Annotated in this window: 42 protein-coding genes (2 of these 42 running past the window's edge); 31 read left to right on the top strand and 11 right to left on the bottom strand. The window is 62.3% G+C overall.

The genetic code is table 11. From position 1 onward, the window contains the following. The 4 genes from HDC32_RS23775 to HDC32_RS23760 form a co-directional block, all read right to left on the bottom strand. On the bottom strand, window positions 1-1,882 hold the 5' portion of the coding sequence (locus HDC32_RS23775) for an amino acid adenylation domain-containing protein (protein ID WP_184745708.1). 1,496 nt of this gene lie to the left of the window's left edge; only the first 1,882 of its 3,378 coding nucleotides appear in the window; its start codon is at window positions 1,880-1,882; the stop codon falls past the left edge of the window. Continuing rightward, window positions 1,879-2,817 (bottom strand): diiron oxygenase, encoded by a 939-nt coding sequence (locus HDC32_RS23770; RefSeq protein WP_184745706.1) that lies wholly within the window; start codon window positions 2,815-2,817, stop codon window positions 1,879-1,881. The genes HDC32_RS23775 and HDC32_RS23770 overlap by 4 nt, the downstream gene beginning before the upstream one ends. Continuing rightward, the gene (locus HDC32_RS23765; RefSeq protein WP_184745704.1) at window positions 2,814-3,572 is read right to left on the bottom strand and encodes a DUF3050 domain-containing protein; all 759 of its coding nucleotides are present in this window, start codon (window positions 3,570-3,572) and stop codon (window positions 2,814-2,816) included. Before HDC32_RS23765 ends, HDC32_RS23770 begins: the two co-directional genes overlap by 4 nt. Before the next feature lie 337 nt (window positions 3,573-3,909). After that, window positions 3,910-4,617 carry a GntR family transcriptional regulator gene (locus tag HDC32_RS23760; RefSeq protein WP_131700471.1) on the bottom strand — a complete coding sequence of 236 codons (708 nt, stop codon included), beginning with the start codon at window positions 4,615-4,617 and terminating at the stop codon, window positions 3,910-3,912. A 266-nt stretch (window positions 4,618-4,883) separates the two neighbouring features. Between HDC32_RS23760 and HDC32_RS23755 the strand changes: the two genes are divergently transcribed. From HDC32_RS23755 to HDC32_RS23720, 8 genes are all read left to right on the top strand, one after another. After that, window positions 4,884-5,777, top strand: coding sequence for a TauD/TfdA family dioxygenase (locus HDC32_RS23755; RefSeq protein ID WP_131700472.1), 894 nt, complete (start codon window positions 4,884-4,886; stop codon window positions 5,775-5,777). A gap of 14 nt (window positions 5,778-5,791) precedes the next feature. Continuing rightward, window positions 5,792-6,817, top strand: coding sequence for an ABC transporter substrate-binding protein (locus HDC32_RS23750; protein ID WP_184745702.1), 1,026 nt, complete (start codon window positions 5,792-5,794; stop codon window positions 6,815-6,817). A 1-nt stretch (window position 6,818) separates the two neighbouring features. Then, entirely contained in the window at window positions 6,819-7,670 is an 852-nt protein-coding gene (locus HDC32_RS23745; RefSeq protein ID WP_131700474.1) for an ABC transporter ATP-binding protein, read from the top strand. Window positions 7,671-7,682: 12 nt separating this feature from the next. Next, entirely contained in the window at window positions 7,683-8,531 is an 849-nt protein-coding gene (locus tag HDC32_RS23740; RefSeq protein WP_145335682.1) for an ABC transporter permease, read from the top strand. Window positions 8,532-8,590: 59 nt separating this feature from the next. After that, entirely contained in the window at window positions 8,591-9,511 is a 921-nt protein-coding gene (locus tag HDC32_RS23735) for a LysR family transcriptional regulator (RefSeq protein ID WP_145335684.1), read from the top strand. 235 nt (window positions 9,512-9,746) lie between these two features. Next, window positions 9,747-11,282, top strand: a complete 1,536-nt coding sequence (locus HDC32_RS23730; RefSeq protein WP_184745700.1) for an MFS transporter — start codon at window positions 9,747-9,749, stop codon at window positions 11,280-11,282. Window positions 11,283-11,297: 15 nt separating this feature from the next. Then, window positions 11,298-12,356 (top strand): HlyD family secretion protein, encoded by a 1,059-nt coding sequence (locus tag HDC32_RS23725; protein ID WP_184745698.1) that lies wholly within the window; start codon window positions 11,298-11,300, stop codon window positions 12,354-12,356. Next, the gene (locus HDC32_RS23720; RefSeq protein ID WP_184745696.1) at window positions 12,353-13,798 is read left to right on the top strand and encodes an efflux transporter outer membrane subunit; all 1,446 of its coding nucleotides are present in this window, start codon (window positions 12,353-12,355) and stop codon (window positions 13,796-13,798) included. Before HDC32_RS23725 ends, HDC32_RS23720 begins: the two co-directional genes overlap by 4 nt. 50 nt (window positions 13,799-13,848) lie before the next feature. On the opposite strand, the gene HDC32_RS23715 is transcribed toward HDC32_RS23720, so the two are convergent. From HDC32_RS23715 to HDC32_RS23695, 5 genes are all read right to left on the bottom strand, one after another. After that, window positions 13,849-14,520, bottom strand: coding sequence for a protein phosphatase 2C domain-containing protein (locus tag HDC32_RS23715; RefSeq protein WP_184745694.1), 672 nt, complete (start codon window positions 14,518-14,520; stop codon window positions 13,849-13,851). After that, entirely contained in the window at window positions 14,517-15,203 is a 687-nt protein-coding gene (locus HDC32_RS23710) for a hypothetical protein (RefSeq protein WP_131700508.1), read from the bottom strand. The genes HDC32_RS23715 and HDC32_RS23710 overlap by 4 nt, the downstream gene beginning before the upstream one ends. Before the next feature lie 14 nt (window positions 15,204-15,217). Beyond that, window positions 15,218-15,907, bottom strand: coding sequence for a hypothetical protein (locus HDC32_RS23705; RefSeq protein ID WP_131700481.1), 690 nt, complete (start codon window positions 15,905-15,907; stop codon window positions 15,218-15,220). A 70-nt stretch (window positions 15,908-15,977) separates the two neighbouring features. Then, window positions 15,978-16,682, bottom strand: coding sequence for a DUF3142 domain-containing protein (locus HDC32_RS23700; protein ID WP_184745692.1), 705 nt, complete (start codon window positions 16,680-16,682; stop codon window positions 15,978-15,980). Next, window positions 16,679-18,841, bottom strand: a complete 2,163-nt coding sequence (locus tag HDC32_RS23695) for an outer membrane assembly lipoprotein YfiO (RefSeq protein WP_184745690.1) — start codon at window positions 18,839-18,841, stop codon at window positions 16,679-16,681. Before HDC32_RS23695 ends, HDC32_RS23700 begins: the two co-directional genes overlap by 4 nt. A 220-nt stretch (window positions 18,842-19,061) precedes the next feature. Between HDC32_RS23695 and HDC32_RS23690 the strand changes: the two genes are divergently transcribed. The 4 genes from HDC32_RS23690 to HDC32_RS23675 are packed head-to-tail and all read left to right on the top strand — an operon-like array spanning window position 19,062 to window position 23,724. After that, window positions 19,062-19,781 (top strand): efflux RND transporter periplasmic adaptor subunit, encoded by a 720-nt coding sequence (locus HDC32_RS23690; protein ID WP_371920971.1) that lies wholly within the window; start codon window positions 19,062-19,064, stop codon window positions 19,779-19,781. Further along, window positions 19,778-21,097, top strand: coding sequence for an efflux RND transporter periplasmic adaptor subunit (locus HDC32_RS23685; RefSeq protein WP_184745688.1), 1,320 nt, complete (start codon window positions 19,778-19,780; stop codon window positions 21,095-21,097). Before HDC32_RS23690 ends, HDC32_RS23685 begins: the two co-directional genes overlap by 4 nt. Continuing rightward, a complete protein-coding gene (locus HDC32_RS23680; RefSeq protein WP_145335691.1) occupies window positions 21,094-23,193 on the top strand; it encodes an HlyD family efflux transporter periplasmic adaptor subunit in 2,100 nt (699 codons plus the stop codon). Before HDC32_RS23685 ends, HDC32_RS23680 begins: the two co-directional genes overlap by 4 nt. 15 nt (window positions 23,194-23,208) lie before the next feature. Then, entirely contained in the window at window positions 23,209-23,724 is a 516-nt protein-coding gene (locus tag HDC32_RS23675) for a GNAT family N-acetyltransferase (protein WP_145335693.1), read from the top strand. Here HDC32_RS23675 and HDC32_RS23670 read toward each other — a convergent pair. Continuing rightward, window positions 23,700-24,008, bottom strand: coding sequence for a hypothetical protein (locus HDC32_RS23670; protein ID WP_131700488.1), 309 nt, complete (start codon window positions 24,006-24,008; stop codon window positions 23,700-23,702). The genes HDC32_RS23675 and HDC32_RS23670 overlap by 25 nt on opposite strands. Before the next feature lie 55 nt (window positions 24,009-24,063). Continuing rightward, window positions 24,064-24,651, bottom strand: coding sequence for a phage tail protein (locus HDC32_RS23665; RefSeq protein WP_131700489.1), 588 nt, complete (start codon window positions 24,649-24,651; stop codon window positions 24,064-24,066). Window positions 24,652-24,851: 200 nt separating this feature from the next. Here HDC32_RS23665 and HDC32_RS23660 point away from each other — a divergent pair, with 200 nt between their 5' ends. The 19 genes from HDC32_RS23660 to HDC32_RS23570 form a co-directional block, all read left to right on the top strand. Beyond that, entirely contained in the window at window positions 24,852-26,456 is a 1,605-nt protein-coding gene (locus HDC32_RS23660) for a glycosyltransferase family 39 protein (protein WP_184745686.1), read from the top strand. Window positions 26,457-26,572: 116 nt separating this feature from the next. Further along, the gene (locus HDC32_RS23655) at window positions 26,573-27,406 is read left to right on the top strand and encodes a sulfotransferase (RefSeq protein ID WP_184745684.1); all 834 of its coding nucleotides are present in this window, start codon (window positions 26,573-26,575) and stop codon (window positions 27,404-27,406) included. A 53-nt stretch (window positions 27,407-27,459) separates the two neighbouring features. Further along, the gene (locus HDC32_RS23650) at window positions 27,460-33,795 is read left to right on the top strand and encodes an Ig-like domain-containing protein (RefSeq protein WP_184745682.1); all 6,336 of its coding nucleotides are present in this window, start codon (window positions 27,460-27,462) and stop codon (window positions 33,793-33,795) included. A gap of 40 nt (window positions 33,796-33,835) precedes the next feature. Next, a complete protein-coding gene (locus HDC32_RS23645; protein ID WP_131700493.1) occupies window positions 33,836-35,350 on the top strand; it encodes a TolC family protein in 1,515 nt (504 codons plus the stop codon). Continuing rightward, entirely contained in the window at window positions 35,334-35,945 is a 612-nt protein-coding gene (gene cysC / locus HDC32_RS23640) for an adenylyl-sulfate kinase (RefSeq protein WP_131700494.1), read from the top strand. The genes HDC32_RS23645 and cysC overlap by 17 nt, the downstream gene beginning before the upstream one ends. Before the next feature lie 9 nt (window positions 35,946-35,954). Further along, window positions 35,955-36,200, top strand: coding sequence for a DUF2789 domain-containing protein (locus HDC32_RS23635; protein ID WP_184745680.1), 246 nt, complete (start codon window positions 35,955-35,957; stop codon window positions 36,198-36,200). Window positions 36,201-36,439: 239 nt separating this feature from the next. Then, on the top strand, window positions 36,440-36,850 hold the full coding sequence (locus tag HDC32_RS23630; protein WP_065941015.1) for a MarR family winged helix-turn-helix transcriptional regulator: 411 nt from the start codon (window positions 36,440-36,442) through the stop codon (window positions 36,848-36,850). Then, on the top strand, window positions 36,847-38,925 hold the full coding sequence (locus tag HDC32_RS23625; RefSeq protein ID WP_184745678.1) for an FUSC family protein: 2,079 nt from the start codon (window positions 36,847-36,849) through the stop codon (window positions 38,923-38,925). Before HDC32_RS23630 ends, HDC32_RS23625 begins: the two co-directional genes overlap by 4 nt. Then, entirely contained in the window at window positions 38,922-39,131 is a 210-nt protein-coding gene (locus tag HDC32_RS23620) for a DUF1656 domain-containing protein (RefSeq protein ID WP_012721577.1), read from the top strand. The genes HDC32_RS23625 and HDC32_RS23620 overlap by 4 nt, the downstream gene beginning before the upstream one ends. Next, the gene (locus tag HDC32_RS23615; RefSeq protein WP_090401202.1) at window positions 39,128-40,018 is read left to right on the top strand and encodes an efflux RND transporter periplasmic adaptor subunit; all 891 of its coding nucleotides are present in this window, start codon (window positions 39,128-39,130) and stop codon (window positions 40,016-40,018) included. The genes HDC32_RS23620 and HDC32_RS23615 overlap by 4 nt, the downstream gene beginning before the upstream one ends. Further along, window positions 40,015-41,457: an efflux transporter outer membrane subunit gene (locus tag HDC32_RS23610; protein ID WP_184745676.1), complete on the top strand. Its 1,443-nt coding sequence runs from the start codon at window positions 40,015-40,017 to the stop codon at window positions 41,455-41,457. Before HDC32_RS23615 ends, HDC32_RS23610 begins: the two co-directional genes overlap by 4 nt. A 95-nt stretch (window positions 41,458-41,552) precedes the next feature. Continuing rightward, entirely contained in the window at window positions 41,553-42,185 is a 633-nt protein-coding gene (locus HDC32_RS23605; protein WP_131700499.1) for an NADH:ubiquinone oxidoreductase subunit N, read from the top strand. A gap of 149 nt (window positions 42,186-42,334) precedes the next feature. Beyond that, the gene (locus tag HDC32_RS23600; RefSeq protein ID WP_167656027.1) at window positions 42,335-43,831 is read left to right on the top strand and encodes a YdgA family protein; all 1,497 of its coding nucleotides are present in this window, start codon (window positions 42,335-42,337) and stop codon (window positions 43,829-43,831) included. 439 nt (window positions 43,832-44,270) lie between these two features. Next, on the top strand, window positions 44,271-46,751 hold the full coding sequence (pgaA, locus tag HDC32_RS23595; RefSeq protein WP_184745674.1) for a poly-beta-1,6 N-acetyl-D-glucosamine export porin PgaA: 2,481 nt from the start codon (window positions 44,271-44,273) through the stop codon (window positions 46,749-46,751). 12 nt (window positions 46,752-46,763) lie between these two features. Next, a complete protein-coding gene (gene pgaB, locus HDC32_RS23590; protein ID WP_184745672.1) occupies window positions 46,764-48,767 on the top strand; it encodes a poly-beta-1,6-N-acetyl-D-glucosamine N-deacetylase PgaB in 2,004 nt (667 codons plus the stop codon). Window positions 48,768-48,769: 2 nt separating this feature from the next. After that, window positions 48,770-50,110, top strand: coding sequence for a poly-beta-1,6-N-acetyl-D-glucosamine synthase (pgaC, locus tag HDC32_RS23585; RefSeq protein ID WP_167656025.1), 1,341 nt, complete (start codon window positions 48,770-48,772; stop codon window positions 50,108-50,110). A 2-nt stretch (window positions 50,111-50,112) separates the two neighbouring features. Continuing rightward, on the top strand, window positions 50,113-50,586 hold the full coding sequence (gene pgaD, locus HDC32_RS23580) for a poly-beta-1,6-N-acetyl-D-glucosamine biosynthesis protein PgaD (RefSeq protein WP_131700504.1): 474 nt from the start codon (window positions 50,113-50,115) through the stop codon (window positions 50,584-50,586). 455 nt (window positions 50,587-51,041) lie between these two features. Continuing rightward, window positions 51,042-52,763, top strand: coding sequence for a ShlB/FhaC/HecB family hemolysin secretion/activation protein (locus tag HDC32_RS23575; protein WP_131700505.1), 1,722 nt, complete (start codon window positions 51,042-51,044; stop codon window positions 52,761-52,763). Window positions 52,764-52,794: 31 nt separating this feature from the next. Next, a protein-coding gene (locus HDC32_RS23570) for a hemagglutinin repeat-containing protein (RefSeq protein WP_184745670.1) crosses the window boundary here: on the top strand, window positions 52,795-57,671 show its 5' portion. It continues 3,655 nt past the right edge of the window; the window shows 4,877 of its 8,532 coding nt (coding positions 1-4,877); the start codon lies at window positions 52,795-52,797; the stop codon falls past the right edge of the window.

Genomic DNA, 57,671 nt, shown 5'->3' with positions numbered 1-57,671 from the left:
CCACCCAGAAACCAGGTTGCATGTAGTTCGGTAGCCACTGGCGCGCATGCTGCTGCAAGGCCACCAGCGTAGCGTTGGGTTCGGGCTGGGCGACAAAGGCGCAGATCCTGCTTTCATGGTCGATCACCACGGCCAGCTCACGATACAGCCTGCTGCTGCGCAGGCATTGTTCAATCTCCCGAGGGTCGACCCGAAAGCCGCGGATCTTTACCTGATCGTCGCGACGCCCACCCAGCACAATGCCTTCGGCGGTCCACTGCGCCAAGTCGCCGCTGCGGTAGGCCCGCAGCGTTTGGCCGCCTGGCACCAGCAGTTCGACGAACGGGGTGTCAGCCTGCCGCGGCGCATTCACATATCCCAGGCTCACTCCGGGCCCGACGATGTACAGCTCACCCATCACCCGCTCGTCCACCGGTTGCAGATCGTCATCGAGGATCAGCACCTGGCTATTGGCGATGGGGTGGCCGACATTACGATTATTGTCATCGGGGTCGAACGTCCGGTGCGTAATCAGTACTGTGGTTTCGGTGGGGCCATAGAGGTTGTGCAACTGACACTGTCCTGCCAGACGCTCGATTACATGGGGTTCGCAGGCATCGCCACCGGTGAGCAGATGCGTCACGCCCAGGGGGGGATCCAGCGGCAGGATATTGAGCAGCGCAGGCGGCAGGAAGGCATGAGTGACACGCTGTCGGCGGAGCAATTCCACCAGTTGTCCAGGGTCGTGTCGCTGTTCCTCGCTGGGTACGATCAACTCGGCGCCGGCAATCAGGGCGGGGAAGATTTCGATCAGTGACGAGTCGAAACCCAAGGGCGAAAATTGCAGGACGTGGCTCCGTTCATCTAGCGTTATGCACGACCCGAACCAGGCCGTGAAATGTGCCAGGTTGCCTTGGCTGAGCAGCACACCCTTGGGCTGGCCCGTACTACCCGATGTATAGAGCACCATGCACGGTATATGCGCGCAGGGGCGATTGTGCATCAACGAGGATGCTGAGTTGGCGTTGAGCGGCTCGACTGCGCTGACATCCAGAGAAATGAAACGCTCCCTTAATGGATGCTGGCCTGCATCCAGCAATACGCTCGCCCCGGCGTTTTCGAGCATGGCCCGGTGGCGTTGGGCGGGCTGATCAGGTCCCAGTGGCAGGTACACCGCACCACTGCCCAGTACGGCAAGAATGCTGGCATACAATTCCATGGATTTTTCCAGGCATACACCGATCACCGGTGGCGCCTCAAGCGCCTCCAGCAGCGGGCGCAATCGCTGCTGAATCGCCATGGCCCGCAGGTGTAGTTGGCGGTAGGTCACGGTGTGCCCCGCCATGTTCAGCGCCGGCCGGTCGGCGAACAGATTAAGGCTGGCCTGCACCCGCTCGATCACCGGCACCTGGGCTTCCCGGATCAGATCGGGGTCTGCCGTGCGATTGAATCGATGCATGAATGCCAACGGCTCTAGCCCGTGCAAATCGTGCTCGGGCCAGTCAGTGGCATCCGCGCTCCTAGAGAGATACTCGGGGTCACGTGAGAAGCCACTGACGAGTAGCGCGACCCAATCCACCAGCGCAGTTGTTGCCTGCTGACGCAGACGCTGGCCGTTACCACTGGGCTCCTCGGCAATGCCCAGCGCGGCAAACAAACGTCGGTCATGGTCATAGGCGCGCAATTGCAGCGTGGGTAACCCGCTGCTGGTTAACGGGCCCATCCCCAGGCGCAGGCATATACAGGTGGTTTCGCCCAGGTCATCCGGCAACGGCAGGCTACCGTCTTCAATCCACAGGTCGGTGGCCTCATCCCCCGACACATGGCCGTACTGTTCCAGTATTAGCCTGATTTCGCCAAGTGCCTTGCTTGTGCCGCACCAGCCGATGGTCAGGCACCTCATGGCGACACCGACAGGTAGTCGTTCAGCACCTGCCCCACACTAGGCGTTTGCAGCAAGCCGCTGTGTTGCAGGAAGCCCATGATATTGCTCATCAACGGGTGCTGGCGGGTGATGGGGAACGCCAGCGCTGATATTTCATCGCGCAGCACACCGCGCAGGCGCTCGCTGATGTCGAGGTGTTCGATCAGGTGCAGGTCGAAGTTTTTCTGCAGGTCGTTGGTCAGATAGTGCGCCAGGAATGTTGGCAGTACCTGGGCGATGCTGTCACGGTCGTCCGAACTCGCGGCTTTCCAGTAGATGCGCACCAGCCGCGTCCAGAACTGCGCGTGGCGACCTTCGTCAAACAGGTGGTCGTCCATCAAACCTCGTATGGAGGCCTTGACACTGCGGTCCTTGGAAAACGCTGCTACATCGTGGGTAACGGTGTTTTCGGCGATGGCTACGCCAATCAGCTCTACTGCATCGCTCAGGTGTGCCGGAGCCTGCGCCTGCGCCGCCGGCAGCGCACGACTCAGTTCGATATGCCCGGGGAGGTCGAGCGGTTGTATGCCCGTCATTGCGACAGTCTGTTGCATGAAATCCAGGGCCACCAAGGCGTGGTAGTCCTCGTCTACCACAACCGTCATCGCATCAACGCGACAGGCGAGGGGGAAGGGCAGCGAGAAGCGATTCTTGGCAATGCTGCGCGCGGTCTTGTCGACGATTTCGGTTTCGAAAATAACCACGTCGTGGATGAATTTGTAGAAGCTCTGCACCAGCACGAAGTCGCGCCACTGCGGGCAATGTTCCATGAAGGTCTCGCTGAGTACCAAGGGCTGACGACACAGTGGGTAGATCAGCTTGTCATCGTCTTCCAGCAAGCGGCGAGGGCGGGTTCGGATGGTTGCGCGGCGTTCCCAGTCGTCGGCGATGGTGGTGTAGCCAGCCGTATTCATGGGTGCACCTCTTGCAGTGCGGCCTGCACCTCGTCCCAGAACGTGATACGGCTTTCTACGGCGGCAAGGGCTGCGTCGTGGGCCTGCTGCGGATAAGTCGGGTTGGCACCCACCAGGCGTTCGAGCAACTGCTCTGCTGCTCGCCCATGATGCTCAGTGTCCACCTCAATGTGGCGCTCGAAGTAACCACACAAGGCGGATGCCTGGCGGTGGATGAGCGTGTCGGGCTGCAGGAGGTGTTCGAACATACTTGGGATGACGCGCTCACGCCCATGAAGGAATGCGGCTGCTACGCAATGTGTAGGGGCTTCCAGCGCCATGCGCAGCGTGTCACTGACGAAGCGCGCTGCGCCAGCAGGAACATCGGCCATGCGCAGGGCAGTGCTTGCTTCCACGGCTTGGTGCTGCAGTGCAATGAAACGGTGTATCGCCGAGGTGCTGGCGCCGACTTCGACCATGGCTTCCAGGTACCACTCGAAGTGGCTGCAATGGCCTTGCCTGGGGTGAGAGTCTGATTCTTCGCCCAGCACAATCTCATTGATCAGGCGTGCAGCTTGCGGGTCGGCCGGTGGCAGCCAGGGTAGGCGAGTGCAAGTCAGGTCCTGTTGCAGGCGTTTGGTGAGTGTCATGAAGTCCCAAACAGCGAACACATGGTGTTCCATGAATAGTTGTAACTTTTCCAGCGAAGTTATTTCCGGAAATAACGGATGGCTGCACAACAGCCGTTTTCTTTGTTCCAGCAAAGGTTGGTACATGGTTGATGCCTATAAGTTATTGCGTCTGCCGCTAAAACAGCATTGGACTTTTGTATGCGGCAAGAAGATAAAAAGATGTAAACCAGGCTTTGCGCGCACGAGCGCTCACGCAAGTGGGGCTGCACGGTCGATTTGAGTGTCTGGTCTAGTAAGGAAAGATAATAAGCGGGCTAAACAAATTGGCGAGTATATGAATGCATTAGATGTTTTTCTAAATAATATAAGCTGTCGGCAACTTACTTTATAAGAGTGGGAAGTTTCTTCTGCGCGGGGCGCCACCGGTCAGGTAGGGAACCCCGCGGCGCTCGGCGGGCAAGATAAGAGACCTGACACCTTATTAGAGAGTCTTCGCTCCGCTGGCATCCAGGTTATTGAGATAGGTTGTGATCACTTCCATCCCGCGCATCAAGTGATTACGCAGTGTCAGGATACTTTCCTGGACTTTCTTTTGTGCCACAAGGTTCAGCAGTTCGCGGTGGTCTTCCTGAGATGTCTCGCCCAGCCCCATCGCCTCAAGGTTGAAGCGCAGGAAGCGCTCCTCCTCATTCAGCCCGTGCTCCACCAGCTTGAGCAACCTCTGGTTGGGAGCCTTGCTATACAGGGTCATGTGAAACAGGCGATTGAGACGGCCAATCTCGGTGTAGTCTTTTTCCTGTTCCAGGGCACAGATGAACGTGTCTGCCTCGGCGATATCGGCTTCGGTCAGCAAGGGAATCGACAAGCGCAGGGCTTCAGACTCCAGCAACATTCGCAGCTCATAGGTTTCAGCCGAATTGTCTTCGATCAACGGTGCAACCACGGCGCCCTTGTGGGTGACCACGTGCAGCAGCGACTGGGCCTCCAACTGGCGCAAGGCTTCACGCACCGGCATGCGGCTGACCCCGAACAGGCTGGCCAGCTCCTGCTGACGCATGGCGGTACCGCAGGGCAAGCGGCCATCAAGGATGGCATTGCGCAAGGTTTCTTCAATCACGGAGCGAGCAAGATGGGCGGGAATAGGACCGCTGACCTTGATGCTGTTCAAAGGATTCGGCTTCTGCGTCACGGTTACGCTATCGTCCTTATTAAAATAGTGGTGGCTAATTGGATCCAATGCACACTAGAGGCTGCCCATAAGCTTGTCAAACCAGCACAGTTTCGGCTTGTAAGCGTTTCAACGCGTGATTCCGGCGGCCCACATGCAGGCTTTGCGGGGTCTGACGCGCCAGTGCCATGTTGCGACATTCCCCTATATCGATATTCTTTAACGGTATTTAAATTGCCGTTCTTATATCTATAAAGTCACTCTCCTGACTGATCGGGAGTGACCTCATGTCCGCCACCTCTACTGTTCCAACAGCGGCCCTCTGCGCCCAAGCATTCGAGATTCGACCACTGCCTGGCAGCGTGGGTGCCGAGATCATCGGCCTGGACTTGTCCCGCCCGGTCAACGATCAGGATTTCGCCCGCATTCACCGCGCGCACCTGAACCATCACGTCGTAGTGTTCCGCGACCAGCGCATCACCCCCGAACAACAGATCGCCTTCAGTCGCCGCTTTGGCGTACTGCAAATCCACGTGCTCAAACAATTCCTGCTGGCCAACCACCCGGAAATCCTGATCGTCTCCAATATCATCGAAAACGGCCAATCCATCGGCCTGGGTGACGCAGGCAAATTCTGGCACTCGGACCTGTCCTATAAAGAGCTGCCGAGCCTGGGCTCGATGCTCCACGCCCAGGAGCTGCCGTCCGAAGGCGGCGATACCCTGTTCGCCGACATGCACAAAGCCTGGGATCAACTGCCCGAGCACCTGCGTAAAGCCGTTGAAGGCCGCAGTGCCGCGCACTCTTATACCGCGCGCTACAGCGAAACCAAATTCGAAGGCAACTGGCGGCCGACGTTGACGCCCGAGCAGCTTGCCCAAGTCGCGGAAGTGGTTCACCCCATCGTGCGCACCCACCCGGAAAACGGCCGCAAGGCGCTGTTCGTCAGTGAAGGCTTCACCACCCGCATCGTCGGCCTGCCGGAAGACGAAAGCCGCGACCTGCTGGCCCAGCTCTACGCCCACAGCGTGCTGCCGCAGAACACCTACCGCCACCAATGGCAGCCCCACGACCTGGTGTTCTGGGACAACCGCTCGCTGATCCACCTGGCCGCCGGTTGCCCGAGCCATCTGCGCCGCAAGCTCTTTCGCACCACCATCCAGGGCGACGCGCCTTTCTGATTCGGAGCATGACCATGTCCAGGAACATTCCATTTGCACGGCTGGCCGCGACTGTCGGCCTGAGTGTCAGCCTGTTGGCCGGCAGCCTGCTCGCGCCGACGTCCGCGCAAGCCGAAGGCGAGATCCGCATCGCCGAACAGTTCGGCATCGTCTACCTGCTGCTTAACGTGGTGCGCGACCAGAACCTGATCGAAAAATATGGCAAGCAGGAAGGCCTCGACATCAAGGTCGATTGGACCCAGCTGTCCGGCGGCGCCGCGGTCAACGACGCACTGCTCTCCGGTTCTATCGACATCGCCGGTGCCGGCGTCGGCCCGCTGCTGACCATCTGGGACCGCACCCACGGCAAGCAGAACGTCAAGGCCGTGGCCTCCCTGGGCAACTTCCCCTACTACCTGGTGAGTAACAATCCCAAGGTCAAGACCATTGCCGACTTCACCGACAAGGACCGTATCGCCGTGCCGGCGGTGGGCGTGTCGGTACAGTCGCGCTTCCTGCAATATGCCGCCGCCAAGCAATGGGGCGACAAGGAATTCAATCGCCTCGACAAGTACACCGTCGCTGTCCCGCACCCGGATGCCACCGCTGCCCTGATCGCTGGTGGCACCGAACTGACCGGGCACTTTTCCAACCCGCCATTCCAGGACCAGGCCCTGGCCAACCCTAACGTGCATGTGGTGCTGAACACCTACGACCTGCTGGGGCCGAACTCGCCAACGGTACTGTTTGCCACCGAAAGATTCCGCAACGACAACCCGAAAACCTACAAGGCGTTTGTCGAGGCGTTGACCGAAGCCGCGCAGTTCGCCCAGAACGATAAAGGCGCTGCGGCCGACACTTACATCCGTGTCACCAAGGCCAGGATCGACCGCGCCGAGTTGCTGAAAATCATCGACAACCCGCAGTTCGAATTCAGCGTCACGCCGAAAAACACCTACCCGCTGGCGGAGTTCCTCTACCGCGTCGGCGCCATCAAAAACAAGCCTGAATCGTGGAAGGACTACTTCTTCCAGGACGCCAAGCCCCTGCAAGGAAGTTGAGATGAACGCGCCCTTGCAAGGCCACACGGCCAGCAACCTGCACACCCGCTTGCCATTGCTGGCGGTGGATAACGTCAGCCTGGAATACCGCACACCGGAGCGCGTGGTGCGGGCCACTCATCAAGTCAGCTTCGAGATCGACCCGGCGGATCGCTACGTGTTGCTCGGCCCATCGGGTTGCGGCAAATCCACACTGCTCAAGTCCATTGCCGGGTTTATCAAACCTTGCGAAGGCGAGATCCGCCTGCTGGGGCAAAAGGTCGAACAGCCGGGCCCCGATCGCATCGTGGTGTTCCAGGAGTTCGACCAGTTGCCGCCGTGGAAAACCGTCAAACAGAACGTGATGTTCCCGCTGCTGGCGTCGAAAACCTTACCGCGTCGCGAAGCCGAAGAGCGGGCGCTGCACTACCTCGACAAAGTCGGTCTCACCGCCTTTGCCGACGCTTACCCGCACACGCTTTCCGGCGGTATGAAAGCCCGCGTGGCCATCGCCCGCGCCCTGGCCATGCAGCCGAAAATCCTGCTGATGGATGAGCCCTTCGCCGCCCTCGACGCGCTGACCCGGCGCAAGATGCAGGAAGAATTGCTGCTGCTCTGGGAAGAGGTGCGCTTCACCCTGCTATTCGTCACCCACTCCATCGAAGAAGCGCTGGTGGTGGGCAATCGCATCCTGTTGCTGTCGCCGCACCCGGGGCGCGTGCGCGCGGAAATCCACAGCCATCAATACGACCTGCACAGCCTCGGTGGCGTGGAGTTCCAGGCGTCGGCGCGGCGGATTCATCGCCTGCTGTTCGATGAAGCGCCCGAGGCCGAACGTGAGTTGGGTTTCGCCGATATCCGCATCGCTTACTAAGGGGACAACCCAATGCGCCAGGAATACGAAATTGCCCTTGAGCCGCTGCTCAGCGTCCCCGTTGAACGCGAACTGCCCCTGCGCCAACGCCTGTGGCAACAAGGCTGGCTGCGCAAGGGTCTGATCCTGATCGTGCTCGCGATCCTTTGGGAAGCCGTCGCGCGCTACCAGAACAACGACCTGCTGCTGCCGAGTTTCCTGCAGACCTTTCACGCGCTCTACGACGGCCTGCTCAGTGGCGAACTGCTGAGCAAGGTGAGCATCTCGCTGGTGGTGCTGATCAAGGGCTACCTGATCGGCATCGTGCTGGCGTTTGCCCTGACCACCCTCGCGGTGTCGACGCAACTGGGCCGTGACCTGCTGAGCACCCTGACCTCAATGTTCAACCCACTGCCGGCCATCGCTTTATTGCCGTTGGCGCTGCTGTGGTTTGGCCTGGGCCAGAACAGCCTGATCTTCGTGCTGGTGCATTCGGTGTTGTGGGCGCTGGCGCTCAACACGTATTCGGGGTTTCTCGGCGTGTCCGAAACCCTGCGCATGGCCGGCCGCAACTATGGCCTCAACGGCATGCGTTTCGTGGTGTTCATCCTGATCCCGGCGGCACTGCCGTCGATCCTCGCCGGCCTGAAAATCGGCTGGGCCTTCGCCTGGCGCACACTGATCGCCGCCGAGCTGGTATTCGGTGCGACCAGCGGCAAGGGCGGTCTGGGCTGGTACATCTTCCAGAACCGCAATGAGCTGTACACCGACAAGGTATTCGCCGGGTTGGCGGTGGTGATCCTGATCGGCCTGCTGGTGGAGAACCTGGTGTTCGACACCTTCGAGCGGCTCACCGTGAAGCGTTGGGGCATGCAGCGCTGATACACCCATCCTGCTACGATTGCGGCCAGCTCACTCCCGACTGATCATGAGTGCTTGGCATGCAACTACCCGACATGAACCTGCTGGTCGCCCTCGACGCCCTGCTCGACGAGGGCAGCGTGGTGGGCGCCGCGCGGCGGATGAACCTCAGCCCGGCGGCCATGAGCCGTACCCTCACACGTATTCGAGAAGCGGTGGGCGATCCGATCCTGGTACGCGCCGGTCGCGGGCTGGTACCCACGCCCAAGGCCTTGCAGTTGCAGAGCCAGGTGCGCAACGTGGTGGAGCAGGCGGCGTTGTTGTTTCGCTCGGCGGATCAGGTTGACCTGAGCACCCTGCGCCGTCGCTTCAGCGTGCGCGCCAATGACTTTTTCATCGGCGTGTATGGTGGACGCCTGTTCGACACCATGGAGCGCATGGCGCCGTTGTGCGAGCTGTGTTTCGTACCCGAAGGCGACACCGATGATGAAGCCCTGCGCGAGGGGCGGCTGGATCTACGGGTGAGCAACACTATGCCGGTCACCCCGGAAGTGAAGGTGCAGAACCTGTTTTCCACCACCTTCGTGGGCCTCGCGCGCGAGGACCATCCGTTGTTTGACGAAGAGATCACCGCAGCGCGCTTCGCCAGCTATTCCCATATCAGCATCTCGCGGCGTGGCATCGCCCGTGGCCCGATTGACACTGCACTGAATGCCCAGGGCCTGGAGCGACGCGTGGCGATGATTGCCCCGGGCTTTCACGGTGCGATGTTCATGTTGCCCGACTCCGACCTGATTCTGCCGGTGCCCAAAGAGGCGCTCTACAGCGCCAATCGCCTGAAGCTGCCACTGCGCGCGTTTGCGTTGCCGATCTCGCTGCCGACGTTGGTATTGGCCCAATCCTGGCACCCGCGCTTCGACAAAGACCCGGCTCATAGGTGGTTGCGCGAGACGATGCGTGAGAGCTGCCACGCCACCTGGCTGGAAGCACAGCCGACCTGATTTACAAGCCATGCACGGTCAAAATGTGGGAGGGGGCTTGCTCCCGATTGCTGTGTGCCAGACCCAGATTTTCTATCTAATCCACCGCAATCGGGAGCAAGCCCCCTCCCACAAGGGTTCTATAGTGAATCCAGGATTGTGTCTGGCGCACTTATACCCTGCCAACATGTAACTTTTTGTCATGCATGTGCCTGATTAAACTGCTCGGGTATTTCTAATTCCGAGTTACCTGTTCATGACTTTCCTCGCTGCCCCCACCCTTGCGGCTGCAGCCAAACCCACCGCTATCACCCCGCCTGTATTTGGCTCGCGCATCATCATCGGCCTGGTCGGCGTGTTGCTGGCGGTACTGGTGTCCGGTCTCAACGAGATGGTCACCAAGGTGGCCCTCGCGGATATTCGCGGTGCGCTGTACATCGGTTTTGACGAAGGCACCTGGCTGGTCGCTGCGTACACGGCCACCTCCGTGTCGGCCATGGCCTTTGCGCCCTGGTGTTCGGTGACGTTTTCCCTGCGGCGCTTCACCCTGTGCGCCATCGGCCTGTTCACCGTGCTTGGCATCCTTTGCCCGTTTGCGCCCAACTACGAAAGCCTGCTGCTGCTGCGTACCGTCCAAGGCCTGGCGGGTGGCGCATTGCCGCCGATGCTGATGACCGTGGCGCTGCGCTTCCTGCCGGCCAACGTCAAGCTGTATGGCCTGGCCGGCTACGCGCTTACCGCCACGTTCGGGCCGAGCCTCGGCACGCCGTTGGCGGCGCTGTGGACTGAATATGTCGGCTGGCAGTGGGCGTTCTGGCAGATCGTCGGGCCGTGTCTGCTGGCGATGGCCGCCGTGGCTTACGGCTTGCCGCAAGACCCGCTGCGCCTGGAGCGCTTCAAGCAGTTCAACTGGCGCGGCCTGCTGCTGGGGTTTCCGGCGATCTGCATGCTGGTGATCGGCATTCTGCAGGGCAATCGCCTGGACTGGTTCGAGTCGGGCCTGATCACCTTCCTGCTGTGCGGCGGCAGCGTGCTGCTGGTGCTGTTCATGTTCAATGAATGGTCGCACCCGATGCCGTTTTTCAAGTTGCAGATGCTCGGCCTGCGTAACCTGGCTTTTGCCCTGATCGTGCTGGCAGGCGTGCTGATGGTGCTGACCTCGGTGATCATCATCCCCTCGAGTTTCCTCGCTCAGGTCCAGGGTTATCGCCCCCTGCAAACCGCGCCGGTGATGCTGCTGATGGCGCTGCCGCAATTGATCGCGCTGCCTCTGGTGGCTGCGTTGTGCAACCTGCGTTGGGTCGATTGCCGCTGGGTACTGGGGATCGGGCTGGGGATGTTGGTGCTGTGCTGCGTGGGCAGTGCGCACCTGACCTCGGCGTGGATTCGCGACGATTTCTACGGCCTGTACCTGCTGCAAATCTTCGGGCAGCCCATGGCGGTGTTGCCGCTGCTGATGCTTTCCACCGGCAGCATCCAACCGGCGGATGGGCCGTTCGCCTCGGCCTGGTTCAACACCGTCAAAGGCCTGGCCGCCGTGATTGCCACCGGTGTGCTGGATGCGCTGACCACCCAGCGCCTGCACTTTCACTCGACCATGCTGGTGGACCGCCTGGGTAACTCGCCGCTGGCCGACGGCGATGCGCCGGGCCTGGCCCACCGCCTGCACGAGCAGGCCGTGGTGCTGACTTCTTCGGATCTCTATTACGTCATGGCCGCTGTCGCGGTAGCGTTGATCCTGCTGATTTTCTGGATGCCCACGCGGATTTTTCCGCCTCGCGCACCAACCTAGCCACAAGGACTTCCCATGAAACGCAAAGACAAAATCGCCGTCTCCGTTATCGCCGTGTTTGCCGTCGGGGTGCTGGTGTACCTGGTTGCGCCCGGCCTGTTGGGCAACAAGCGCCAGGCTACCAACGACGCCTTCGTCGCCGCCGATTTCACCCTGGTGGCGCCACGTGTGGCGGGCTTTATCAAGGAAGTGCTGGTGGAAGACAACCAGCGCGTCAAGGCCGGCCAACTGTTGGCGCTGATCGACGACCGCGATTTTCGCGCCGCCGCCCAGGCCGCCGACGCCGACACCCTGGTCGCCCAGGCCCAGCTGAAAAACGCCACCGCGACCCTGGAGCGCCAAAGCTCGGTGATTGCCCAGGCCCAGGCCACCGTGGCGGCAGACCGCGCCGAAGTGGCCTTCGCCGAACACGAACTGAACCGCTACAACCACCTCGCCGGCGTGGGCGCGGGCACCGTGCAGAACGCCCAGCAAGCCAAGACCCGCATCGACCAGGCCACCGCGCGCCTGGCTAACGCCACGGCGGTGCTGGCGGCCGAGCGCAAGCAGGTGGAAATCCTCACGGCCCAGCGCGATGCCGCCGAAGGTGGGCTCAAGCGTGCCCAGGCCGCGTTGGAAATGGCCAGCTATCAGCTGTCCTATACGCGCATCGTCGCGCCGGTGGATGGGATGGTCGGTGAGCGCGCGGTGCGGGTGGGGGCCTATGTGACGCCGGGCAGCAAGATCCTCGCGGTGGTGCCGTTGGCCGAGGCCTACGTGGTCGCCAATTTCCAGGAAACCCAGCTGTCCCATATGCACGCCGGCCAGGCCGTGCAGGTGCGGGTCGACAGCCTCGACGGGGAGCTGCTCAACGGCCACCTGGAGAGCCTTGCGCCCGCCACGGGTGTGACCTTCGCGTCGGTCAAGCCGGATAACGCAACCGGCAACTTCACCAAGGTGGTGCAGCGTATCCCGGTGAAGATTGTCCTCGAACCCAACCAGCCGCTGACCGAGCGCCTGCGGGTCGGCATGTCGGTCGAGGCCAGCGTCGACACCCAGCCGGTCGCGCAGCAGCGTGAAGTGGCCCAGCAATGAAACACCTCGCCTGGCTCACCCTGAGCGTTATCAGCCTGAGCGCCTGCACCGTGGGCCCGGATTTTCAGCGCCCGCACACCTCGCAAGCCACGCAATGGAGCGAACCTCAGGGTCGACAAGCCGCCAGCCACGCTGTCAGCGAGCCGCTGCAAGAGCGCTGGTGGGACGTGTTCCACGATGAGCAACTGTCGGCGCTCACACGCCGCGCGCTCAGCGATAACCTCGACCTGAAACTGGCCAGCAGCCGCCTGCAACAAAGCCGCGCCGTGCACCAGGTGACCACCGCCGAGCGCTATCCCACTGTCGACGCCACGGGTGCCTACCAGCGCAAACGCAACAGCGGCAAAGGCTTGAACGACCCCTCCGGCGAAAATGGGCGTTCCGCGTTCAACCAGTGGGACGCGGGCTTCTCGGCGTCCTGGGAGCTGGACTTCTGGGGCCGGGTCAAACGCGAAACCGAAGCTGCCGATGCCACCCTGCAAGTGGCGGAAAACGACCGCCGCGCCGTGTTGTTATCGGTGCTGGCCGAGACCGCCCAGGACTACATCCAACTGCGCGGCGTGCAAAATACCCGCGCGGTGACCGAGCAAAACCTCGACGTCGCCCGCCACAGCCTCAAGCTCTCGCAACTGCGTCTGGCCGACGGCGTGGCCACAGACCTGGACGTCGCCGAAGCCGCCGCCCAGGTCGCCGCCATCGAAGCGCGCCTGCCGGATCTGCAGCAACGCCAGGACCAGTTGATCAACGCCCTCAGCCTGCTGATGGGCGAGCCACCTCAAGCCCTGCACGCGCAATTGTCCAAGGATGCTGCCGTGCCGCAGACCCAACGCCAGGTCGCCATCGGCCTGCCGTCGGAACTCGCCGAGCGCCGCCCCGACATCCGCCAGGCCGAAGCGCGCCTGCACGCCGCCACCGCCAGCATCGGCGTGGCCAAGGGCGACTTTTACCCGCGCATCACCTTGTCCGGCAGCCTCGGCTCCCAGGCCATGCAACTGTCGGATTTCGGCTCCTGGGGCTCCCGCGCGTTTGCCTTCGGCCCGCAAGTGAGCCTGCCGCTGTTCAATGGCGGCCGCCTGCAAGGCATGCTGGACCTGCGCGAAGCTCAGCAACAGGAAGCGGCCCTGGCCTACCAGCAAACTGTGCTGCGCGCCTGGCATGAAATCGACGACCAATTGACCCGCTACAACGCCAGCCAACTGCGCCGCGACAGCCTCGCCGAAGCCGTGCGCCAGAACCAGATCGCCCTGACCACCGCGCAGCACCAGTACGTCGAAGGCGTGGTGGATTTCGTCAACGTGCTCACCGTGCAAAGTGCGCTGCTGGCCACGCAGGAGCAGTGGGTGGAGAGTTCTACCGGCGTGTCGTTGGCGATGGTGGGGCTGTACAAGGCGTTGGGGGGAGGGTGGGAGTCGGTGTATCCGCTGGCAGAGGTTCGGCGCTGAAATTGGAGCAGAAGTCGCTGTGAAGCAGCGAGAGAAACCCAGTGCTACTTCTAAGACTGCAATAGCATGAAGGTAACATCATCTTCCGTTGAGCAATTTTCGAGGGTTTGCCCTGCGATAGCCTTGAACTGGTCTGCGGCTGAAAGCTCGGCCCAGAACCCATCGGTAGCCAAGATCCATGTTGTACCTTGGGTGATCTGCATGGATTGAATATGAGGCTCATGGGCCCGTCGGTGGCTCATGCAGTGGAGCAGCGTTTTGCGCGCGGGGCTGCTGGCGATGAATGAATGGCTCAGATCACCTTTCCAGTTGGGGCCGCAATGAGGTGGGCTCAGCCAGTTCATGCTTTGATCTGTCTCCAGGTAACCCAGACAGCAGTCACCGGCGTGAATGGAGATGGCCGTTTGGCCAACCACCAGCATTACGAGATAGCTGGTGGAGGCAAATGGAAAGTCTGGGCATATATTCGAGTGCACTTCGTCCAGTGAAGTAAGTACCCGTTTCAGGGCGTGATCGGGACAAGACACGACAGAAGGTTGCGCGCCGGAAAAGCACTCAAGCAGATGGTGGCTCAAGGCTCTCGCTAATTGCCCGCTACCTGGTTTTGAGGTGCCGTCGGCAATCACGTAGAGGTACGCACCTGAGTTCTGTGTGGAACCGCTTGCATCGCGATTTTCTGTTCTATGAGTTCCTTTGCGACTGAGGCTCGCGTGCAGGATCAAGCGGCCACTCCCAGCTTAATCAATGCCTTCAGGCGTCCGTAAATCAACGCCTCACGATCGTGATCTTGAGCGGTGCTTTGGATTACGTCGTGAAACGCGGATAGCGACAGTAATGCGGTGAATTGTTCGCTCACGAACTGCCGCAGGTCGATGGGTGCACACTTCACCTCTTCAATGAGCTCTTCCCTGCCGTCCAATAGCGCGATGATGTCTTCTATGTCGTTGGACATCAGCACATCGCCACGACCGCGACCCTGATAAGCCTGCAGTTTTGCGGCGAGAAACCACGGTGCGGCAAATACCTTGATGAGCGTTCCGTTGGGTAGTGTGTAGTCGACGGCATTTTCCAATCCGCCGATGAACCAAGTATTGGCAAAGCCCAATACCTTCTGCTCGGTGGGCATAAAATCGACTTTCAGATTGCCCAGTCGTAAACGACAGGTTACCGAGTCTTGGCCGGTATTTTTGAAGCCTCGGTGTTTCAGCGTTTCTTCCAGGCGATACCAGTCAGTGGTGCCGGCCAGGTGAATGACCAAATCAACATCATCCGTGCCGCGAATCGATTCCAGGGTGTATTCATCGGTGATAAGCAAAACGGTGGTGCAACCGCCGACGAAGGCGACTTGCGTGCGCAACTCTTCGCCCAACGCCTCAGCAACCTCCTCAAGCATTTGCAGCATCATTGTTCTGTTGGACGTCACAGGATCCACTCCCGCAGCATGGCATCGGCCACTTTGGCTTCGCGAGGGCCCCCGATGCGGATGGCGTCAACGAGGGCCAGGAAATGATAAAGAAGCTCATCTTTCTTCACCGCGCCAGGAACCGTTTTATACAACGGTGTGATTTCCTGACCTTTGCTTTTTCCGTATGCGTCCGGCCAGACGGGAATGAGGTCGCCGCCGCTCATCACTTTTCCCGCCAAGACTGGTGCGGCGAAGGCTGTCGGAATACCGCGAACGATAGGGCCTGGTTTAACCGGGAAAATATAGCGGATGCCGTACGTGACCAAATCAAGCAGTGCCTTGCTTCTTACCAAAGGAATTCCGTCGGTGTGGCTCGTATAGATCAAGCCAATTTCCCTGCAACGATTCAGGGATGAGGAAACCTCTGTTTTGCTTAGGCCCAACGCTGAGGACAGCGCTCTCACAGAATAGGTTTGTGAGCTGTGTCCTTCAAAGTCTTCGTCTACTCCATCCCAGCCCCGCCAGTCATCAATTGACGAAAGTTGAACAGTTTCGAAGTTTTGAATGTAATCCGGAAGATTTTGAAAACCGAGGCTCGCGCTCTCTTTTTCCACAGAGAACACTCGTTTTTTTACGCGCTCCCCTTTGGCCTGTAGTTCCAGACTGATCAGTTTGAACAGGATGACGATGTCTTGACTTTTCATGGGGCTCCAAAAGCGAGTGTCCTCTGTCCGCGGACAGAGGACACTTTCTTGCACAGGGTTGACACTCATGTCAACGGTTTTGCAAAAACACCACATACCCCCGAAACCACTCACTCTCCTGCAAATACCCCGGCTCCTCCCACTCCCCGCCCTGAATCAAACCGATCTTGAACGGCAGCCCCATCCGGTTCATCCGTGGCAGATACGCCGCGTAATCCGGAATGCTCTGGCGGCCCTGATACGTCTGTACCACCACTTCATCCACCACGCCCTTGAGCTGGGCGATGGCGGTGGGGTCGGCGTTGCTGCTCCAGTCCATCAGGCCGGTGATGCTCAGTTTCAGATCGGCCGGCAGGCGCTGGCGCAGGTCGCGCAGGAAGTCGGCGTATTCGTGCAAGTATTGGGTGCGGGCGTCGAAGTCGATCTGGATGCCGACCACCGGGTTGCCTGCGTCGCGCCAGCGTTGTACCTGGCCGAGCAGCTGGGTGTAGACCTGTTCGGGCCAGCGCAGGGTGTGGGCGCGGTAGACCACCCAGACCTCGCCTCGGGTGAGGCGCGGCACGCTGATGCCTTGGGCGATCAGTTGCACACCGCGCTGGGGCGCGCGGCGGGTGGCGTTGATCTGGCCCTGGAGGATGTACAGGGTCTTGGCCTGCTTGAGTACCGGCTGCGGAGTGACGCCGCTCCACAGCCAGAAGGCGTCATAGTCGCGGGCATCGACGGCACCGAATGCCGGGCTTGCCAGCAACAGCACGCCCAGCCACAGGTGTTTCACCAGTAGTACTGCAGCGATTTGCCCCACTGGGTGTCGGCGAAACCACTTTTCAGTTGGCGGAACCAGGCTTTGCGCACGGCGGGCTCGACGTCCTGGCCGCCGCAGCTGTTGTAGCCGGCCGGCGCGTAGCAGTTGATGGCGCGGAACAAGGCGTAGGCCTTGTCGTTTTTTGGCGCCTTGGCGTTGGCGATGACCTGCTTGTAACCGTCGAGCCGCGAGAAGGTTTCACCCTTGAAGTCCGATGCGCTGCTGCCCAGGCTGCCGGCGGCACGGGCTTGTTCCAGGGGCATGCCGTCCAGGCCGTTGCGCAGGATGAATTCGCCGAAGCAGTTCAGGGCCTGGGGGTTCTTCGCGTCGGTCTGCAAGGTCGCGGCGGTTTGCGCGATGCTCGGGCAGGCGTAGCCGGATTCGGCCTTGTCGCCGTTCCACTGGAACAGCTTAAGCGTCTGGCTGGCGCTGTAGACATAACCCAGGCTGGTGCCCAGCTTGTCCTCGGGGGCCTGGGCCGGCAGTTGCTTGAGGTCCTCGGCGAACGTGGCGAACTGGCCGTGCAGCAGGTCTTTGTAGAGCAGCACGAATTGCGCCGTCTGGCGCTCCAACGGATCGCTGGCCTGGGCGATCTGCTGGCGCAGCAGTTCAGGCCCGGCGACGTTGCGCAGCAGGATGTAGCGCACTTGTTTGGCGCTGATCGGCGAATCGCTGGCGAACACCTTGGCCAACTGGCCGCTGCGCTCGTAGTTCATGGCCAGGGCCAACTCCAACTGGTCGCGTTGCAGCGGCAGTTTTGCCAGTGGCAACAGTTGCAGCCACAGGGCCTCGGCGCCTTTCCAGTCCTGCTTGGCTTCCAGTGCCAGGGCGCGCAGGGTCTGTTGGCTGAAGGCAAAATAGTTCAGGTTCGACGGCACGCTCTGCGGCAACTGCTTCAAGGCGGCGTCCGGTTGATGCTCGATATACAGCGCGCACACGGCCAGCAAGTACTCATAGAGCTCTGGCTCGCTGGCGAACACGGCCTTTTGCTTCTCAAGGTCTGCGCGGCTGATGGCCGGCTGGTTGCCGCCGCGCATCACCATCAGGTCGCTGACGAGCTGGATCATCGGGGTCTTGACGGTATCGCTGTTGACCATCAACAGCTTGAGGTCAGCTTCTTCTACCAGCTCATCCTCAGACACATTGCGCTGCTCGTCGGTGGCCGTCAGTGCCCAGGCGAACGCGTCGGCGAGCTGGGTGTTGTCGTCGGCCAGCCAGTACACCCGGCGCAGCAGACCGTGGGCCGAGGCCGCGTATTCGCCCTGTGGATAAGTGCTCAGGTAGGCTTTGAAACCCTGCTCGGCCGTGGCCAATGCGGGCTTATCCACACGGTCCAGGTGCGGCACGCCGTCTTCGTCATAGGTGTCGGCCTGGGCCTGGTTGAGCGCTGTGCGGGCGGTCATGTACAGCGCAGTTTCCTTCAGCCACGGCGACTGGGCACTGCCGACGCCAGCAAAGCCTTGCGCGGCCTCGGCGAAGCGGCCGCTGTAGAAGTCGGCGGCGGCTTGCAAGTAGGTGCGAAACAGTTGGCCGTCAGCTGACTGGATCTGCTGCGGCTCGGCGATCACCGGGCCATCCCAGGTGCAGGTGGTGAGCAGTTGCAGCCGCGCCTTCGCCAGCAGCGTGCGCTCGGCCGCCGGCATATCGGCCTTGACCACTTGGCGGATAAACGCCGTGGCGCTGTCATCGTCGTTGCTGCGGCAGCGGCTGCCTTCGCCATTGAGGAACGCTTCGCCGGCGGTTTTGTACGCCTCGCGCTTGATGCCCAGGGGCGTCAGCAGGGTGTCGAGTTCGGCGGTAGGCGAATCGTCCGAGTCGGGCTCAGTCTGGGCGCTGGAGGCAGCGGCCAGGCGATACACCGGGAACGGCACCGGGCCGAAACCCTGGGCCAGGTCATCTTCGCTCAACGCCTTGGGCGCCAACGGCGCGGCCTTTTTGTCGGCCAGCAACAGGCGCAGGTTGACCCGGCTGTCATTGCCTGGGCTCAGGAACGGCACGTTGTTGCAAGGGGCCAGGCTGTCACGCGAGACACGCCAGTCGGGGTAGCACGAATCGTCGGAACTGGCCTGGGCCTGCTGGGAAATACCGGCCAGCAGGGCCAGTGCCACGGGAGAGAGAAAACCGATGCGCATGACGTGTCCTTGATCCTGGGTCCTTGGAGGGCGGCAATCATAGCTCGAACGATAAAAGTTCTGGGGTGAAGGCCTACACAAAAAACGGAATTCTCCGATTATGGTGAGTGGCAATTTAACTGCACTGACCTAGACTGCCGGCTACCACAGGGAGTAGTGATGTATGGAGCAGTTGCGTAGCTGGGCGTTGGGTTTTTCCTGTCTGTTGGGTGTGGCGCAGATGGCTATGGCAGAGGAGCCGTTGCTGGACCATTCCCCGCCGTCAGTCGATGCTGGGACCGCTGGCGAGGCCCGTGGCGTATTGCGAGCCCGCGACCAGGCGATGCTGGCCAGCGAATTGTCCGGACGCATCGTCGACTTACCGTTCAGCGAAGGCGAGTCATTCAAGAAGGGTGACACCCTGGCGCGCTTCGATTGTTCGGCCTACCAGGCCCAGCTCAACGCCGCATCGGCGGCCAGCCGCGGTGCCGGTGAAGAGCTGGCCCATAACAAGCAATTGGCTGCACTGAATTCCGTCGGGCGTTTCGAGGTGGCCCGCGCCGAAGCCAAGCTCACCGAAACCCAGGCCCAGTCTCAGGTCTACCAGGTGCAGGTCAAGCGCTGCAGCGTATTGGCACCGTATGACGGCCAGGTGGTGCAGCGCAAAGTCCAGCGTTATGAAAGCGTTTCGGCCGGCGCGCCGCTGCTGGAAATCGTCGATAACCGCAGCCTGGAAATCCACCTGCTGGTGCCGTCTCGCTGGATGGGTAAGCTCAAGCCCGGCCAGACCTTCAGCTTTACCCCGGATGAAACCGGCCAGGCATTCAACGCCACCGTCAAACGTCTCGGCGCACGCATCGATGAAGGTAGCCAGACGCTCTTGCTGGTTGCCAGTGTGACCAATGCCACCGGATTGATGGCGGGCATGAGCGGTACTGCCCACTTCGCGCAACTGCAATGAACGCCCCGATGCCGGGCAATACCGAGCGGGTATTCGCCCAGTTTTTGGCGCTTGAGCACCAGACTCGTGCCGCCCGAACCACCGAGCAGTTGGCCTACAGCCTGGTCAACGACGGCCAGCCGTTGTTCGGCTATCGCCATGCGGCGCTGCTGATCGCCGGCAAAGTGCGGGCGGTGACGGCGGTGAGCAGTGTCGACCCGAACGCGCCGTTTGTGGCTTTTGTCGAGCAGGCTGTGGCGCAATTACACAAGCAGGCGCTGAGCCAGGCCGCACGGGTGGTACAGGCCGAGCAATTGAGCGCCCAGGTGCAGGCCGACTGGCAAAGCCTCTCCGCCGGCCATGTGTTCTGGCTGCCCTTGATTGACCCGCAAGGCCGTGTGTTCGGTGGTTTGTGGCTGGCGCGGGACACCCCGTGGAACCCTGCCGAGCAGGTGTTGCTGGCGCAGTGGGGCGATACCTGCAGCCATGCCTGGCTCGCCCTGCAACCGCGCCAGCCGTGGCGGCTGCGCCTGATCCGCAAGCGCCAGGTGCTGGTCGGGGTTGCGCTGTTGCTCACGCTGCTGATCCCGGTGCGCCAATCGGTATTGGCGCCGGCCGAAGTGGTGCCGCTGGCCGGGCAGGTGGTGGCAGCGCCATTGGACGGGGTGATTGCCGAATTCCTGGTCAAACCCAACCAGGTCGTCAAGACCGGCGACCTACTGCTGCGCTTTGAAAGCACCACCCTCACGGCTCAGGCCGATGTGGCGGCGCGCGCCCTGGGCGTGGCCGAAGCGGAACTCAAAGCCAATGCCCAACGTGCCTTTGCCGATCCCGAATCCAGTTCGCGCATCGACCTGCTGGCCGCGCGGGTCGAGCAAAAACGTGCCGAACGTGACTATGCCCGCGAGTTGCTCAAGCGCAGCGAAGTGCGCGCCGAACGCGACGGTATCGCGGTATTCGCCGACGCCGAACGCTGGACCGGCAAACCGGTGCAGACCGGCGAGCGCCTGTTGCAGATCGCCGACCCCGCCCAGGCTGAGTTGCGCATTGAGCTGGCGGTGGGCGATGCGATTGCGCTGGAGCCGAACGCCGAGGTCGCGCTGTTCCTCGACAGCGACCCGTTGCAGCGCCATCTCGCCACCCTGCAACGCGCCGCCTACGAGGCCCAGCCCACTCCGGGCGGGCAACTGGCCTATCGTCTGGACGCGCAGTTCGATGAAGCGCCGCCGCGTATTGGCCTGCGCGGTACCGCGAAGATCTTTGGCGAACGTGCGCCGCTGGCCCTGTACCTGTTGCGCCGACCGCTGGCGGGCCTGCGCCAGAGTGTGGGCCTGTGACGAGCCTGCCCAAGCTGCGCGAGGACCTGCAACTGTCCAGCGCCGGCGCCGCCCTGGATGGTTCGCCGCGCTGGACCCTGGCCGACCCGGTACGCGGGCGCTATTTCAAGCTCGGCGCGACCGCCATCCGCCTGTTGCGCCACTGGGCATTGGGCGACCCGGAAAAAGTCCTGCAAGCCGCCAACTGTGAGCCGGGCCTGCCCTTGGGTGGCAGCGAGGTGGATGAGTTGCTGAGTTTTCTGCGCGCCCACGACCTGATCGCCGCCCTCGACCCCGAACAACGGGCCAGCTACCTGTCTAAAGCCGCCGCGCAGAAAAAAAGCCTGGGGAAAGTCCTGCTGCACCAATACCTGTTTTTCCGCATCCCGCTGTGGCGTCCGGACGCTTTTCTCAACCGGGCATGGCCGTGGCTGGCGCGCTTCGGGCCGGGTCTGTTGCGCTATGGTTTGCCGATCATCCTGGGGCTCGGCGTGTTTCTGGTCGCGCGGGATTGGCAGCGGTTCCTGGCGACCTTCCCGCACCTGTTCAGCCTGGGGGGCGCCCTGGCCTTTGGCACCGCGTTGTTTTTCGCCAAGCTGTGCCATGAGTTCGGCCATGCGTTCATGGCCAAGCGCGCCGGCTGCCGGGTACAGAGCATGGGCGTGGCGTTCATGGTGATGCTGCCGATGTTCTACACCGATGTGAGCGACGCCTGGCGCGTCAATGATCGCCGCTCTCGCCTGATGATCGGCGCGGGCGGGGTGATGGCCGAGTTGTTGCTGGCCTGTGTTGCCCTGCTGGCCTGGTCGCTGTTGCCGGACGGTCCCGCCCGTACGGCGGCGTTCATGTTGGCCAGTGCCACATGGCTGACCACCTTGGCGATCAACCTCAACCCGTTCATGCGCTTTGATGGTTACTTTTTGATCAGCGACTTATGGGGTGTCGATAACCTGCAAGGCCGCGCCTTCGCCCTGTGCCGCTGGCGCCTACGTGAGTGGCTGTTCGGCTACAGCGAGCCGGCGCCGGAGCCCTGGTCGCCGACGATGCAGCGACGCCTGCTGTGGTGGGGCTACCTGGCGTGGTTGTGGCGAGCGGCGTTGTTCCTGGGGATCGCCTTGGCGGTGTACCACCTGTTTTTCAAATTACTCGGGATCTTCCTGATGCTGGTGGAGTTGGTGTGGTTCATCTTCCTGCCGATCTTCAAGGAATGGCGCGAATGGTGGAGCCGGCGCAGCCAGGCCTATGCACCGCGGGTGCTGCTGACCGGCCTGGGGTTACTGTTGATCCTGCTGGCGCTGGTGGTGCCATGGCGCAGCGCCGTGGAACTGCCGACGATGCTCGAGGCGGGACGCGCCAGTGCGCTGCATGCGCCGGTGGCGGCGCGGGTCAAGGGGCTGAAGGTCGTCGATGGGCAAGCGGTGACCCAGGGCCAGGTGCTGATTGAGCTGGAATCCCCCGACCTCGATGCGCGGCAAAGTATCGTGCGCCGCGAAGTGGAGATCCTGCAGTTGCAGATGCGCCGCCAGGCAGGGCGCATCGAAACGGCGGCGGACGCAGGCATCAACGACCAGCGACTGTCCCAGGCGCTGGCCGAGTACCGTGGCCTGGCCGCCCAGCGTGAGCGCCTGCTGTTGCGGGCGCCCCATGCGGGCATCGTGCGCGATGTGCTGCCGCAGTTGAGCGTGGGCCGCTGGCTGTCCCCCAAGGATGCACTGGCGCGGGTGGTGGAAGATGGCGCACGCCTGCGCGGCTATGTGGCCGAAGCCGAGTTGTGGCGCGTGGCGCCGGGGGCGACCGGGCGTTTTATCGCCGATGATCCGATGCACGCCGCCATCGCTGTGGAATTGACCGACATCGACGCCAATGGCGTGGCGTACCTGGATCAAGAGGCGCTGACCTCCGACCACCATGGGCCGATCGCTGTGCGCCGTGACGAAAACCAACGCCCGGAGCCGGTACAGGCCCAATACGGCGCTCGCTTGAAGAGTGTGCAACCGATCCCGACACCCCATCAGCCGCTGCGCGGTGTGGTGGTGTTGCAAGGGCGCAGCGAGTCGGTGCTGGGTGTGGCCTGGCGACGGGCCGCAGCACTGGGCGTTAGGGAAAGCGGGTTCTGACAGGAGTTGAACGCGATGTTAAACAAGGAAGGCGCTTTGGCGCAGGGCCTCTCGGTGCGCCCGTCACGCAGTACCGACGAGCCGTTTTTGCACAGGCTTTACCGCTCGGCACGCGCGGACTTGCAGTGGATCGATGGTGAGCAGGCCCTGGTGGAAGAGGTGATCGCCCAGCAGTTTCAGGTTCAGGAGCGCGGTATGGGCGAGCACTTTCCGGGTGCGCTGCATTACGTGATCGATAAACTCGATACCCCCATCGGCGCCTTGAGTGCCGACTTCGGGCCTAATGAGATCCGCGTGTTGTACCTGGCGTTTATCCCCGCCGCCCGAGGCCGGGGCTTTGGCCGGGCAGTGCTGCAGGGCGTGCAGCAAGCCGCACAACAGGTGTGTTGCCCGGTGGCCACGGTGGTCTGGGCGAGTAACCCCCACGCGCGCCAGCATTACCTGGCGCTGGGGTTCCGGGTGGAGGAAGAGACGCCTGCCGCTCAGCGCTTGGTGTGGTACCCGTCTCAGTTGAACACGATGCAGAAATAACCGCGCTGCGCGTCACGGCCCATGGCGGGCTCGCGGGACACAAACACGTGTTCCAGGCAGGTGTCCGTCAGTGGCAAACGGCACAGGCCATCGACGAAGTCGGTAGGTTCCAGGCTGTTGAGCAACACACTGAACGCCCCGCGAGGGCTGCCCGGCATGCTCGCTTGCGGCGCATCGTCCAAGCGCTGGATCTGGATCGGCAGCGCCGAACCATCGGGCAGGTACAGCACGCTCGTACGATTCAGCAACGGCCGAAAATGCTCAGGGGTGACCAGGTTCAACATAGGGAGCTCCGCGTCAGAAGGGCCGAGGCCTGCAAGCCTCGGCCACGTGCAGGTGTCAGCTGCGTGATGGAAAGATCCCGTTCAGGGCAATGCTGAAGTTGATCGCCAGGAACGGATTCATCGACCCCATGGGCAGGCCTTGGCCCGTGGGCGCGATGGTTCCCGTCACCGTGGAGGCGACGCCCTTGAGCGGTACCGGGTTGACACCCTGTTGGTCGGAGTAGATCGAGGCACTGCCCGGTCCTGTGCCGGAAGCACCGATAAACGCGTTGGTGGCGGTGGGCACGTTCACTGGGTTGCTGGTGACGCTGGTCAGTTGCACCGAGGTGCTGATGGCGAGGGTCGTTGCATCGTGGGTGTGGGCGGGCAGGTTGGCCAGGGTGGCCGTGATGCTTTCGGTGCCGGCGAATTCGCCCATGACCCGCGGCGACAGCGCTGTACCGTTGCCTTGGCCGATAGGTAGCCGACCTTGCAGGTCAGGCAGCTTGAACGTTTGCACGCCATCGCCGCCGTAGGTGACGCCTATCAGGGCGAACAGCGTTTGGAACTGGCTGAGTGAAAGGGTCTGACCGGCGCACAAGGCCCAGTCTCGTGGGGCGAAATTAAACGCGAAGGGTTGGATGGTGCCGATGAATACTTCCATGAATCGTTCATCCTTGTGTGGGCTTTACGGGGGTGTGACGCCAATCGACCGGGCGTCACCGCAGAGCGTAGACGCCGCTTTTGTTCGCTGCCTGCTGCTTTCGAAACAGCGAGCGAATCGGAGGCTTTTGACCTAGAGTGGCGACTGTTTGTGCATGCACGGGTTTTGCCTTGGAAACAAGCAATGGCAAGGGAATTGAGGTGCGACGGTCTGTGGTAGAGCAAGACGAAAAGGTTGCGGCCGTTGCCGCTTACAACGGCGCTTGGGCAGGTGCCGGATGGCTGAGCCGGCTATGGTGGTTTCCGATTCTGGCGCTGGCCATGGCCCTGCGTTTTTATGGCCTGACGGCGGCGGCGATCTGGGGCGACGAAGGCTCCAGCCTGCTGCTGAGCGAATACGCCGTGGGCGACCTGTGGTTTCACGCCGCGCACGATGTGCATCCACCCCTGTATTTTTTCATGCTGCGTGGCTGGATCGAACTGTTTGGCGACGGGATCTGGTCCATACGCAGCATGAGTGCGCTGCCCGGCGTGGTGGTTGTGGGGCTTGGCGTCTGGCTGACACGCCAGCTGTCGACCCAGCGTGCCGCCGTATTGGCCGGCGTACTGCTGGCGCTGATGCCCACGGCGGTGCGCTACAGCCAGGAAGTGCGGATGTATTCGCTGCTTGGCGTGTGGCTGCTGGCCGCCACGCTGGCGCTGGTGTATTGGGTGCGTCAGCCCGAACGCAGTCGCTGCCTGGTGGCCTATGTGTTGCTGATGGCCGCCGGTTTCTACACCCACTACTTCACCGCGTTGTGCGTGCTGGTGCATTGGGCGTGGCTGGGCGTGCTGTGCACGTCCCAGCGGCCTGGCGAGCGCTTGATTCTGCGTCGGCAGTGGTGGCTGGCCAACGTGACCATCGTGCTGTTGTACCTGCCTTGGCTGCCGAACCTGCTGGGCCTGGTGCAGCATGTCGATGAACTCAAGGTGGGCGGCGATGTAGGCTGGGAAGAACCGGTCAGCCTGTTCTCCGTGCCGTCGATGATCTGGCAGTTCCTGCTCCAGGATGAGGGCCTGGGCATTTGGGCGCCGCTGTTCTGGCTGTTCCCGTTGCTGCTGCTGGGCGTGGTCGGTGTTACGGCCTGGCGTGATCGCGAGCGTTATCGTCCGGCCAGCCTGTTGGCGCTGTTCTTCCTGTTGCCGCTGTTACTGGTCTACGGCGTGTCGTTTATCTCCCCGGTGTTTATCGAGCGTTACCTCACCGTATACGCCCTGGGGTTGCCGATTCTGGTGGCGATAGCCATCGACCGCTTGCCCTCGCGCCTGTCTTTGCCGGGTGCGGCGTTGTTCGTGCTGTTGGTCGGTGTGGAACTGCTGGGGTTGAAGAATAACTTTACGGTGGATGAACATGACCAGTTCAACGGGCCAGTGGAGTTCGTCAATCGCAACTACCAGGAAGACGACCGCATCGTCCTCAGCGACATGCTGTGGTACCTCAGCTACGTGTATTACGACCAGACCGACGCCCAGTTGCAGCTCTACACCCCGCCCAAGGCCGATGGCACGCCAACCCGGCCGAATGCCTACGGCTTTGGCACCCTGGTGGACCAGGACGGTGGGCGCATCTACCTCGACCGCTTGTCGGATTTGCCGGCCGATACCCGGCGGGTCTGGCTGATCAGCAGCAACGAACAACCGGACGAATTTGCGCCGCTGCCGGCGGATTGGCGACTGATCAGCCAACAAGACGGCGGCGGGGCGAGGGCGCGTCTCTACGTGCTATGCCGAGGGCCAGCGCCCTTGCGCCCGGAAGGTTGCCGCTAATACCCATTCGTTATGAAAGGAATGTCAAAATAGTGGCAACTGCGTCCTAGTGGTGCGTGCAATCCTCAGCTACTCTTCGACGACAAATGGATGTTGTCCTACAAAGTGGTGAACGGATGCAGTATCACTTTATCTCGGGTTTGCCGCGTTCCGGCTCGACCCTGCTTTCTGCGATCCTGCTGCAGAACCCGCGTTTCCACGCCGGCATGAGCAGCCCGGTGAGCCCTTTGTTCAACGGGGTTCTGGCGCAATGCAGCGCTGGCAGCGAGTTCGGCTCGGTGATCGATGCCATCACTCGCCGCCGTTTGTTGCGCGGTTTGTTCGACGCTTATTACGCGGATATAACCTCCACCCCGGTGGTGTTCGACACCAACCGCCAGTGGTGTGCGCGGATGCCCGCACTGCATGACCTATTCCCCCAGGCCAAGGTAATCGCCTGTGTGCGCAACGTGGCGTGGGTCTTGGACAGCCTTGAACGCCTGTTCCGCGCCAATCCGTTCGAGAACACCAAACTGTTCAACGACGATGACGAGCGCAACACCGTCTACAGCCGTTGCGAAACCCTGGCCCAGCGCAATCGCTTGGTGGGCTTTGCCTGGACGGCGCTCAAAGAGGCTTATTACGGCGAGAACGCCGAGTCGTTGCTGATCGTCGATTACGACTTGTTGAGCCAGGCCCCGGAGCGCGTGATGCGGCTGGTGTATGAGTTCATCGGTGAAGCGTGGTTCGAACATGATTTCAACCACCTGACCTACGACGCGCCGGCCTTTGACCAGGCGCTGGGGCTTACCGGCCTGCACAAGGTCAAGCCCAAGGTCGCCCCACAAGCCCGGCGAACCCTGTTACCGCCGGACCTGTTTGAAAAGTATGCCGCATTGTCGTTCTGGCGCGATGGGTCTGCCAGTGCGGCCAATGTCATTCGTATGAAAACCGACGCCGCGATCAACTGATTGCGGCTTTTCTTTTTTTGCGTGTTCAAAGCGTTCGAGTTCAGGTGATCGTCATGTGGTGGAGCAAAGGCAAATCGCGTGTAACCGAGGGTGCACACGCCCTGGCATCGCCAATGATCATGTTCCTGGAGCCGCGAATGCTGTTCGACGGTGCGGTGGCGGCAACCGTGGCCGATGCCGCGCAGCCGGATGCCCAGCCCACGGCCGAGGCGGTCAAGACCCCCACGGCGGATCAGCCGGCGGACACTCACGCGCCCCAGGGCCAGGTCGATGCGACCCACGCGGCGGTGCCGGGCAAAAGCGTGCTGTTCGTCGACTCCCGAGTCAAGGATTCCGCCAGCCTGCTCGAGGGCGTGGCGCCCGGTACCCAGGTGATACAACTGGATGCGACCAAGGACGGTTTGCAGCAGATCGCCGATTACCTGGACAGCCACCAGGGCGTCAGCTCGGTGCAGATCATCGCCCACGGTAACGCCGGCGATTTGTGGCTTGGCAACAGTTACCTGTCGGCGGATAACGTCCAGACCCGCAGCGAGGTACTGGCGCAGATCGGCCAGGACATGAACGTCGGTGGCGACATCCTGATCTATGGCTGCTACACCGCCGAAGGCGAGCGTGGCTTGAGCCTGGTCGATTCATTAGCGCAGTTGACCGGCCGCGACGTGGCGGGGTCAAACGACCGCACCGGCCTGGGTGGCGACTGGGACCTGGAAATCGCCACAGGCAATATCGAAAGTGCCAACGTGTTGTCGGCCAGCGCCATGAGCGAGTATCAATGGGGCCTGGCCACTTGGACCGCCACCAACAATTTCAATAGCGGCGTGGGCTCCCTGCGCGCCGCCTTGGCGTCTGCACAGAACGGCGACATCGTCACCTTCAATGCCGGCATGACCATCGGGCTGACGTCGGTGCTGGTGGTCGATAAAAACATCACCATCGACGGTGACCTCAATAACGACAACGTTGCTGACGTGACCCTCGACGGCCAGTACCGCACCCAGATCATGAACGTGACGTCCGGCACCACGGCCACGCTTGATGGCCTGGTGATTACCCGGGGGATGAAGGCGGGCGATGGCGGTAACGGCGGTGATGGTGCGCTGGTGTCCCAGGGCGGCGGTATTTACAACGCCGGCACCTTGACCCTGAAAAACGTCACGGTGACCGCCAACGCCGCTTCGGGCGGTGGCGGCGGTGGGGGTGTAACGCCGCAGTACGCCGGCGGCGGCGGTGGTGGTGGTGGCGCGATCACCGGAGGTACCGGTGGCAGGGGGGGCGATACGCTCAACTCCACGGGCTCCAACGGCTCGGCGGGGCAAGGCGGTGCAGGCGGTGGCTTCTTCAACATCGGCGGGCGTGGCGGTTCCACCACCGGTGGTGCGGGCGGCGCGGCGTATCCGGGCTACAGCACCGGTTCGGCTGGCGGTAGCGCGGTCAGTGGCGGATTGTCCATTGGCGGCGGCGGCGGCGGTGACGGGTACAACGACATCGGCGGCGCTGGCGGCGGCGCGGTGGGGGGGATCTACAACGACACCGGCGCGACCCTGCGGATCATCGGCAACACGGTCATCTCCAACAACGTCGGCGCGGGCGGCGGCGGTGGCGGTGGCGGCGCGGGTGGTGGCTACTTGCAAGCGGGCGGAGCGGGCGGCGTCGGTGTCGGTGCCATCTGGAACAAAGGTTCGATCCTGATGACCGCAGCCAACTTCGCTGCCCTGGCCGGCAGCGTCAGCAACGTCGGCGGCAGTGGCGTGGGTGGCACAAGTGCGGGCACTGCGGGTGTTTCGCCTGCGTCGGTGGCCAACATCTACAGTGATGGCGGCACCCTCGACACCAACTATGTGCCGGACGAGACGCCACCCACAGCGACCGTCGTGGTCGCCAATACCAGCCTGAACTCCGGCGGTACGTCGTTGGTGACCATCACCTTCTCCGAAGCCGTGACCGGCCTCACTGCGGCAGACCTGACGGTGCAGAACGGCAGCGTCGGCACCTTGACCACTGGCGACGGCGGAATTACTTGGACGGGAACGTTGACCGCGGCCAGCAATATCGCCGACACCACCAATATCATCACGCTGAACAACACTGGCGTGGCCGACCTGGCCGGTAACGCCGGCGTGGGCACCACCGACTCGAACAATTATGTGGTCAACGATACCGTGGCGCCGACCGCATCCATCGTGATCGCCGACACGGCCCTCAGGATCGGTGAAACCAGCCTGGTGACCATTACCTTCAGCGAAGCGGTGAGCGGTTTCACCACCGCCGACCTGACCGTGGCCAATGGCTCTCTCACGGGCCTGAGCAGCAGTGACGGTGGTATCACCTGGACGGCCACGCTGACGCCGGACGCGGTGATCACCGATGCGACGAATCTCGTTGTCCTCAATAACACGGGTGTGTCGGACCTCAATGGCAACGCTGGCGTGGGGACCACCAACTCCAACAACTACGCCATCGACACACAACGCCCCACCGCCACTGTCGTGGTGAGCGACACCGCGCTGCGCATCGGTGAAACCTCCGGGGTGACCATCACCTTCACCGAGGCCGTGAGTGGTTTCACCCTCGCCGACCTGAGCGTTGCCAATGGCGTGTTGAGTGGGCTGAGCAGCAGCGATGGCGGCATTACCTGGACCGCGACGCTCACCCCGAGCGCCAGCACCAGCGACATCACCAACCTGATCACCCTGGACAACACCGGCTTGAGTGACCTGGCGGGCAATACCGGCAGTGGCACCACCGACTCCAATAACTATGCCGTCGATACTCTGCGCCCGACCGCCACCATCGTGGTGGCCGACAACGCCTTGAGCATCGGCGAAACGTCCCTGGTCACGATTACCTTCAGTGAGGCGGTGACCGGTTTCACCCTGGCCGACCTGACCGTTGCCAATGGCGTATTGAGCGGGCTGAGCAGCAGCGATGGCGGCATCACCTGGACCGCGACGCTCACCCCAAGCGTCAGCACCAGCGATGCCACCAACCTGATCGTCCTGGCCAATACCGGTGTGGCGGACGCGGCCGGAAATGTTGGCAGTGGTACCACCAGCTCCAACAACTACGCCGTCGACACCCAGCGCCCCAGCGCTACCATTGTGGTGGCCGACAACGCTTTGAGCGTCGGCGAAACCTCGCTGGTGACCATCACCTTCAGCGAAGCGGTGACAGGTTTTACCAGCGCCGACCTGACGGTCGCCAACGGCACGCTTACCGGCCTGAGCAGCGGCGACGGCGGTATCACCTGGACCGGCACGCTCACGCCGAGCGCCAATACCAGCGATGCCAGCAACCTCATCACCCTGGACAACACTGGCGTGAGTGACGCGGCGGGCAACGCTGGCAGCGGCACCACCGACTCCAACAACTACGCCATTGATACCCTGCGCCCGACCGCGACCATTGTGGTGGCCGACAACGCGCTGAGCATCGGCGAAACGTCCTTGGTCACTATCACCTTCAACGAGGCGGTGACCGGTTTCACCCTGGCCGACCTGACCGTCGCCAACGGCAGCCTCAGCGGCTTGAGCACCAGCGACAACATCACCTACACCGCGACCTTCACCCCAAGCGTCGGCACCAGCGATGCCACTAACCTGATCACCCTCAGTAACACCGGCGTCGTGGATGGGGCGGGCAACGTCGGCAGCGGCACCACCGACTCCAACAATTATGCCGTCGACACCCAACGCCCCACCGCGACCATCGTGGTGGCTGACAACGCGTTGAGCGTCGGCGAAACCTCGCTGGTGACCATTACGTTCTCCGAGGCGGTCAACGGTTTCGACAATTCGGACCTGAGCGTGGCCAACGGCACGTTGAGCGCGGTCAGCAGCAGTGATGGTGGTGTCACCTGGACTGCCACCTTCACACCGGCCCTCGGTGTCAGCGACACGTCCAATGTGATTACCCTGAACAATACCGGCATCAATGATGCTGCGGGCAACACAGGTACCGGCACCACCAGCTCCAACAACTACCAGGTCGACACCAACGTGCCGACGGCGACCATCGTCATCGCCGATACCACGCTAAGTATTGGCGAGACATCGTTGGTCACGGTGACCTTCAACTCGGCGGTCAGCGGGTTCGACAATGCGGACCTGACCGTCAGCAACGGCACACTCGGCACCATGAGCAGCACCGACGGCGGCGTCACCTGGACCGCCACGTTCACACCGAGCTCCAGTATTTCCGACACCAGCAACGTGATCACCCTGGACAATACCGGCTTGGTCAACGGCGCAGGCAACGCAGGCGTGGGCACCACCGATTCGAACAACTACGCCGTCGACACGGTGCGGCCGACCGCGACCATCGTCGTGGCCGACACCGTCATTGCCGTCGGCGAGACCTCACTGGTGACCATTACCTTCAGCGAGGCCGTGACGGCGTTCACCAGTGCTGACCTGACCGTCGCCAACGGTGTGGTTTCGGGGCTGAGCAGCAGTGACGGCGGCATCACCTGGACGGCGGCCTTTACGCCGACCAATGGCGTCACCGACACCAGCAACGTCATTACGCTTAACAGTGGAAGCGTCGTTGACTTGGCCGGCAACGCCAACGTTGGCACCACCGATTCCAACAATTACGCGCTGGATACCCAGCGCCCAACCGCAACGATCGTGCTGGCCGATTCCAACCTGAGTGTCGGCGAAACCTCGTTGGTGACCATTACCTTCAGCGAGGCCGTGAGCGGTTTCAGCAACGATGACCTCAGCGTTGCCAACGGTACCCTGAGCGCTGTCAGCAGCAGCGACGGCGGCGTGACCTGGACCGCAGTCTTCACCCCGACCCTCGGTGTGCGGGACACCACCAACCTGATTACCCTGGACAACACCGGCGTGAGTGACGCGGCGGGCAATACCGGAACCGGTACCACCGATGGCGCCAACTACAGCATCGATACGCAGGTGCCGACGGCAACCATCGTGGTCGCCGATACATCGCTGAACATCGGTGAAGCCTCGCTGGTAACCATCACCTTCAGCGAAGCGGTGAGCGGTTTCGACAACAGCGACCTGGCCGTCAGCAATGGCACGCTGAGCAACGTGTCGTCCTCCGACGGCGGCATCACCTGGACGGCCATGTTCACGCCGAGCGCGAGTATTTCCGATGCCAGCAACGTGATCACGTTGGACAATGCCGGCGTGAGCAATGTCTCCGGCAACGCAGGTGTCGCCACCACCGACTCCAACAATTTCACGATAGACACCCAGCGCCCAACCGCGACGATCTCCGTGGCTGACAACAACCTGGGCATCGGGCAGACCACCACGGTGACCATCGGCTTCAGTGAAGCGGTCAGCGGTTTTGATCTGTCGGACCTGAGCGTGGCCAATGCTGTGTTGTCCAACCTGGCCAGCAGCGATGGCGGTAAAACCTGGACCGCCACCTTGACGCCGACGGCGGCCATCAGCGATGCCACCAACCTGATCGTAATGGATACCAGTCTGGTGAATGATGCAGCGGGTAACGTCGGCAGCGGAATCGTAATTTCCAACAACTTTGCGATTGATGGGGAGCGGCCTACTGCGACCATCAGCCTAGCTGACCCCAGCCTGACAGTTGGCCAGACCACCACCGTGACCTTCACCTTCAGCGAGAAAGTCACCGGTTTCGACCTGGATGACCTCAGCGTCGCCAACGGCACCTTGTCCAATCTGGCCACCAGCGATGGCGGCAAGACCTGGACCGCGACCCTGACGCCGACGGCGAATATCAACGACCCGAGTAATTTCATCACCCTCGACACCAGCCTGGTGGCTGACCTGGCTGGCAACGCCGGCAGCGGTTTTGCCAACTCCGATAACTTCGGGGTCAACACCCTTGCACTGACCGGCGACCCGCTGTTTCGCGTCACCGACCCGGTTGCGCCCCAGGACGCGCCGAACCCGCCGTTGCAGCCCATCATTTTCGGCCGCCCAAGTGGCGACCTGGGTTCACCCATCGGCTTCCCGCCGCTGTTTGAACAACGTGAAATGGGCGCAGGCCTGCCGCCGATCGGCCGTATTTTCATCAACGACGGCGCCTCGTCACCCAGCTATATCGCCCAGGTGTTCAGTACCGATGGCAGTGGCGACGGCAGCGGCAGCGGCAGCGGCAGTGGTTTCCTCGGCTTCGGCGGTGGCGACGGCGGGGTGTTTGGCTCAAGCACGTTGTCGGGCCTGTTCAACCGCGACACCGGTGGCAACGATAGCGGCTTCAAGGCGTTCGACAGCAAGTCGATCAAGGGCGGCGGCGAGGCGGCCCAAGGCCTGCGCGGCGTCTTTGGTGCACCGACCCTTGGCCAGCAATTGCAACAGCTCGACGACAAACAACATCGCCAGGTAATCGACCTGGCCCACGCACTGCAACAGATCGGCATCAGCGAAATGCAGGCTTGAATACAACTAATTTCGAGGCAGGAACAGGGGCAGTACAAGGATGAATACACGTCATAAGGTGTTCGGCGCCAGCTTGCTGGTGCTGGCGATCAGCGGTTGCGCGGTCACCAGTAAGCCGATTGAACGCAGTGTCAGCGAGCAACGCGCCCGCAATGATCTGCAAGGCATGTACACGGGACAGGAACCCCTCAGCGGCCCGCTTACCTTGCACCAGGCCATGGCCCGCGCAGTGAAATACAACCTCGAAGGCCGCTTGAAGGTGATGGAAGAAGCCTTGGCCAAGCGCCAGTCGGACCTGTCCAGCTTTGACATGCTGCCGCGTATGGCGCTGTCCGCCGGCTACGCCGGGCGCAACAATACTAACGCCTCCAGCAGCCAGAGCGTGCTCACCGGTACCCAGTCCCTGGAACCCTCGACCTCTCAGGACCGCGACCGTCGTGTGGCAGACTTGACCATGGTGTGGAACGTCCTCGACTTCGGCGTCAGCTACATCAGTGCCAAACAGCAGGGCGACCAGCGCCTGATCATCCAGGAGCGTCGCCGCAAGGTCATCAACACCATCGTCCAGGACGTGCGCTCGGCCTATTGGCGAGCGGTGGCGGCCGAGCGTCTGCTGACCCAGATCGACAGCCTGATGGCGCGGGTCGACCAGGCCCAGACCGACAGCCAGAGCATGAGCGAGCAGCGCATCGGCGACCCGGTCCAGGCCCTTGGCTACCAGCGCTCATTGATCGAAGCCACACGCCAGTTGCAGGAACAGCGCCGCGCCTTGTCCCTGGCCAAGACCGAACTGGCAACCTTGATCAACCTGCCCATGGGCACTGACCTGAAACTGGCCACGCCGGACGATTACGTGGTGCCCCAACTCAAGGTCAACCTGGCGAGCCTGGAACAGGAAGCCCTGGCCAATCGCCCGGAATTGCGCGAGCAGGACTACCAGACCCGCATCAGTGCTGCCGAAACCCGCAAAGCCATGCTGCGCCTGCTGCCCGGCCTGGAGTTTTCCGCCGGTGGCCACTACGACAGCAACTCGTTCCTGGTGGACAACCGCTGGGCCGACTACGGCGCCAAGATCACCTGGAACCTGTTCAACGTGATCTCCGCCCCGGCCGCCATCGACGTCGCCAAGGCCGGTGAAGAAGTCGCCACTGCAAGGCGCCAGGCCATGTCCATCGCGGTACTGGCCCAGGTCTACGTGGCCAACGCCAACTTCCAGGATGCCGTGCGCCAGTTCAAGACCAACGAACAACTGGCCAATATCGACGGGCAGATCCTCACCCAGCTGCGCAACCGCCACCAGGCGGCGGGCCTGGGCGAACTCGACCTGATCCAGGGCGAGCTCAACACCCTGCAAGCCGACCTGCGCCGTGACCTGGCCTACGCCGACCTGCGCAACGCCTACGGCCAGATCTTCGCCAGCGCCGGGCTCGACCCGCTGCCGGAGCAACTGGACTCCGACCGCGTGCAAAGCATCGCCACCGCCCTGGCCAGCCGTGAATCGGCCTGGGCCGCCGGCAACATCGCCGCACCGGTGCCGCGTGCCGTCGCCCAATAACCTGGTGGCGCCGACGGCGAGCATCACGCGCCGTCAACGCGAGGCGCGCAATGGCCATCGTGCAGTGGCGATCCTGCTCACCGGCTTGCCCGCCTCGGGCAAGTCGACCCTGGCCCAGGGCCTGCAGGCCGCGTTCTTCGAGCAAGGGCGCCAGAGCATCGTGCTCGACGGCGATGCCTTGCGCGTGGGACTCAACAAAGACCTGGGCTTTGCCGAGAGCGACCGCCTGGAAAACATCCGCCGCGCCAGCGAACTCGCGGCGTTGCTGGTGGACAACGGGCAGATCGTGATCCTGGCGCTGATTGCGCCCCTGGTGCAATTGCGCGAGGTCTTCGCCGAGCGCCTGGGCGCCGATTATCGCGAAGTGTGGTGCAATGCTTCGCTGGCGGTTTGTGAGCGGCGCGACCCCAAAGGTCATTACGCCCGCGCACGCCGGGGCGAACTACCGGGGTTTACCGGCATTGGTTCGCCGTACGAACCACCGCCCCACGCGTCGCTGGAACTGGATACCGGCGTGCTGTCGGCACAGCAGGGCGTCGAGCGGTTGTTGGCCTGGTTGGCGCCTGAACTAGACTCTGGGCATTCATCTTCTTAGGAGCCCGCCATGCAATCGCCCGTGCACAGTTTGCCGTCACTGTTCAAACAGCTTGGGCTGCCGGATGACCCGGTCAGTATTGATCAGTTTGTGACCGCCCACTCGCCACTCAAGCCGGATCTGAAATTGGCAGATGCGTTTTTCTGGACGGAGAGCCAGAAAGCGTTTTTGCGCGAGGAAATTCTGGACGATGCGGATTGGGCGGAAGTGGTGGATGAGTTGAATCTGATGTTGCGGGGTGGGCGAGGGGTGTAAATGTGGGAGGGGGCTTGCCCCCGATGGCGGTGGATCATCTAACGAATCTGTTCACTGACACTCCGCTATCGGGAGCAAGCCCCCTCCCACATTCGTCCAGCGGTGTTGCCACTGAATCGCTCCACCCATCGCTAAATTGTTTCAAAACTTGACGCATCTAGCGCCTTTCTTCATATTGATAGTTAGCAAACTAACTGTATGCGAACTATCCAGTGCCTCAATCCCTCGAACAACTCCAGATGAACCTCAGCAGCAGCATGGTGGTGGGCGCCCGTAACTGGCGCAAAATCTGCCAGAGCACGCTGGTGAGCTATGGCATCTCAGAAGCCTGCGCCGTGCCGCTGTTGATGATCGGCCGCCTGGGCGACGGGGTGCATCAGGTCAAAGTGGCCCAGGCGTCGGGGATGGAAAGCCCGTCGCTGGTGCGTCTGCTCGACCGGCTGTGCCATGACGGCTATGTGTGCCGTACCGAAGACATCCACGACCGCCGCGCCAAGGCCCTGAGCCTGACCGAGCGTGGGCGCGAGTTGGTGCAGGCGGTGGAGGTGCAATTGGTGCGCCTGCGCCGCGAAGTGCTGGCGGACCTTCCGACCGCCGATATGGAAGCCGCACTGCGCGTACTGCGGGCCTTTGAGGCGGCGACGCTTTGAACGGATTTTTTACCGGTTTTCCGCCCGCCCGTGACTGGTTCTATGGGGTTCGTACCTTCGCCGCGTCGATGATCGCGTTGTACATCGCCATGCTGATGCAAATGCCGCGTCCGTACTGGGCGATGGCTACGGTGTATATCGTCTCCAGCCCGTTTGTCGGTCCTACCAGTTCCAAGGCGTTGTACCGCGCCATCGGCACCTTGATGGGGGCGGCGGCGGCGGTGTTTTTTGTGCCGATGTTTGTGCAATCGCCGTACATCCTGGTGGTGGTGATCGCACTGTGGACGGGCACCTTGCTGTTCCTCTCCATGCACCTGCGCACCGCCAACAACTATGCCTTGATGCTCGCCGGCTACACCTTGCCGCTGATCGCCCTGCCGGTGGTGGATAACCCGCTGGCGGTGTGGGATGTGGCCGAGGCGCGCACAGAAGAAATCTTCCTCGGCATTGCGGTCGCAGCGGTGGTGGGCGCGATGTTCTGGCCACGGCGGCTGATGCCGGTGTTCGATGGCGCGGTGGCCAAGTGGTTCAGCGACGCCCAGGTCTACAGCCAGCGCTTTCTCACCCGCAATGTGCAGCCGGAAGAAGTCAGCACCCTGCGCGGCGGCATGGTTGCCACCTTCAATACCCTTGAATTGATGATCGGCCAGTTGCCCCACGAAGGCGCGCGGCCGCAGACGGTGCGCAATACCAAGGAATTGCGCGGGCGCATGATCCACCTGCTGCCGTTGGTGGAGGAACTCGACGATGCGCTGTATGCCGTCGAACAGCGTGCGCCGCAGTTTCTAGAGCAACTGACGCCGCTGCTGGATGCCACCCGGCAGTGGCTGGAAAACACCACCGAAAGCGCACCGCTGGAACGCTGGCGCGCCCTGCGTGACCAGGTCGACGCCCAGCAACCCCACGGCGAAGCTTTGGATGACCGCCACACGCTGCTGTTCTCCAACGCCCTCTACCGCCTCGGTGAGTGGATCGACCTGTGGCAAGACTGTCGCAGCCTGCAAGCCGCCATCCAGTGCGAAAGCCAGGACACCTGGCGTGCCGTGTACCGCCACTGGCGCCTGGGCCGGCTCACGCCGTTCCTCGACCGTGGCCTGATGTTCTACTCGGCGTTTTCCACCGTCACCGCGATCATCGTCGCTTCGGTACTGTGGATTCTGCTGGGCTGGACCGACGGCGGCAGCGCGGTGATCCTGGCAGCGGTGGCCTGCAGCTTTTTCGCCTCGATGGACGACCCGGCACCGCAGATCTATCGGTTCTTTTTCTGGACCGCCATGTCGGTGCTGTTCGCCAGCCTCTATCTGTTCCTGGTCCTGCCCAACCTGCATGATTTCCCGATGCTGGTACTGGCGTTCGCGGTGCCGTTCATCTGCATCGGCACGCTGACCGTGCAGCCACGTTTTTACCTGGGCATGCTGCTGACGCTGGTGAACACCTCGTCGTTCATCAGCATCCAGGGCGCCTACGACGCAGACTTCCTCAACTTCGCCAACGTCAACCTGGCCGGGCCCGTGGGCCTGCTGTTCGCCTTTGTGTGGACGTTGATCGCACGGCCCTTCGGCGCCGAACTGGCGGCCAAGCGCCTGACCCGTTTCAGCTGGCGCGACATCGTCGGTCTGACCGAGCCCGCTACTCTGAACGAACACCGGCACCTGGCCGCACAAATGCTCGACCGCCTGATGCAGCATCTGCCGCGCCTGGCGTTGATCAACCAGGACACCGGCAGCGCCCTGCGCGACTTGCGCGTGGCATTCAACCTGCTCGACCTGCTGGCCTATTCGCCGCGCATCCTCGGCGTACCGCGGGTGCTGCTCAACCAAGTGGTGGAAGGTGTGGGCGGTTACTTCAAAGCCTGCCTCAAGGCGGGTGAACGCTTGCCCGCGCCCAGCGGTCTGCTGATGACCCTCGACCGCACGCGCCGCGCCCTCAACGGCCAGGGCCTGCAAGACGAAGACGATACCCGCCTGCACCTGCTGCACGCGCTGGCCGGCCTGCGCCTGGCCTTGTTGCCGGGTGTGGAATTCATTGGCGGCACGGAGATGGAAGCGCCGCTACCCGATGGAGCGCCTTTATGATCGGTGACCTGGACATCAGCGGTGTGTTCCTGCCCACGCTGCTGGTGCTGATGGGCATTACGTACGTGTTATTCCTGGTGGTTCACGGGCTGTTGACCCGCGTCCACTTCTATCGCCTGGTCTGGCACCGGGCATTGTTCAATGTGGGGCTCTACGCGCTGTTGCTGGGCGCGGTGGACTCACTCAGTCGATACCTGATGACATGAAAAAACCTTTTTTGACCATCGGCCGTGTAGTCCTGACGTTGTTGATCGTGAGCTTCGCGGTCGTCGTTGTGTGGCGCATGGTCATGTACTACATGTTTGCCCCCTGGACCCGTGACGGCCACATCCGTGCCGACATCGTGCAGATCGCGCCCGACGTGTCCGGGCTGATCCAGCGCGTCGATGTACGCGACAACCAACTGGTGACCAAGGGGCAGGTACTGTTTGCCGTGGACCAGGACCGCTTCAAGCTGGCCCTGCGCCAAGCCCAGGCCGCCGTGGCCGACCGCCAGGAAACCCTGGCCCAGGCCCAGCGCGAGTACAAGCGTAACCGTGGCCTCGGCAACCTGGTGCCCAGCGAGCAACTGGAAGAAAGCCAGTCCCGCGTTGCCCGCGCCCAGTCGGCCCTGGCCGAAGCGCAAGTGACGGTGGATTCGGCCCAACTCAACCTCGATCGCTCCGTCATCCGCAGCCCGGTAGACGGCTACGTCAACGACCGCGCGCCGCGTACCCAGGAATTCGTCACCGCCGGGCGGCCGGTGCTGTCGGTGGTGGACAGCAATTCCTTCCATATCGACGGCTACTTCGAAGAGACCAAACTCGACGGCATCCACGTCGGCATGGGCGTCGACATCCGTGTGATCGGCGACAACGCCCGTCTGCACGGCCATGTGCAGAGCATCGTCGCCGGTATCGAAGACCGCGACCGCAGCAGCGGCTCGAACCTGCTGCCCAACGTCAACCCAGCGTTCAGCTGGGTGCGCCTGGCCCAGCGGATTCCGGTGCGCATCGCCTTTGACGATGTGCCGGCGGACTTCCGCATGATCGCCGGGCGTACGGCGACCGTGTCGATCATTGGCGACAAACCCAACGAGGGAGCCAAGCCATGAAGCAGCTTTGGGCAACCGCTGCGCTGGGGTTGTTGCTGTCGGCCTGCCAAGTGGTGGGGCCGGATTACAAGCTGCCGCCAACGTCCGCCGTCAACCGCAGCGACCTGCAAGGGCAACTGGCGGACGAGGGCAACAACGTGGTGTCGGCGCCGGTGCCGGCCGACTGGTGGAAGCTCTACAAAGACCCGCGCCTGGACGAGTTGGTGCGCCAGGCCATGGCCTCCAACACCGACCTGCGCGTGGCCGCTGCCAACTTGCAGCGCGCGCGTTATCAGACCCAACAAGCTGAATCTGCCGGCGGCTGGAGTGCCGGCGCCAAGGCCGAGGTGCAGCGCCTGCAGGAATCCGGCGAAGCGTTTTTGCAGGCGGACAAAGTGCCGGTGGATAACATCGGCAGCGTGGGCATTACCACCTCGTATCAATTCGACCTGTTCGGCACCTTGCAACGTGGCATCGAAAGCGCCCAGGCCAGCGCCGATGCGGCCCAGGCCGCCGCCGATATCGCGCGCATCACCCTGGTGGCCGATGTGGTGCGCTCCTACACCCAGGTGTGCGCGGCCAACGAAGAACTGGCGATTGCCAACGAGTCCCTCGACCTGCAAGCCCAGAGCACCAAACTGACCCAACGCCTGCGTGACGCGGGCCGTGGTGATGAAACCCAGGTCACCCGCTCGCAAACCCAATACAAATCCTTGCGCGCCGACATGCCGCGCTATGAAGCGGCGCGCCAGGCCGGGCTGTTCCGCCTGTCGATGCTGCTGGCCAAGCCAGTGGACCAACTGCCGGCGGGCACCGGCACCTGCGCCGAGCTGCCGCACATCGCCCAATTGTTGCCGGTGGGCGACGGCGCGGCACTGCTCAAGCGTCGCCCCGACGTGCGCCAGGCCGAGCGCCAACTGGCCGCCGCCACCGCACGTATCGGTGTGGCCACCGGCGCCTTGTACCCGGACATCGCCATCGGCGCCACGGTGGGCACCGTGGGCCTGCTCGACAACCTCGGCCAGCCGGCGACCAACCGCTGGGGCTTCGGCCCGATGATCAGCTGGACGGTGCCGACCAACGGCGCCCGTGCGCGTATCCACGAAGCCGAAGCCGCGACCCAGGGCGCCCTGGCGCATTTCGACGGCGTGGTCCTCAACGCCATCCGCGAAACCCAGACCGGCCTGGCGCAATACACCGCCGTGTTGCAACGGCGCGAGGCGCTGGCGGACGCCGAGCACTCGGCCCAAGAGGCTGCGGACCAGACCCACCGGTTCTTCCAGGCCGGCCGCGAATCGTTTCTCGCCGACCTGCAAGCCACCCGCACCTACACCGCGATGCGTGCGCAGCTGGCGGCGGCAAACACTCAGGTTGCCATGAGCCAGATCGATCTGTTCCTGGCCCTGGGCGGCGGCTGGGAAAGCGGACGAACGCAAGCGTTACAGCCCGGCAAACCCTGAGCGAATGACTATGCTTTGTCAGGTGGAGCGCACTGCGGTTTGACGGGCAGGTGCTCCCCTGACACTGCTCGCGTTTGCTCATGGGGATTCCAATAATGAAAAACCCTTATGCTCCCGCTTTCTGGTGCGTGCTCTTCGCACTGGTGTTGTTATCGGCCGCGTATTTCTACGGCGTCATGCTCGCCCATCAACTCGACAAGGCCATGGTGTTTCTCGACAGCGCCTGCCTGGTGATCGGCACCCTGTCCATCGGCGTCGTCGCCTGGGCCTCTTACCAAAATCAACGGGTCAAGAAAAAACTCCTGGAACAAGGCAAGACCCGCGTAGCGATCTGGGACACCAAGGTGGCGCTGCGCCGCGTCGAAACCGTGTTCGACCGCTATTTCTGGGGCAGCTACTGGCAGCCGGGGCGCACCTTCCAGGAGGTCATGGGCGACCTCACCGGCACGCCTCTGGAAAAAAGCCTCGAAGTCCTGAAAAAACAGTGTGTATTGCTGGATCGGCAGGTCGCCGAGGGCCGGCATTGGCTGAATAACGCGCGGGAATTGTCCGACGTTGCCACGCAGATGGCCCGTGAGCGCTACCAACTGGACTTCTGCGACCCCAAGTCCGACACCCCCGGCAATGCGGTCATACACCGCGAGTTTGAGGTGCTGGTATACACCTGGACGGCACGCCTGAAGAGTTTCGACCACCAACTCGACGAGATCGAATTGGAGTATTCGTGAACCAACTGCACGCCTGACCCCTCTGAGAAAGCTGGGCCGTTCGCGGCTGCCAGTGCTAATCTTCTCCCCGTTTTCGGCGGGCTTGAGCCAACCCCAACAGGGTTCAAGGAAGACAGCCCACTTCTCACAGGATTTGATCAGGTCACTTCATGAATAAGCCAGCAGTCGTTCTTTTGGGTTTTGTTGTCGCCGTAGGCGTCGTCAGTGCAGGCGGCGCCTGGTACACCGGTAAACAGCTGGAGCCGGTGCTGCAAACCGCGATCCAGAACGCCAACAAGGAACTGCAGACGTCCATGGCCGGCGTCGATGGCACCGTGGCCCTGGAGCTGGTGTCCCTGGAGCGTGGCGTATTCAGCAGCACCGCCCATTACCGCTTGAAAGGCCAGGGTTCGGTCTTCGGCGAAGAAAACCCTAATCCGGAACTGCTGTTCGTCGACCATATCGAACACGGCCCGCTGCCGTTCTCGCGTCTGGTGACGCTCAAATGGCTGCCGGTCATGGCCACCAGTCACTACGAACTGGAAAAGAACGCCACCACCGAGAAGTGGTTCGCCGCCGCCAAAGACGTATCGCCGCTCAAGGGCGTGGCCAATATCGGCTATAGCCGTTCGGTCAACGGCAACATCGAATTGCTTCCCCTGGAGTTCAAGGACGCCGCAGCTTCGGCGAGCTTCTCTGGCGCCAACCTGAATTTCGACAGCACCGCCGAAGGCCAGAAGGTCAAGGCTGACGGCTTCATGAACAGCTTCAAGATCGCCGGGCTGGATGGCAAGGGCGAACACTTCGAAGCTGAATTGTCTGGCCTGACCATCGCCAGCAACCTGGAAAAATCCACCTTTGGCTTCTACACCGGGCAAAACACCGTTGAGCTGACCGACAGCAAGTTCACCTTCGGCCCGCAGAAAGCCGTGTTGACCGTCAAAGGCTTCGAGCAGAAAGACTCCAGCGAAACCAAGGACAACAACCTGGCCGGCCGTGTCGACTACAAGATCGACGAGATCGGTTACCAAGGCAAACCCGTGGGTTCGGCGGCCATGGCCCTGAGCATGAAGAATGTCGACATCCCTGCCATGCTGGTGCTGACCAAGCTTTACCAGGACAAGATGCAGCCGGTGCAAGCCGCCGCCGCAGCGGGCGAGCCTGCACCTGAGCTGCAACTGAATGAAGCCGAGCAGGCCCTTGCCGAAGCGAACGTCAACCAGGTACTGGCCGCCAAGCCGCAACTGGCGGTGGAAAACCTTTCCCTGAAAACCACCCATGGCGAAAGCAAGTTCAACCTGCTGGTGGACCTGGCCAAGCCGGCGTCCATGGAGCTGCCGCCGGTTGAACTGGGCAAGCAGATGATTGCATTGCTGGACGCCAACCTGACCCTGTCCAAGCCGATGATAGGTGACGTCGCCGCCCTGCAAGCGCAACTCGGTGGCGTGAGCGACCCGAAAGCCATCGAACAGCAGTCCCAAATGGCCGCCGAGATGGTCAGCGGCATGGCGGTCGGCACTCAGTTGGCGACTCTGGTCGGCAGCGACGTAGTGTCCAAGCTGCACTACGCCAACAATGAAGTGACCTTCAACGGCCAGAAGATGACCGTCGAGCAATTCATTGGGTTTGTGATGGCCAAGGTCGGCGCGGTCAGCGGCGCTCAGTAAAGAGTTCGCCATCGCCCCGAAGTAAATAATGTGGGAGGCCCCACTACCTTTGCGACCTAGCGCTGTCGCACAGCAAACTGGGTCTCTGTGGCGAGCGGGCTTGTCCCGCGTTGGGGTGCGAAGCGCCCCTGATGAAGGCGAATGCGCTATATCAAGCACTCCTCGCCTGGTTTTGGGGCTGCTGCGCAGCCCAACGCGGGACAAGCCCGCTCGCCACAAGGCTGGCACCCCGTTATCGCAGGCAAGTCCGCTCCCACATTCACATTTCAGGCGGGCCGCGCAATTCTGAACAATTGTTCTGAATTGGTCTTCTTCCTACTTTCCTGAGAGATAGTTCGCACAGGAAAGCTAGGCCGGGTCATTAGACGCCGGCACCCTGCGGCAACTCGCTCAGGACCACTTATCGTTACAGCTTTCCGTGTGTAAGGAAGCTCACGATATGTTGCGAAACCTACCACTCAGTGCATCAGGCCGGTTGCGACTGCTCGTCGGGGCAGCCTTATGCAGCCAATTACTGATGCCTGCCTTCGCCATGGCCGATCCGGCCTATGACGCGCTGATTATTCAGGCGCGCAACGGCAACTTCACCCCCGCCCTGACCCAATTGCGCCAGTTGTCTGCCGAACGCCAGACGCCAGGCCAGGTCAGCGATCATGTGGTGATCGCCGGTTGGGCCGGCCAGGATGCCGAAGTGTTGAAGGTGTACGAGGCCCAGGGCAAACATCGCAACATCAGCACCCAGGCGCTTGCCACCGTCGCGCGTACCTATCGCAACCAGCAGCAATGGTCCCTGGCCGAGGCGGTCTATCGCCAGGCGTTGCTGCGTGAGCCGAATAACGTTGACCTGCAATTGGGCCTGGCCCTGACCCAGGCCGACGGCGGCAAGGCTGACGAAGCGCTAAAACGCATCCGCGCATTGGTCGCCGCCAAGCCCGATGACCCTAACCGGCGCATGGCCCTGGGGTACGCGCTGACCCGTGCCGGCTTGGACTACGACGCGCTGTTTGAATTCGACCAGGCGTTTATCCGCGCTGGCGACAAGCCTGAAGTCGCTCGCGAATACATCGTCGCCCTGCAAAAGGCTCGTCTGCCGGAAGCGGCGTTGCGCCTGTCCGCCCAGCGTCCGGGCCTGGTGGACGCGGTGACCCAGCGCCGCCTGGAAGGTGACCTCGCCGCCGAACGGGTGCGCATGGCCGAGTTCGCCACGCGCAGCGAAAAAGAACGCTATGTGATTGCCGACCGCGCCCTGGCGGACTACGACAAACTGCTCGCCCGCTGGACCCCGGACGCCACTGCCCATGACGATGTGGTGCGCTGGCGCATCGACCGCCTGGGTGCGCTCAAGGCACGGGCACGCACTGCCGAAGTGATCAGCGAGTACGAAGCCCTCACGGCCCAAGGTGTGCAGCTGCCGACGTACGCCGTGCGTTGGGTCGCAGCGGCCTACCTCGACCAGCGCCAGCCAGAAAAGGCTGCGCCGCTGTATCGCCAGGCGGTGACCGCTCCGGACGCAGACGTAGGTGATCATGTTAAAGACAGCAGCGCCCTGTTCTACGCCTTGTTGGAAAGCGACCAGGTGGAAGAGGCGCGGGCAGTCGCCAATAACCTGGCCAGCACCGAGAAGCCCCGGGTTGAACTCAAGGGCCTGCCCATCGGCAACCCTAACGATGAATGGATGGACGCCCAGCAGCTGGCAGCCCAGGCCGGTACGTATGGCGCTGACCTCAACGCCAGCGAAGAAAGCCTGGAGGCCCTGGGCAATAAAGCCCCCGGCAGCATCGGCGTACGTCTGGCCCAGGCCGAGATGTACCGTGCCCGTGACTGGCCGAGGCGCGCCGAAGATTCACTCAAGGAAACCGAAAACCAGAGCCCGCGCGACATCGGCGTGGAAATGTCCCAAGGCTTCACGGCGTTGGATTTGCAGGAGTGGCGCCAACTCGACCTGCTCACCGACGATGTCGTCGCCCGCGCGCCGGAAAACCGCCAGGTACAGCGCCTCAAACGCCTGCGCGATGTGCACGACATGGCTGAAGTCCGCGTGGAGGCCTACACCGGTAAAAGCTTCGGGGGCGGCAACGACCAGGAAGCCGGTGCGGTGTCCGGCAGCCGTGACTGGGGCATTGAAACCGTGATCTACACCCCGCCCATCGACGAAGACTGGCGCCTGTTCGCCGGTGTCGGTTATGGCACCGCCGACTTTGCCGAAGGCACTGGTCATCATCGTTGGCAACGCGTCGGCGTGGAGCGGCGTACCCGTGACATGACCCTCGAAGCCGAGGTCTCCAACCATTCCTACGGCTTTGGTTCCAAACAAGGCGCGCGGCTGTCGATTGCCCGGGACATCAACGACCACTGGCAATACGGCGGCAGCCTGGATTACCTCTCGGCCACTACTCCGTTGCGGGCGCTTAATACCGACGTCACGGCCAACGGCGGCAGTGGTTTTATCCGCTGGCGCGCCAATGAGAGCCGGGAGTGGAAACTCACAGTCAGCCCGTCCCATTTCAGCGATGGCAACGACCGGGTCGAAGCCTTGCTCACCGGCCGCGAGGGTGTCTACAGCTCGCCCAAGGTGCAAGTGGAGTTAGGCCTGGACGTCAGCGCCAGCCGCAACAGCAAGGAAGATACGTTGTACTTCAACCCCAAGTCGGACTTCGGCGTGTTGCCCACCGTCACCGTCAACCATGTGCTCTATAACCGCTACGAGACCCAGTGGAGTCAGCAGTTCCAGGTCGGTGCGGGCACCTACAGCCAGCGAGATTATTCCACCGGCGGTGTCGGCCTGATCGGCTATGGCCAACGCTTTCGCTGGAACGACGTGCTGGAAGCCGGCGCCAACCTGAGCCTGGTCAGCCGACCTTATGACGGTGAGCGCGAACGCGATCTGCGCCTGCTCGTCGACCTCACTTACCGTTTCTAGAAGAGCCTGACCATGACCCTCCTCAGCCGTTGCTTGTTGGTCCTGGGTATATTGCTGGCCGCCGCCTGCGCCCAGCAACCCGCGCCATTCACCCCGCCCGCCGAGCGGCCGATCCTGGCCGCCGAAGCGCCGTGGCCGAAGAACCACTTTTTGGGCATTGCCTACCACGATGTCGAGGACAACGATCCCGACCAGGCAGTGGTGGCCGTGCGCACCGAACGCTTGATCGAGCAGTTGGCCTGGCTACGGGAGAATGGGTACCAGGCGGTCAGTGTGGACCAGGTCCTTGCCGCTCGCCGGGGCGGGCCGACACTGCCGCCCAAAGCCGTCATGCTGAGCTTCGACGACGGTTATTCGAGCTTCTATACCCGCGTGATGCCGATTCTGCGGGCGTATCACTGGCCGGCGCTGCTGGCGCCAGTGGGTAGCTGGATCGATACACCGCTCAACCAACCGGTGGATTTCGCCGGTACGCCCCGGCCCCGTGGCGACTTTCTGACCTGGCAGCAGATTCGCGAAGTGTCCCAGTCCGGCCTGGTGGAAATCGCTGCCCACACCGATGCCAATCACAAAGGCATCCTGGCCAACCCCCAGGGCAACCTGGAGCCCGCCGCCACCACACGGCGCTTTGATCCGGCGACCAATCGCTACGAAACCGAGGCACAGTTCCAGGCACGGATGCGTGCCGACGTGGTCGCGATTTCCAACAAAATCCGTACGGTCACCGGCAAGGCGCCTCGGGTATGGGTATGGCCGTATGGCGCTGCCGACGGCACCTCGCTGGCGGTGGTGGGTGAGCACGGCTATGAGATGGCGCTGACCCTGGACGACGGCCTCGACGACTCGAAAAAACTGATGAACAGCCCGCGCTTCCTGGTGGATTCCGACCCGGACGGCGAGCACTTCGCGAGCAGCATTGTCTCGGTGCAGACCAAGGCCCCGCTGCGCGTACTGCATGTGGATCTGGATCACGTCTACGACCCCGATCCGGTGCAACAGGCGCATAACCTCGACGTGCTGGTGCAGCGTGTGGTGGATATGGGCTCCGTGACCGTGTTCCTGCAAGCCTACGCCGACCCCAAAGGTGACGGCCTGGTACGTTCGCTGTACTTCCCCAACCGGCACCTGCCGATGCGGGCCGACTTGTTCAACCGTGTCGCCTGGCAGTTGCACACCCGTGCCCGGGCCAGCGTGTTTGCCTGGATGCCAGTACTGAGTTTCGACCTTGATCCCAAACTGCCACGCGTCACACGCTGGGATCCGGAAACCGGCAAGGTCGGCCCTGATCCCGACCAATACCAGCGCTTGTCGCCGTTCGATCCGAAAGTGCGGCAGATGATCGGCGAGATTTACCAAGACCTGGCGAGCACCGGCAACAGTGCCATCGATGGCGTGCTGTACCACGATGACGCGCTGCTCAGCGATTTCGAAGACGCCAGCCCCGCAGCGCTCAAGGCCTATGCCGCCAATGGCCTGCCCAACAGCATCGCTGCGCTGCGCGCCGACCCGGCCATCATGCAACGCTGGACCCGTTTCAAGAGTCGCTACCTGATCGACTTCACCAACGAATTGACCGCCAAGTTCCGCGCCATCCGTGGTCCGCAGATACAAACCGCGCGCAATCTCTTCGCCGAGCCGATGCTCAACCCCGGCAGCGAAGCCTGGTTCGCACAGAACCTCGACGATTTCCTCCAGACCTACGACTGGACTGCGCCGATGGCGATGCCGCTGATGGAAGGCGAGACACTCGAGAACTCCAATGCCTGGCTGGAAAAACTGGTGGCGACGGTCAAGGCGCGCCCCGGCGCACTGGAGAAAACCGTATTTGAGCTGCAAGCCAAGGACTGGCGCACCAAGGCCGCACCCGATATCAGCGGTACGCAATTGGCCGAATGGATGAATGTGCTCAAGCGCCAGGGTGTCACGAGTTTTGGCTACTACCCGGACAACTTCCTGGAAAACTCCCCGGACTTGAAGACAGTGCGTCCGGCCCTTTCCAATCAATGGAACCCTTGACCATGTTCGACAGAATCCTGGCTATATTCGTACTCGCGCTGGTATTGGGTGTGCCCCTGGGCCTGATCTTTCTGGTCACCGGGCAGTTCCTGATGGACTTCGTGTTCTTCTATCCGCTGTTCATGTCGGCGCTGTGGATCGCCGGCGGGCTGTACTTCTGGCTGCACTGGGAGCGCCACTGGCCCTGGGAAGAAGACACCCCGGCGCCTGCCCTGGCCGGCAACCCGCTGATCTCGATCATCATCCCTTGCTACAACGAAGGGGATAACGCCGCCGACACCATCCATGCGGCGCTGGGCCAGCTGTACCCGAATATCGAAGTGATCGCGGTCAACGACGGTTCCAAGGACAACACCGCCGCCGTCCTCGATGCCCTGGCGCTGGAGCATCCACGCCTGCGGGTGCTGCACTTGGCGCAGAACCAGGGCAAGGCCGTGGCCCTGCGCATGGGCGCGGTGGCCTCGCGCAGCGAATACCTGGTGTGCATCGACGGCGATGCGTTGTTGGATAAAAACGCGGCGGCCTACATGGTCGCGCCGATGCTCGACAACCCGCGCCTGGGTGCGGTCACCGGCAACCCGCGCATTCGCACACGCTCGACCTTGATCGGCCGCGTGCAGGTGGGCGAGTTCTCCTCGATCATCGGCTTGATCAAGCGCACCCAGCGCGTATTCGGGCGAATCTTCACGGTCTCGGGTGTGGTGGTGGCGTTCCGTAAAAAGGCGCTGGACCGCATCGACTACTGGAGCACTGACATGATCACCGAGGACATCGATGTCAGTTGGAAGCTGCAGCTCGATCACTGGAGCATTTTTTACGAGCCGCGTGCACTGTGCTGGATCTTGATGCCCGAGACCGTCGGCGGCCTGTGGAAACAGCGCCTGCGCTGGGCCCAGGGTGGTGCTGAAGTGTTGTTCAAAAACATCCGGGGTATCTGGCAATGGCGCCATCGCTACCTGTGGCCGCTGATGTTCGAATACTGCCTGTCCACCGGTTGGGCCTTCACCTTCCTGCTCTCGGTGATTTTCTGGGGCCTGGGTAAATTCATCGTGCTGCCACCGGCGATCACCGTGGACTCCCTGGTCCCGCCGGCCTTTACCGGCCTGGTGCTGGCGATGGTGTGCCTGGTGCAGTTTGCGGTGAGCATCCTGATCGACCGCCGCTATGAGAAAGACCTGTGGAAAACCCTGTTCTGGACCGTGTGGTACCCGATGGTGTTCTGGCTGGTCAGCCTGTTCACCACCCTGGTCAGTTTCCCCAAGGTGCTGTTCAACCAGCACCAGAAGCGCGCGCGCTGGGTCAGCCCGGATCGCGGTATCAAACCTGTTGAAGAGGAGGCGTGATCATGAAACTGGTCAGAACCCGCCAAAGTACCGTGATGTGGCTCATCGATGTGTTGTTGACCCTGATGGCCTGGGCCGGGTTGGTCTGGCTACTGGCGCGCGGGATCACCTCGATGCTGAACACCCACGGCGGCCCACGCATCGAGGCGCCGATTTTCGCGGCGCTGAACACCTTGCAGATCTACCTGTGGATCGCACTGTTCAACGCCGTGATCCTGGTCACCTGGGCACGCTACCAGCAACGCAAGGGGCGCAAGTTCGCCCAGCGGCGCGCCGAGGCCAAGGCGCTCAGCGATCAGAACCTGAACGAGAGTTTCAGCCTGGCCGAGGGCGACCTGGAGCAACTGCGCCGACCGGGTGTACTGGTGATTCACAACGACGAAGACGGCGGCGTGGCGGAAGTCAAAGCCCACGTCTCCCGCGACGTGGAAAAACAAGGATTGACCCTGGTGCCCGAGAAAAAAGACGTCAGCTAAGGACTGTAAATCCAATCCAATGTGGGAGGGGGCTTGCTCCCGATAGCGGTGGTTCAGCTAATGAATACTTGGCTGACACACCGCTACCGGGGGGGCAAGCCCCCTCCCACAATTGTCTATCCACTCGACCTCGAACATGAATGTCGACAAGTGGGACCCAATTCACAAAAACGCCGCGAACTATTCGGTTCTTTTCGGTACTAACTTATCTCGGAAGAACTTAGTGGCCAAATACTGGCAGTTATAAGTTCATTCGATAAATCGCTATCAAAAGAGCTGCCGCCTGTCGGAATAGTACTTCGAGTTTCAGGCCGCCTGTATTTTTGATGATTATTTATTGTTAGTAATCAAATAGTTGTGAGATTAACGAGTGCGAATGTGCAACTGGCTCAGCTTCTTGGGTTGGCGCAAGTTCAATGTTAGTTTCGCGGCCCTTGATTTTCGACGGACCGAATATGTTTTTTTTATTGCCACGGACTCGGTATTTCCTCTGCACGTTGCTGCTCGCCTATATGAGCGCAAACAGTGCCATGGCCGCTCCTACGCCCGGGGACCAGGACCTGATCCGCGACCGTCAGAATCGCCTGCTCGAAGAGCAACAGCGGCGCCTGCAGGAACTCCAGGATCTGCCCGGCAAAGCGGCCAAGCCCGAGGCCCCGGCCACGCCGGCAGATACCCGTTGCTTCCCCATCCAGGACATCGAACTCAAGGGCGCCGACAGCCTGTCCGCCGCCGACCGTACCCGCCTGCTCAAACCCTACATCGGCCAATGCCTGGGCGTTACCCAGCTCAACGAACTGCTCAAGGTCATCACCGACTACTACATCGCCAAGGGCCACGTCACCAGCCGCGCCTACCTGCCGCAGCAGGACCTGTCCAGCGGCCATCTGCAAGTGCTGGTGGTCGAAGGCAAACTCGAAGGCATAAAGGGCGCCCAGGGCAGCACGGTCACCGACCGCGAACTGGCCATGGCGTTTCCCGGCAAGGTCGGTGAAGCGCTCAACCTGCGCGAAGTCGAACAATTGGTGGATCAACTGAGCCGCCTGCCGTCCAAACAGGCGCAAATGGAGTTGACCCCCGGCACGCAGATCGGCGGCAGCGAAGTGCTGGTCAAAAACCAGCCGCAAAAACCCTGGCGCGCCAGCCTGTCGCGCAACAACGACGGCCAGAAAAGCACCGGCGAACAGCAGTGGGGCGCCGGCCTTGAGTGGGACAGCCCGCTGGGCCTGGCCGATCAACTGATCCTGCGCGGTGGCCACGACGCCATCAGCGACCACCAGAAAACCTCGAAAAACAGCATGCTGTATTACAACGTGCCGTGGGGCTGGTGGAACTTCAGTTACACCTACAGTGAGAGCGAGTACCGCACGCCGGGCGACCTTGACGGCTACAAGTACAAGCAAACAGGCGACAGCCAGAACCACCAGCTCCGTGCCGAGCGCGTGGTGCATCGCGATGACGTGAGCAAGACCTCGGTCAACGTCGGCCTGACCCATCTGCGCACCAACAACTACTTCAACGACGAGCGCCTGGACGTCAGCAGCAACCGCCTCAGCGAGTTCCAGGTGGGCATCAACCACGGGCGCCGCATCGGTAGCGCCTTCGTCAACCTGGATGTCGGCATGCAGAACGGTACCGGTGCCTTTGACGCCCAAAAGGACGACCAGGAACGCATCCGCGGCAACCTCACCCCAACCCCGCGCTACCGCAAATACACCGCCACAGTGAGCTACCTGCAACCCTTCATGCTGTGGGGCGAATCGTTGAGTTTTTCCAGCCTGGCCACCGGACAGCGCAGTGAAGACGTGCTGTATCCGGCGCAACGCATGAGCCTCGGCGGCTCGTACTCGGTGCGCGGGTTCAAGGACCAGCAACTGACCGGCGACAGCGGCGGCTACTGGCGCAACGAAGTGCGCTGGGCACGCCCGGTGACCCTCGACTGGATGCGCCCCGCCTTTGCCGAATACGGCGCCAGCGTCGGCTATGACCAGGGCGTGATTCGCAACGATCGCTACAACGATGACCAGCACGGCAGGGTGTCGAGTAACTCCCTGGAGCTGTTCGCTCGCGGCAAAAACGTCAGCACCAGCGTGACCTTTGCCCACTCCCTGGAGCGACCTGGCGTGATGACCGAGCGCGAAGCGCCGATCTATTTCCGCCTGGATTTCTACCTGTAATTCAACGCCCCCAGCCTTTGAGATTTTGAATATGGACGTTCGCCCCGTTACCGCCCTGAAAACCCTGAGCCAACGCGGCCTGGCCTTGATCCTGGCCAACGCGCTGTTCTGGCAGCCACTGCTGGCCCAGGCCGAAGGGATCGTGGTCAGTGGCCCGGGCACCACGGTCGGCCAGGCGGGAAACGGCGTGCCGGTGGTGAACATCGCCACGCCTAATGGCAGCGGCCTGTCCCACAACCAGTTCAAGGACTACAACGTCGGCCCCAACGGCGTGATCCTCAACAACGCCAACAGCATTGTGCAAAGCACGCAACTGGGCGGGATCATTGTCGGCAACCCGAACCTCAAGGGCGGCGCGGCGAATGTCATCCTCAACGAAGTCAAAGGCGGTAGCCCCAGCCAATTGCGCGGCTACACCGAAGTGGCGGGCCAGTCGGCCAAGGTCATCGTCGCCAACCCTTACGGCATCAGCTGCAACGGTTGCGGCTTTATCAACACCCCCAACGTCACCCTGACCACCGGCAAGCCAATTATCGATCAGGCCGGGAAACTGAAAAGCTACCAGGTCGACGGCGGCGCCGTGACCATCGACGGCCAGGGCCTGAACGCCAGCAACGTCGACCGCTTCGAGATCATCACCCGCTCGGCCAAGATCAATGCGCAAATCAACGCGCGCCAGTTGACCGTGATTGCCGGGCGCAATGACGTCGACGCCCAAAGCCTGAAAACTACCGCGCGCGCCGACGACGGCAGCGCCAAGCCGGAACTGGCCATCGACTCGTCGGCCTTGGGCGGCATGTATGCCGGTGCGATCAAACTGGTGGGCACCGAAGCCGGTGTGGGCGTGAAGCTCGACGGCACCCTGGCGGCCAGTGGTGGTGATATTCAGCTCGACGCCAACGGCCACCTGAGCATGGCCCAGGCCGCCGCCAGCGGTGCGGTGGACATCAAGGCCGCGAGTCTGGAGACCAAGGGCGCGGTGTACGCGGGCACCACCCTCAAGGCACAGACCAAGGGCACCCTGAAAAACAGCAAGACCCTCGCCGCGCGTGACAGCATCACCCTGGCCAGCAATGGCCAGTTGACCAACAGCGGCATCGTCGAGGCCGGGGTCAACGCCGACAACACGCGCAACACCGTCGGCGACGTCAAGCTCGAGGCCCAGCACATCAGCAACACCGGCACGATGATCGCCAATCGCGAGCTCAGCGCCACCGCCAATACCCTGGACAACCAGGGCGGTACCTTGAACGCCAAACAGGTGCTGAACGTCACGGCCGGCAGCGTCGATAACCGCAATACAGGTCGACTGCTCAGCGACGGTGCACAAACCCTCAACGTCAGCGGCCTGCTGGACAACAGCCAGGGCGGTATCATCGACAGCACCGGTGCGTTCACCCTCAACGGCAATACCCTGGATAACAGCACCGGTAGCCTGACCGCCGGCGTGGCGATCACCCTGGATTTGATCGGCGACCTGATCAACCGTAACGGCAAGCTGGCCAGCGCCGGGCCGCTGCTGATCCAGCGCGCCGCGCACATCGATAACCAGGGCGGCAAACTCGCCAGCCAGGGCTTGCTGACGGTATTCGCCAACAGCATCGACAACCGTAACACCGGCACCCTGGCCGCCAACGATGGCCTGACCCTGACCACCAGCGGCCTGTTGCAAAACAGCGGCAACGGCCTGATCCATAGCGAAAACTCTGGCGTGACCATCACCGCCGGTACGCTCGACAACGACGGTGGCCGCATCGCCGCCAAAGCCGGTGATGCGCAGATCGACGCTACGGATTTCAACAACGGCAGCGGCGCGCTGTTTGCTCGGGATCGCGTGCACCTGACCGGTAAGAATGTGGATAACGGCGGCGAGATCGCCGGCAACCGGATCGACGTCAGCCTGGACGGCGCATTGACCAACCGTGGCTTGATCGAAAGCGCCACGACGCTCGATGTCGCGACCGCCAGCCTCACCAACAGCGGGCAAATGCGTGCCCTGGGTCCCAGCGGTAAAACGCGCTACGCCATCGGTGGTTTGCTCACTAACAGCGGCCGTCTGGAGACGGCCAACGACCAATTGAGCCTCGCCGCCACCACCTTCCAGAATACCGGCGGCACGGTGTTGCATGTGGGCACCGGGGTGCTCGACCTCAGTGGCATCAGCCTCGATGACGTGGGTGGCAGCCTGGTCACCAACGGCGACCTGACCTTCGACAAAGTCAATTGGACCAACAGCACCGCGATCCAGGCCGGGCGCCTGACCGTCAACGTGGATAACCTGCAACAGACCGCCACCGGCAAACTGCTCGGCACCCGCGCCCTGGTCGGCAGCGGCAAGGACTGGACCGTGGGCGGCAGCGTCGCCAGCCAGGGCAGCCTGGATCTTTCGGTGGGCAACCTGCTCAACGACCACGGTCTGATCTTCAGTGGCGGCGACCTGAACCTCAAGGTCGACCGCCTGAAAAACCTCGGCGCCGCGATCTACGCCATGGGCAACCTGCGCGTCGACCGCGACGGCCAGGGCGGCTTGGCCACCAGCATCATCAACAGCTCGGGCACCATCGAGAGCGAGCGCAACCTGATCCTGGCGGCCAGCACGATCCAGAACATCCGTACTGTGCTCACCACCGAGTCTGGCATCTACAGCGCCTCCATCACGCCCATCGCCTGTATCGACGGGGTGACCGGTGGCGACTGCGAAGGCGGCAAGCAGAACCGGCCGTTCCAGATTACCCAGCGTGATCACTTCATCGTCAGCGATGCCACGGCAGCGTCCAGCATTACCTCGGGCGGCAACATGCTGCTCACCGGCGGCGAGCTGCTCAACAGCAGCAGTAGCATCGCCGCCGGCGGCAACCTCACGGCCATCGTCAACCAACTCACCAACGTCGGCGTCGTGACCCACGATACCCAGTATGACCGCGTCTTTACCTCAGCCCGCGAGCGCAAGCCCGGAGGCTGGTACCGCGAAGCCGCTGCGTTCACCCAGCGCTATTCGGCCGGCCAGGACATGGGCGGCGTTGAAGCGGGCCTGGCCTCGTTCATCGGCAAAATGGAGAGCGAAAAGACCGACCTGCGCAAAACCACCCAGCTGATGGTGCCCGACCAGAGCTACGCCGCCGTGATCCAGGCCGGTGGCAGTGTGGACGTGAGAGCCCAGGCCGGCATCGACAACAGCGTCGTGCGAGGTGGCTACACCTACGTCGGCAGCGGCGCCAACACCAATGCGCCGGGCTACTCGACCCTGGTCAGTCTCAACCCGCAACTGCCACCGGACGTGGCCCAGCAACAGGTCAACCCGCTGGGCCTGCCCGGCTTCGACCTGCCCACCGGCCAGAACGGCCTGTTCCACCTCAACGACCGCGATGGCGCAACCGGGCTGCCCACCAGCCAGTTCGCGGCCAACCCGCACAAGTACTTGATCGAAACCAACCCGCTGCTCACCGACATGCGCAAGTTCATGAGCTCGGACTACATGCTGACCAAGCTCGGCTACGACCCCGACACCGCGCAACGTCGCCTGGGCGACGGCTTCTATGAACAACGCCTGATCCAGCAAGCCGTACTCGCCCGCACCGGCCAGCGTTTCATCGATGGCCAGACCAGCGACGCCGACCTGTTCAAGCACCTGATGGACAACGCCATCAGCAGCAAAAGCGCGCTGAATTTGTCCGTAGGCGTGAGCCTCACCGCCGAACAAGTCGCCGCCCTGACCCACGACATCGTGTGGCTGGAAAACGCCACCGTCGCCGGCCAACAAGTGCTGGTGCCGGTGCTGTACCTCGCCCAGGCCAGCAACCGCCTGGCACCCAACGGCGCGTTGATTTCCGGCACTGACGTCAACCTGATCACCGGCAGCAACCTCAACAACGCCGGCACCTTGCGCGCTACCGGCAGCCTGCTGGCGAACGTCGGCGGCAACCTCACCAACAGTGGGTTGATGGAAGCCGGTGGGCGCCTCGACCTCCTCAGCGGCAACAACCTGACCAACCGCGCAGGCGGTGTGATCAGCGCAGGCAACGTCAACCTCGCCGCCGGCGCCGACCTGCTCAACGAACGCAGCGTCACCACCCACGAAAGCGCCAGCAACTACCGCACCGAACGCAGCGACTTCGTCGACAGCGCCGCGCGCATCGAATCGGCCAACGATTTGGCCATGCAGGCTGGCGGCAACGTCAACAACGTCGGCGGCGTGCTCAAGAGCGGTGCCGACACCACGGTCAAGGCCGTGGGCGACGTCAACATCACCGCCTCGAAAACCCTCGACAGCGGCGCCATCGGCAACCGTTCCAGCTTCACCACCATCGCCCAACAGGGCTCTGTGGTCGACGCTGGCCGCGACTTGCATGTGATCGCCGGGCGCGATATCAGCGCCATCGCCAGCCAGGTCGAAGCCAAGCGCGACGTCAACCTGATTGCCACCCGCGACCTCAACGCCATCGCGGCAGCCAACGAGCAACACTCCACGGGCAACACGAAAAAGGTCAAGAGCATCGAAGACCACGTGCAGCAAGTGTCCAGCGTGATCAAGGCCGGCGGCGACGCCACCCTGAGCGCCGGGCAGAACCTGCAACTGGTCGCCAGTCAGGTCAATGCCGGCAACGAGGCCTACCTGGTATCCGGTAAAAACCTCGAGCTCAAAGCCGCCGAAAACCAGGACTACAGCTTCTACAGCAAGACCAAGAAAACCTCCCAGGGCAAAAAATTCCGCCTGGATGAAACCGACGTCGTGAGCAACGTTGGCAGCCTGGTCAGCGCGGGGACGAACAGCACAGTCGTCGCCGGTGCAGACCTGCTGCTGGCTGGGAGTGCCGTCACTGCTGAAAAAGGCGCCACGCAGCTGGTGGCCGGCCAGGACGTGAACATCCTCGCCGTCAGTAACGCCGACAGCGCCCGCCACGAACGCAA

This window comes from Pseudomonas sp. JAI120, assembly GCF_014207255.1.
Classification (GTDB): domain Bacteria; phylum Pseudomonadota; class Gammaproteobacteria; order Pseudomonadales; family Pseudomonadaceae; genus Aquipseudomonas.
Note: the sequence above shows the minus strand (reverse complement) of the source record. Positions and strands in the feature narration are given on the sequence as shown.

Coding starts and splice junctions, on each gene's coding strand:
- HDC32_RS23685 (WP_184745688.1), top strand. CDS start 19,778: ATGAACGCCCCGATGCCGGGCAATACCGAGCGGGTATTCGCCCAGTTT.
- HDC32_RS23710 (WP_131700508.1), bottom strand. CDS start 15,203: ATGATGCTGCAAATGCTTGAGGAGGTTGCTGAGGCGTTGGGCGAAGAG.
- HDC32_RS23610 (WP_184745676.1), top strand. CDS start 40,015: ATGAAGCAGCTTTGGGCAACCGCTGCGCTGGGGTTGTTGCTGTCGGCC.
- HDC32_RS23675 (WP_145335693.1), top strand. CDS start 23,209: ATGTTAAACAAGGAAGGCGCTTTGGCGCAGGGCCTCTCGGTGCGCCCG.
- HDC32_RS23665 (WP_131700489.1), bottom strand. CDS start 24,651: ATGGAAGTATTCATCGGCACCATCCAACCCTTCGCGTTTAATTTCGCC.
- HDC32_RS23620 (WP_012721577.1), top strand. CDS start 38,922: ATGATCGGTGACCTGGACATCAGCGGTGTGTTCCTGCCCACGCTGCTG.
- HDC32_RS23755 (WP_131700472.1), top strand. CDS start 4,884: ATGTCCGCCACCTCTACTGTTCCAACAGCGGCCCTCTGCGCCCAAGCA.
- HDC32_RS23750 (WP_184745702.1), top strand. CDS start 5,792: ATGTCCAGGAACATTCCATTTGCACGGCTGGCCGCGACTGTCGGCCTG.
- HDC32_RS23745 (WP_131700474.1), top strand. CDS start 6,819: ATGAACGCGCCCTTGCAAGGCCACACGGCCAGCAACCTGCACACCCGC.
- pgaD (WP_131700504.1), top strand. CDS start 50,113: ATGAAACTGGTCAGAACCCGCCAAAGTACCGTGATGTGGCTCATCGAT.
- HDC32_RS23670 (WP_131700488.1), bottom strand. CDS start 24,008: ATGTTGAACCTGGTCACCCCTGAGCATTTTCGGCCGTTGCTGAATCGT.
- HDC32_RS23690 (WP_371920971.1), top strand. CDS start 19,062: ATGGCTATGGCAGAGGAGCCGTTGCTGGACCATTCCCCGCCGTCAGTC.
- HDC32_RS23705 (WP_131700481.1), bottom strand. CDS start 15,907: ATGAAAAGTCAAGACATCGTCATCCTGTTCAAACTGATCAGTCTGGAA.
- pgaC (WP_167656025.1), top strand. CDS start 48,770: ATGTTCGACAGAATCCTGGCTATATTCGTACTCGCGCTGGTATTGGGT.
- HDC32_RS23730 (WP_184745700.1), top strand. CDS start 9,747: ATGACTTTCCTCGCTGCCCCCACCCTTGCGGCTGCAGCCAAACCCACC.
- HDC32_RS23695 (WP_184745690.1), bottom strand. CDS start 18,841: ATGCGCATCGGTTTTCTCTCTCCCGTGGCACTGGCCCTGCTGGCCGGT.
- HDC32_RS23615 (WP_090401202.1), top strand. CDS start 39,128: ATGAAAAAACCTTTTTTGACCATCGGCCGTGTAGTCCTGACGTTGTTG.
- HDC32_RS23765 (WP_184745704.1), bottom strand. CDS start 3,572: ATGTACCAACCTTTGCTGGAACAAAGAAAACGGCTGTTGTGCAGCCAT.
- HDC32_RS23600 (WP_167656027.1), top strand. CDS start 42,335: ATGAATAAGCCAGCAGTCGTTCTTTTGGGTTTTGTTGTCGCCGTAGGC.
- pgaB (WP_184745672.1), top strand. CDS start 46,764: ATGACCCTCCTCAGCCGTTGCTTGTTGGTCCTGGGTATATTGCTGGCC.
- HDC32_RS23635 (WP_184745680.1), top strand. CDS start 35,955: ATGCAATCGCCCGTGCACAGTTTGCCGTCACTGTTCAAACAGCTTGGG.
- HDC32_RS23630 (WP_065941015.1), top strand. CDS start 36,440: ATGAACCTCAGCAGCAGCATGGTGGTGGGCGCCCGTAACTGGCGCAAA.
- HDC32_RS23650 (WP_184745682.1), top strand. CDS start 27,460: ATGTGGTGGAGCAAAGGCAAATCGCGTGTAACCGAGGGTGCACACGCC.
- HDC32_RS23740 (WP_145335682.1), top strand. CDS start 7,683: ATGCGCCAGGAATACGAAATTGCCCTTGAGCCGCTGCTCAGCGTCCCC.
- HDC32_RS23645 (WP_131700493.1), top strand. CDS start 33,836: ATGAATACACGTCATAAGGTGTTCGGCGCCAGCTTGCTGGTGCTGGCG.
- HDC32_RS23720 (WP_184745696.1), top strand. CDS start 12,353: ATGAAACACCTCGCCTGGCTCACCCTGAGCGTTATCAGCCTGAGCGCC.
- HDC32_RS23735 (WP_145335684.1), top strand. CDS start 8,591: ATGCAACTACCCGACATGAACCTGCTGGTCGCCCTCGACGCCCTGCTC.
- HDC32_RS23605 (WP_131700499.1), top strand. CDS start 41,553: ATGAAAAACCCTTATGCTCCCGCTTTCTGGTGCGTGCTCTTCGCACTG.
- HDC32_RS23655 (WP_184745684.1), top strand. CDS start 26,573: ATGCAGTATCACTTTATCTCGGGTTTGCCGCGTTCCGGCTCGACCCTG.
- HDC32_RS23770 (WP_184745706.1), bottom strand. CDS start 2,817: ATGAATACGGCTGGCTACACCACCATCGCCGACGACTGGGAACGCCGC.
- HDC32_RS23725 (WP_184745698.1), top strand. CDS start 11,298: ATGAAACGCAAAGACAAAATCGCCGTCTCCGTTATCGCCGTGTTTGCC.
- HDC32_RS23575 (WP_131700505.1), top strand. CDS start 51,042: ATGTTTTTTTTATTGCCACGGACTCGGTATTTCCTCTGCACGTTGCTG.
- pgaA (WP_184745674.1), top strand. CDS start 44,271: ATGTTGCGAAACCTACCACTCAGTGCATCAGGCCGGTTGCGACTGCTC.